This is a genomic window from Pseudomonas sp. NBRC 111143 (assembly GCF_001320965.1).
In the GTDB taxonomy this organism is placed as follows: domain Bacteria; phylum Pseudomonadota; class Gammaproteobacteria; order Pseudomonadales; family Pseudomonadaceae; genus Aquipseudomonas; species Aquipseudomonas machongensis.
This window is the reverse complement of sequence record NZ_BCBT01000038.1, coordinates 1-56,270: the sequence shown is the minus strand read 5'-3', so window position 1 is coordinate 56,270 and position 56,270 is coordinate 1. Positions and strand designations below refer to the sequence as shown.

General features: G+C 64.2%; 54 protein-coding genes, 1 other RNA gene and 1 pseudogene (1 of these 56 running past the window's edge). 35 read left to right on the top strand and 21 right to left on the bottom strand.

Annotated elements, in window-relative coordinates:
- Positions 1-216: the start of a bifunctional phosphopantothenoylcysteine decarboxylase/phosphopantothenate--cysteine ligase CoaBC gene (coaBC, locus tag APH44_RS19550; RefSeq protein ID WP_054894122.1), read on the bottom strand. Its footprint begins 996 nt before the window's first position; the window shows 216 of its 1,212 coding nt (coding positions 1-216); it begins with the start codon at positions 214-216; its stop codon lies beyond the left edge, outside the window.
- 129 nt (positions 217-345) lie between these two features.
- Between coaBC and radC the strand changes: the two genes are divergently transcribed.
- The gene (radC, locus tag APH44_RS19545) at positions 346-1,026 is read left to right on the top strand and encodes a DNA repair protein RadC (protein WP_054894121.1); all 681 of its coding nucleotides are present in this window, start codon (positions 346-348) and stop codon (positions 1,024-1,026) included.
- Between the two features lie 49 nt (positions 1,027-1,075).
- Here the strand turns inward: radC and APH44_RS19540 are convergent, their stop codons facing one another.
- Entirely contained in the window at positions 1,076-2,665 is a 1,590-nt protein-coding gene (locus APH44_RS19540; RefSeq protein ID WP_054894120.1) for an ABC transporter substrate-binding protein, read from the bottom strand.
- Between the two features lie 368 nt (positions 2,666-3,033).
- On the opposite strand from APH44_RS19540, the gene rpmB reads away from it, so the two are divergent.
- Both rpmB and rpmG read left to right on the top strand, forming a co-directional pair.
- Positions 3,034-3,270: a 50S ribosomal protein L28 gene (gene rpmB, locus APH44_RS19535; RefSeq protein WP_054894119.1), complete on the top strand. Its 237-nt coding sequence runs from the start codon at positions 3,034-3,036 to the stop codon at positions 3,268-3,270.
- 11 nt (positions 3,271-3,281) lie between these two features.
- The gene (gene rpmG, locus APH44_RS19530; RefSeq protein WP_003253507.1) at positions 3,282-3,437 is read left to right on the top strand and encodes a 50S ribosomal protein L33; all 156 of its coding nucleotides are present in this window, start codon (positions 3,282-3,284) and stop codon (positions 3,435-3,437) included.
- Between the two features lie 73 nt (positions 3,438-3,510).
- On the opposite strand, the gene APH44_RS19525 is transcribed toward rpmG, so the two are convergent.
- Together APH44_RS19525 and APH44_RS19520 are read right to left on the bottom strand one after the other, a co-directional pair.
- A complete protein-coding gene (locus APH44_RS19525) occupies positions 3,511-3,711 on the bottom strand; it encodes a hypothetical protein (protein ID WP_054894118.1) in 201 nt (66 codons plus the stop codon).
- Positions 3,712-3,798: 87 nt separating this feature from the next.
- Entirely contained in the window at positions 3,799-4,158 is a 360-nt protein-coding gene (locus APH44_RS19520) for a cupin domain-containing protein (protein ID WP_054894117.1), read from the bottom strand.
- Positions 4,159-4,355: 197 nt separating this feature from the next.
- Here APH44_RS19520 and APH44_RS19515 point away from each other — a divergent pair, with 197 nt between their 5' ends.
- Positions 4,356-5,849, top strand: coding sequence for an aldehyde dehydrogenase (locus APH44_RS19515; RefSeq protein ID WP_054894116.1), 1,494 nt, complete (start codon positions 4,356-4,358; stop codon positions 5,847-5,849).
- Between the two features lie 125 nt (positions 5,850-5,974).
- A complete protein-coding gene (locus APH44_RS19510; protein WP_054894115.1) occupies positions 5,975-7,114 on the top strand; it encodes an MFS transporter in 1,140 nt (379 codons plus the stop codon).
- A gap of 32 nt (positions 7,115-7,146) precedes the next feature.
- Here the strand turns inward: APH44_RS19510 and APH44_RS19505 are convergent, their stop codons facing one another.
- Entirely contained in the window at positions 7,147-8,706 is a 1,560-nt protein-coding gene (locus tag APH44_RS19505; protein ID WP_054894114.1) for a phospholipase D family protein, read from the bottom strand.
- A 60-nt stretch (positions 8,707-8,766) separates the two neighbouring features.
- Entirely contained in the window at positions 8,767-10,197 is a 1,431-nt protein-coding gene (locus APH44_RS19500; protein ID WP_172964799.1) for a PLP-dependent aminotransferase family protein, read from the bottom strand.
- Between the two features lie 177 nt (positions 10,198-10,374).
- Between APH44_RS19500 and APH44_RS19495 the strand changes: the two genes are divergently transcribed.
- Positions 10,375-10,605 (top strand): DUF1127 domain-containing protein, encoded by a 231-nt coding sequence (locus APH44_RS19495; RefSeq protein WP_054894112.1) that lies wholly within the window; start codon positions 10,375-10,377, stop codon positions 10,603-10,605.
- On the opposite strand, the gene APH44_RS19490 is transcribed toward APH44_RS19495, so the two are convergent.
- Positions 10,606-11,898, bottom strand: a complete 1,293-nt coding sequence (locus tag APH44_RS19490; RefSeq protein ID WP_054894111.1) for an FAD-binding oxidoreductase — start codon at positions 11,896-11,898, stop codon at positions 10,606-10,608.
- A gap of 128 nt (positions 11,899-12,026) precedes the next feature.
- Between APH44_RS19490 and APH44_RS19485 the strand changes: the two genes are divergently transcribed.
- A complete protein-coding gene (locus tag APH44_RS19485) occupies positions 12,027-12,377 on the top strand; it encodes a YkgJ family cysteine cluster protein (RefSeq protein WP_054894110.1) in 351 nt (116 codons plus the stop codon).
- 4 nt (positions 12,378-12,381) lie between these two features.
- On the opposite strand, the gene dadR is transcribed toward APH44_RS19485, so the two are convergent.
- Positions 12,382-12,870, bottom strand: a complete 489-nt coding sequence (gene dadR, locus APH44_RS19480) for a transcriptional regulator DadR (RefSeq protein WP_003258963.1) — start codon at positions 12,868-12,870, stop codon at positions 12,382-12,384.
- Between the two features lie 155 nt (positions 12,871-13,025).
- Between dadR and dadA the strand changes: the two genes are divergently transcribed.
- The 5 genes from dadA to APH44_RS19455 all read left to right on the top strand — a co-directional run bounded on the left by dadA (position 13,026) and on the right by APH44_RS19455 (position 19,039).
- A complete protein-coding gene (gene dadA / locus APH44_RS19475; protein ID WP_054894109.1) occupies positions 13,026-14,327 on the top strand; it encodes a D-amino acid dehydrogenase in 1,302 nt (433 codons plus the stop codon).
- Positions 14,328-14,458: 131 nt separating this feature from the next.
- On the top strand, positions 14,459-15,532 hold the full coding sequence (gene alr, locus APH44_RS19470; RefSeq protein WP_054894108.1) for an alanine racemase: 1,074 nt from the start codon (positions 14,459-14,461) through the stop codon (positions 15,530-15,532).
- Positions 15,533-15,641: 109 nt separating this feature from the next.
- Positions 15,642-16,190, top strand: a complete 549-nt coding sequence (locus APH44_RS19465; protein WP_054894107.1) for a cupin domain-containing protein — start codon at positions 15,642-15,644, stop codon at positions 16,188-16,190.
- Between the two features lie 153 nt (positions 16,191-16,343).
- Positions 16,344-16,748, top strand: coding sequence for a cytochrome c5 family protein (locus APH44_RS19460; protein ID WP_054894126.1), 405 nt, complete (start codon positions 16,344-16,346; stop codon positions 16,746-16,748).
- A 428-nt stretch (positions 16,749-17,176) separates the two neighbouring features.
- Entirely contained in the window at positions 17,177-19,039 is a 1,863-nt protein-coding gene (locus APH44_RS19455; protein WP_054894106.1) for an acetyl-CoA hydrolase/transferase C-terminal domain-containing protein, read from the top strand.
- 110 nt (positions 19,040-19,149) lie between these two features.
- Here APH44_RS19455 and APH44_RS19450 read toward each other — a convergent pair whose 3' ends face one another.
- Positions 19,150-19,722, bottom strand: a complete 573-nt coding sequence (locus tag APH44_RS19450) for a xanthine phosphoribosyltransferase (RefSeq protein WP_011536381.1) — start codon at positions 19,720-19,722, stop codon at positions 19,150-19,152.
- A 73-nt stretch (positions 19,723-19,795) separates the two neighbouring features.
- Positions 19,796-21,805 carry a DNA helicase Rep gene (gene rep, locus APH44_RS19445; protein ID WP_054894105.1) on the bottom strand — a complete coding sequence of 670 codons (2,010 nt, stop codon included), beginning with the start codon at positions 21,803-21,805 and terminating at the stop codon, positions 19,796-19,798.
- A 255-nt stretch (positions 21,806-22,060) separates the two neighbouring features.
- On the opposite strand from rep, the gene APH44_RS19440 reads away from it, so the two are divergent.
- Positions 22,061-23,725 (top strand): bifunctional diguanylate cyclase/phosphodiesterase, encoded by a 1,665-nt coding sequence (locus tag APH44_RS19440; RefSeq protein ID WP_054894104.1) that lies wholly within the window; start codon positions 22,061-22,063, stop codon positions 23,723-23,725.
- Between the two features lie 34 nt (positions 23,726-23,759).
- Here APH44_RS19440 and APH44_RS19435 read toward each other — a convergent pair whose 3' ends face one another.
- Positions 23,760-25,142, bottom strand: a complete 1,383-nt coding sequence (locus tag APH44_RS19435) for a NorM family multidrug efflux MATE transporter (protein ID WP_054894103.1) — start codon at positions 25,140-25,142, stop codon at positions 23,760-23,762.
- A gap of 160 nt (positions 25,143-25,302) precedes the next feature.
- Between APH44_RS19435 and APH44_RS19430 the strand changes: the two genes are divergently transcribed.
- The 3 genes from APH44_RS19430 (at position 25,303) to APH44_RS19420 (ending at position 28,755) form a co-directional block, all read left to right on the top strand.
- On the top strand, positions 25,303-26,229 hold the full coding sequence (locus APH44_RS19430) for a LysR substrate-binding domain-containing protein (RefSeq protein WP_054894102.1): 927 nt from the start codon (positions 25,303-25,305) through the stop codon (positions 26,227-26,229).
- 118 nt (positions 26,230-26,347) lie between these two features.
- Positions 26,348-28,258, top strand: a complete 1,911-nt coding sequence (locus APH44_RS19425) for a cytochrome c/FTR1 family iron permease (protein ID WP_054894101.1) — start codon at positions 26,348-26,350, stop codon at positions 28,256-28,258.
- Positions 28,259-28,305: 47 nt separating this feature from the next.
- Positions 28,306-28,755 (top strand): YaiI/YqxD family protein, encoded by a 450-nt coding sequence (locus APH44_RS19420; RefSeq protein ID WP_054894100.1) that lies wholly within the window; start codon positions 28,306-28,308, stop codon positions 28,753-28,755.
- 59 nt (positions 28,756-28,814) lie between these two features.
- On the opposite strand, the gene elbB is transcribed toward APH44_RS19420, so the two are convergent.
- Positions 28,815-29,480, bottom strand: coding sequence for an isoprenoid biosynthesis glyoxalase ElbB (gene elbB, locus APH44_RS19415; RefSeq protein ID WP_054894099.1), 666 nt, complete (start codon positions 29,478-29,480; stop codon positions 28,815-28,817).
- A gap of 112 nt (positions 29,481-29,592) precedes the next feature.
- Here elbB and APH44_RS30460 point away from each other — a divergent pair.
- Positions 29,593-30,171 (top strand): annotated as a pseudogene (locus tag APH44_RS30460) (sterol desaturase family protein); the annotation flags it as partial.
- A gap of 549 nt (positions 30,172-30,720) precedes the next feature.
- On the opposite strand, the gene APH44_RS29305 reads toward APH44_RS30460, so the two are convergent.
- Complete coding sequence (locus APH44_RS29305; RefSeq protein WP_177339368.1) at positions 30,721-31,365, bottom strand: DedA family protein; 645 nt, start codon at positions 31,363-31,365, stop codon at positions 30,721-30,723.
- A gap of 208 nt (positions 31,366-31,573) precedes the next feature.
- On the opposite strand from APH44_RS29305, the gene hemB reads away from it, so the two are divergent.
- Together hemB and ppk1 are read left to right on the top strand one after the other, a co-directional pair.
- The gene (gene hemB / locus APH44_RS19400) at positions 31,574-32,584 is read left to right on the top strand and encodes a porphobilinogen synthase (protein ID WP_054894096.1); all 1,011 of its coding nucleotides are present in this window, start codon (positions 31,574-31,576) and stop codon (positions 32,582-32,584) included.
- Between the two features lie 20 nt (positions 32,585-32,604).
- Entirely contained in the window at positions 32,605-34,842 is a 2,238-nt protein-coding gene (gene ppk1 / locus APH44_RS19395; protein WP_054894095.1) for a polyphosphate kinase 1, read from the top strand.
- Positions 34,843-34,895: 53 nt separating this feature from the next.
- Here the strand turns inward: ppk1 and ppx are convergent, their stop codons facing one another.
- Entirely contained in the window at positions 34,896-36,398 is a 1,503-nt protein-coding gene (gene ppx, locus APH44_RS19390; protein WP_054894094.1) for an exopolyphosphatase, read from the bottom strand.
- Positions 36,399-36,675: 277 nt separating this feature from the next.
- Here ppx and trxA point away from each other — a divergent pair, with 277 nt between their 5' ends.
- The 5 genes from trxA to APH44_RS19365 all read left to right on the top strand — a co-directional run bounded on the left by trxA (position 36,676) and on the right by APH44_RS19365 (position 42,173).
- Positions 36,676-37,005, top strand: coding sequence for a thioredoxin TrxA (trxA, locus tag APH44_RS19385; protein WP_054894093.1), 330 nt, complete (start codon positions 36,676-36,678; stop codon positions 37,003-37,005).
- Positions 37,006-37,259: 254 nt separating this feature from the next.
- Positions 37,260-38,519 (top strand): transcription termination factor Rho, encoded by a 1,260-nt coding sequence (gene rho, locus APH44_RS19380; protein ID WP_039581904.1) that lies wholly within the window; start codon positions 37,260-37,262, stop codon positions 38,517-38,519.
- Positions 38,520-38,754: 235 nt separating this feature from the next.
- Entirely contained in the window at positions 38,755-40,221 is a 1,467-nt protein-coding gene (gene ubiD, locus APH44_RS19375; RefSeq protein WP_054894092.1) for a 4-hydroxy-3-polyprenylbenzoate decarboxylase, read from the top strand.
- The gene (locus APH44_RS19370; protein ID WP_054894091.1) at positions 40,221-41,189 is read left to right on the top strand and encodes a CDP-6-deoxy-delta-3,4-glucoseen reductase; all 969 of its coding nucleotides are present in this window, start codon (positions 40,221-40,223) and stop codon (positions 41,187-41,189) included. The genes ubiD and APH44_RS19370 overlap by 1 nt, the downstream gene beginning before the upstream one ends.
- A 333-nt stretch (positions 41,190-41,522) precedes the next feature.
- Positions 41,523-42,173 carry a gamma-glutamylcyclotransferase gene (locus APH44_RS19365; protein WP_054894090.1) on the top strand — a complete coding sequence of 217 codons (651 nt, stop codon included), beginning with the start codon at positions 41,523-41,525 and terminating at the stop codon, positions 42,171-42,173.
- 90 nt (positions 42,174-42,263) lie between these two features.
- On the opposite strand, the gene APH44_RS19360 is transcribed toward APH44_RS19365, so the two are convergent.
- Positions 42,264-43,241, bottom strand: a complete 978-nt coding sequence (locus APH44_RS19360) for an NADPH:quinone oxidoreductase family protein (protein WP_054894089.1) — start codon at positions 43,239-43,241, stop codon at positions 42,264-42,266.
- Positions 43,242-43,397: 156 nt separating this feature from the next.
- Between APH44_RS19360 and APH44_RS19355 the strand changes: the two genes are divergently transcribed.
- Positions 43,398-43,802 carry a flagellar basal body-associated protein FliL gene (locus tag APH44_RS19355; protein WP_054894088.1) on the top strand — a complete coding sequence of 135 codons (405 nt, stop codon included), beginning with the start codon at positions 43,398-43,400 and terminating at the stop codon, positions 43,800-43,802.
- A 36-nt stretch (positions 43,803-43,838) separates the two neighbouring features.
- Here the strand turns inward: APH44_RS19355 and APH44_RS19350 are convergent, their stop codons facing one another.
- Positions 43,839-44,291: an EVE domain-containing protein gene (locus tag APH44_RS19350; protein WP_054894087.1), complete on the bottom strand. Its 453-nt coding sequence runs from the start codon at positions 44,289-44,291 to the stop codon at positions 43,839-43,841.
- Positions 44,292-44,466: 175 nt separating this feature from the next.
- On the opposite strand from APH44_RS19350, the gene APH44_RS30115 reads away from it, so the two are divergent.
- Positions 44,467-44,616, top strand: a complete 150-nt coding sequence (locus APH44_RS30115) for a hypothetical protein (RefSeq protein WP_172964797.1) — start codon at positions 44,467-44,469, stop codon at positions 44,614-44,616.
- A gap of 25 nt (positions 44,617-44,641) precedes the next feature.
- Here the strand turns inward: APH44_RS30115 and APH44_RS19345 are convergent, their stop codons facing one another.
- From APH44_RS19345 to APH44_RS19335, 4 genes are all read right to left on the bottom strand, one after another.
- Positions 44,642-45,250, bottom strand: a complete 609-nt coding sequence (locus APH44_RS19345; protein ID WP_054894086.1) for a 5-formyltetrahydrofolate cyclo-ligase — start codon at positions 45,248-45,250, stop codon at positions 44,642-44,644.
- Between the two features lie 83 nt (positions 45,251-45,333).
- A non-coding RNA gene (ssrS, locus tag APH44_RS29300) (6S RNA) lies at positions 45,334-45,512 on the bottom strand.
- A 17-nt stretch (positions 45,513-45,529) separates the two neighbouring features.
- Positions 45,530-45,847: a cell division protein ZapA gene (locus tag APH44_RS19340; RefSeq protein ID WP_054894085.1), complete on the bottom strand. Its 318-nt coding sequence runs from the start codon at positions 45,845-45,847 to the stop codon at positions 45,530-45,532.
- Positions 45,844-46,053 carry a TIGR02449 family protein gene (locus APH44_RS19335; RefSeq protein ID WP_054894084.1) on the bottom strand — a complete coding sequence of 70 codons (210 nt, stop codon included), beginning with the start codon at positions 46,051-46,053 and terminating at the stop codon, positions 45,844-45,846. Before APH44_RS19335 ends, APH44_RS19340 begins: the two co-directional genes overlap by 4 nt.
- Positions 46,054-46,207: 154 nt before the next feature.
- On the opposite strand from APH44_RS19335, the gene APH44_RS19330 reads away from it, so the two are divergent.
- The 9 genes from APH44_RS19330 to gcvH all read left to right on the top strand — a co-directional run bounded on the left by APH44_RS19330 (position 46,208) and on the right by gcvH (position 55,598).
- On the top strand, positions 46,208-46,762 hold the full coding sequence (locus APH44_RS19330) for a YecA family protein (RefSeq protein WP_054894083.1): 555 nt from the start codon (positions 46,208-46,210) through the stop codon (positions 46,760-46,762).
- 22 nt (positions 46,763-46,784) lie between these two features.
- On the top strand, positions 46,785-48,119 hold the full coding sequence (pepP, locus tag APH44_RS19325) for a Xaa-Pro aminopeptidase (protein WP_054894082.1): 1,335 nt from the start codon (positions 46,785-46,787) through the stop codon (positions 48,117-48,119).
- Positions 48,116-49,315: a 2-octaprenyl-6-methoxyphenyl hydroxylase gene (gene ubiH / locus APH44_RS19320; RefSeq protein ID WP_054894081.1), complete on the top strand. Its 1,200-nt coding sequence runs from the start codon at positions 48,116-48,118 to the stop codon at positions 49,313-49,315. The genes pepP and ubiH overlap by 4 nt, the downstream gene beginning before the upstream one ends.
- Complete coding sequence (locus APH44_RS19315) at positions 49,312-49,794, top strand: DUF4442 domain-containing protein (RefSeq protein ID WP_054894080.1); 483 nt, start codon at positions 49,312-49,314, stop codon at positions 49,792-49,794. The genes ubiH and APH44_RS19315 overlap by 4 nt, the downstream gene beginning before the upstream one ends.
- A gap of 9 nt (positions 49,795-49,803) precedes the next feature.
- Positions 49,804-51,021 carry a 2-octaprenyl-3-methyl-6-methoxy-1,4-benzoquinol hydroxylase gene (locus APH44_RS19310; RefSeq protein ID WP_177339384.1) on the top strand — a complete coding sequence of 406 codons (1,218 nt, stop codon included), beginning with the start codon at positions 49,804-49,806 and terminating at the stop codon, positions 51,019-51,021.
- Positions 51,022-51,203: 182 nt separating this feature from the next.
- A complete protein-coding gene (locus tag APH44_RS19305; RefSeq protein ID WP_054894078.1) occupies positions 51,204-52,208 on the top strand; it encodes an extracellular solute-binding protein in 1,005 nt (334 codons plus the stop codon).
- Between the two features lie 126 nt (positions 52,209-52,334).
- On the top strand, positions 52,335-53,957 hold the full coding sequence (locus APH44_RS19300; protein ID WP_054894077.1) for an iron ABC transporter permease: 1,623 nt from the start codon (positions 52,335-52,337) through the stop codon (positions 53,955-53,957).
- Positions 53,958-54,081: 124 nt separating this feature from the next.
- A complete protein-coding gene (gene gcvT, locus APH44_RS19295; protein WP_054894076.1) occupies positions 54,082-55,164 on the top strand; it encodes a glycine cleavage system aminomethyltransferase GcvT in 1,083 nt (360 codons plus the stop codon).
- Between the two features lie 50 nt (positions 55,165-55,214).
- Positions 55,215-55,598 (top strand): glycine cleavage system protein GcvH, encoded by a 384-nt coding sequence (gene gcvH, locus APH44_RS19290; RefSeq protein ID WP_054894075.1) that lies wholly within the window; start codon positions 55,215-55,217, stop codon positions 55,596-55,598.
- Positions 55,599-55,640: 42 nt separating this feature from the next.
- Here gcvH and APH44_RS19285 read toward each other — a convergent pair.
- A partial coding sequence (locus tag APH44_RS19285; RefSeq protein WP_156343771.1) for a VOC family protein occupies positions 55,641-56,270 on the bottom strand: 630 nt, incomplete at its 5' end.

The following is a 56,270-nucleotide window of genomic DNA, read 5'->3' as shown; positions in this document are numbered from 1 at the left end:
AGCCTCGGCGGCAGGGTCGAGCAGGTCCATGTGCACCGGGTGGCCGGAGAGCGCCTGCAGGGTCAGCGGAGTGATGAACTCGGCGCCCCCGCGGGTCATGACGACACGCACCTGCGCGCCGTGTTCCAGGAGTCGGCGAATCAGCTCGGCGCTCTTGTAGGCGGCAATGCCGCCACCCACGCCGAGAACGATGCGCTTGCGATACAGCCGCTGCATAGGCTTGCCTTTTTCCAGTGAAAGCGGGCGGCGACGTTTGAAATTGCCTGCGGCAGAACGTCGCATTTAACGAGGCGAAATAGATTAACACAGGGCTTGAAGGCGCCGCAGTACAACGCAAGGAGGGGTATGAACATCAGGGAATGGCCGCTGGACGAGCGGCCGAGGGAGAAGTTGCTGGCGCGTGGTGCGCAGGTGCTGTCGGATGGGGAGTTGTTGGCAGTGCTGTTGGGCTCGGGCGTTGCCGGGCGCAACGTGGTCGACCTGGCGCGCAGCCTGCTCAAGCGCTTTGGCGGGTTGCGGGCGTTTCTCGAGGCCGACCGCGCCGCGCTGCTGCGCGAGCCGGGCATCGGGCCGGTGAAGTACGCGCAATTGCAGGCACTGCTGGAGATTGGACGACGCTACCTGGACGAAACCATCGAACGCGCGCCGGCGCTGGAAAGCCCTGCTGCGGTGCGGCGCTACCTGAAGTCGATGCTGCGCCATGAGCGCTGCGAGGTGTTCGGCTGCCTGTTCCTGGACACCCGGCACCGGCCCGTGGCGTTCGAGATCCTGTTTCGCGGCACGATAGACCGGGCCAGCATCTATCCGCGTGAGGTGGTACGCCGGTCACTGCTGCATAACGCGGCGGCGTTGATCATCTGTCACAACCACCCGTCGGGCAACAGCGCGCCGAGCCAGGACGATGTCCACCTGACTCGCACGTTGAAGCAGGCGCTGGCGCTGATCGACGTGCGTGTGCTCGATCACGTGATCGTCGGCGATGGCGAGCCGTTGTCGATGGTGGAACAGGGTTGGATCGGGGCGTAGTGGAGGCAGTGCCGGCCTTTTCGCGGGTAAGGCCGGCACCGAATGCCAGTCAGCGCTCCACCGACACCTTGCTGAAGTCCACCCGCCCGAACGGGCTCACCTGATAGCCCTCGACGCCCTTGCTCAGCAGGGTCGAGGCGGTCGGGTGCGCCAACGGCAGCCACAGCGCCTGTTGTTGGATCAGCGTCTGCGCCTGCTGGTACAGACGGCTGCGCACGCTCTGGTCGTTGGTGGTGCGTCCTGCGTTGATCAACTGGTCGAGACGGCTGTCGCAGAAACGCGCGAAGTTGGTCCCGGACTTGACCGCCGCGCACGAGAATTGCGGGCTGAGGAAGTTGTCCGGGTCGCCGTTGTCGCCCGCCCAGCCCATGAACAGCAGGTCATGTTCACCGGCCTTGGCGCGGCGGATCAGCTCGCCCCACTCGATCACACGGATCTCGGCCTTGATGCCGATTTTCGCCAGGTCGGCCTGGAGCATTTGTGCGCCGAGGCTAGGGTTGGGGTTGAGCAGGCTGCCTGACGGGCGGGTCCAGATCGTGGTGCTGAAGCCGTCGGCCAGGCCGGCCTTGGTCAGCAACGCCTTGGCCTTCTTCAGGTCCAGCGCGTAGCCGGGCAGGTCCTTGGCGTAACTCCAGGTGTTGGGCGGGTAGGGGCCGTTGGCGGCGATGGCGGTGTCATCGAACACGGCCTTGAGGTAGGCCGGTTTGTCGAAGGCGAGGTTGATCGCCTGGCGCACTTCGGGCTTGTCCAGCGGCGGGTGCTCGCTGTTGATGGCCACGAAGGCGGTCATGAAGGCCGGGGTGGAGGCTACCTTCAGCTTGTCGTTCTTCGCGGCTTCGGCGATGTCCAGCGGCTTGGGCGACAGGGCTACCTGGCATTCGTTGCGCTTGAGCTTCTGCAGGCGCACGTTCGGGTCGGTGGTGATGGCGAACACCAGCGGGTCGACCGCAGGCTTGCCGCCGAAGTAGTCGGGGTTGGCGCGATAACGCACCAGGGCGTCCTTCTGGAAGCGCTGGAAGACGAACGGGCCGGTGCCGATGGGCTGGCTATTGAGCTTCTCGGGCGTGCCGGCCTTGAGCAGCTTGTCGGCATACTCGGCCGAGTAGATCGAGGCGAAGCCCATGCTCAGGGTGGCCAGGAAGGTCGCGTCCGGATGGGTGAGGGTAAAGCGTACGCTCTGTGGATCGGGCGCCTCGATCGACTTGATCAGGTTGCCCAACTGCAGCGACTGGGCGTGCGGATAACCGCCGGGTGCGGTCTTGTGCCAGGCATGGGCGGGGTAGAGCATGCGCTGGAAGCTGAACAACACGTCGTCGGCGTCCAGTTCGCGGGTCGGCTTGAAGTAGTCGGTGCTGTGGAATTTCACGCCGCCGCGCAACGTGAAGTCATAAACCAGGCCGTCTTTGGAGACCGTCCAGCTTTGTGCAAGGCTCGGCACCACCTTGCCCTGGGCCGCGTCGAACTCGACCAGGCGGTTCATCAGCACGTCGGCCGAGGCGTTGGTAGTGGTCAGCGAGTTGTACTGAACCACGTCGAAACCTTCCGGGCTGGCCTCGGTGCACACCGACAGCGGAGCTGCCTGGGCGATGCCTGCGGCGAGCAGGGAAGTGAATAGAACGGAAAGGGCGGCGACGCGCATGGTGGATCCTCGGCTGGTCAGGGGCCCATCTGCCAGTGCAGTCTGGAGGCGGAAACGTCCTACCCTAGTGCGCCAGTCGGGAAATGACCACCTGATTTTTATGCTGCGCGGCGACGAGCGGTCGACAGTGCGCGGGCCTTGTCGCTATGCTGGCCGGGCGCGATCGGCCCGATCGGAATATGCATCTTCTGTTGTTGTGGCCGACCCTTTCTGGTATAAAGCAGCGCTCTTTTCTAGGGGCTCGGCCTGTCGCTCATCTGAGCCGGTTCGATAAGACCCCCGGAAACACGGCGCCTTGGCGCCATAGACTGAGAGATTAAGCGGCCAACCCATGCCGGGTTGGGCATGTGGTTTTAGAGGGCTGAGGCATGTCGAGAGTCTGTCAAGTTACCGGTAAGGGTCCGGTAACCGGGAACAACATTTCCCACGCAAACAACAAAACCCGTCGTCGTTTCCTGCCGAACCTGCAGCACCACCGTTTCTGGGTTGAATCCGAGAATCGTTTCGTGCGTCTGCGCGTTTCCGCCAAAGGCATGCGTATCATCGACAAGCGCGGCATCGATGCCGTTCTGGTCGACATCCGTAAAGCTGGCGCCAAGGTTTAAGGGAGAACATCATGCGTGAATTGATCCGTCTGGTTTCGAGTGCCGGTACCGGCCACTTCTACACCACCGACAAGAACAAGCGCACCACTCCGGACAAGATCGAGATCAAGAAATACGATCCGGTCGTCCGCAAGCACGTGGTGTACAAGGAAGCCAAGATCAAGTAATTGATCCGGCAACCAAAAAAACCCGCCTTCGCAAGAAGGCGGGTTTTTTTATGCCTGACTCAAATGGCTGGGATCAGGAAATGATCAAGCCATTGATGAAACCCTGCACGTCGACGCCGATCATCACGCGGTCGGTCCTGATCTCGCGAGTGGTGATGTCCTGCGGGCCTGCGGCCGCGGCCAGGCCGGTCAGTTCCAGGATGTAGGGCTTCACGCTTTCAACGTAGCGAGTACCGATGACGTGGCGTGCTGGGCAGAGGATGTCGATGGTCATGCGGGATGCTCCTCGGGTAATGTCCGAAGTGGACATCACCTAGTTTGGGTACGTGCATCCAGGCCAGGCATTACATATCTGTCGCCATCACTTCTGCTCGAACATCACATAGATCTTGCGGCACGCTTCCAGCACCTCCCAGGTGCCCTTGAAACCGGCCGGGATGACGAAGCGGTCACCTGCCCGCAGGGTCTTGGCGCCGCCGTCCTGGTCGCGCAGGACCGATACGCCCTGGACGATCTCGCAATACTCGTGCTCGGTGTAGTTCACCGTCCACTGGCCGACCTCACCCTCCCAGACGCCCGCGGCGAACTGCCCGCAGGGGCTCGAATAGTGGTTGTAAACCGCCTGGTCCGGCTCGCCCTTGAGGATTTTCTCGGCCGCCGGGCGATAGCGCTCGGCTTCGGTAAGGACCTGGGCGAAGTCGATGATGCTGTCGATACTCATGCTGGATACCCTGTTGTTGTTTAATAAAATGCACATCAGTAGGCTTTTAAGCCATTCGTGTCAAATATATTGATAGTTTAACCGGCCTGGTTTAGGGTGTCGGATGCCCGTGTGCGCTTGTCGCCCGGCCAGAATTTCTGACAGTGCCCGTGAGTCCTCAATACGGGGCTGCACCTTAACAAGAGGAGGAGTTTCGTATGACCACCCTGACTCGTGCGGATTGGGAACAGCGTGCCCAGCAACTGAAGATCGAAGGCCGCGCCTTCATCAACGGCGAATACACCGACGCCGCCTCCGGCGAAACCTTCGAGTGCCTGAGCCCAGTCGACGGACGTTTCCTGGCCAAGGTTGCCAGTTGTGACCTGGCCGACGCCAACCGCGCCGTGGAAAACGCTCGCGCCACCTTCGACTCTGGCGTCTGGTCGCAACTGGCTCCTGCCAAGCGCAAGGCCAAGCTGATCCGCTTCGCCGACCTGCTGCGCAAGCATGTCGAGGAACTGGCGCTGCTGGAAACCCTGGACATGGGCAAGCCGATCGGCGACTCCTCCACCATCGATATTCCGGGCGCTGCCCAGGCCATCCACTGGACTGCCGAAGCCATCGACAAGGTCTACGACGAGGTCGCACCGACCCCGCACGACCAACTGGGCCTGGTGACCCGTGAGCCGGTAGGCGTTGTGGGTGCCATCGTCCCATGGAACTTCCCGCTGTTGATGGCCTGCTGGAAACTCGGCCCGGCGCTGGCCACCGGCAACTCGGTGGTGCTCAAGCCGTCCGAGAAGTCCCCGCTGACCGCCATCCGCATCGCCCAACTGGCCATCGAGGCCGGCATCCCGGCAGGCGTGCTGAACGTGCTGCCTGGCTATGGCCACACCGTCGGCAAGGCCCTGGCCCTGCACATGGATGTCGATACCCTGGTGTTCACCGGTTCTACCAAGATCGCCAAGCAACTGATGGTGTACGCGGGCGAATCGAACATGAAGCGCATCTGGCTGGAAGCCGGTGGCAAGAGCCCGAACATCGTCTTCGCCGACGCCCCTGACCTGCAGGCCGCCGCCGAAGCCGCTGCCAGCGCCATCGCCTTCAACCAGGGCGAGGTCTGCACCGCTGGCTCGCGTCTGCTGGTCGAGCGCTCGATCAAGGACAAGTTCCTGCCGCTGGTGGTCGAGGCCCTCAAGGCCTGGAAGCCAGGCAACCCATTGGATCCGGCCACCACGGTCGGTGCGCTGGTCGATACTCAGCAGATGAACACCGTGCTGTCGTACATCGACGCCGGTCATCAGGACGGCGCCAAACTGCTGGCCGGTGGCAAACGCATTCTCGAAGAGACCGGCGGCACCTACGTCGAGCCGACCATCTTCGACGGCGTGACCAACGCCATGAAGATCGCCCAGGAAGAAATCTTCGGCCCGGTGCTGTCGGTGATCGCCTTCGACACCGCCGAAGAGGCCATCGCCATCGCCAACGATACCCCGTATGGCCTGGCAGCTGGCATCTGGACCGCCGATATCTCCAAGGCGCACAAGACTGCCCGCGCCGTGCGTGCTGGCAGCGTGTGGGTCAACCAGTACGATGGCGGCGACATGACCGCACCGTTCGGCGGCTTCAAGCAGTCGGGCAACGGCCGTGACAAGTCGCTGCATGCACTGGAGAAGTACACCGAGCTGAAGGCGACCTGGATCAAGCTGTAAACCGGTAGTCTTCTTCGCGGGCAAGCCCGCTCCCACAGCCCCGCGCCGTCCTCGAGAGCGGCGGTGTACCTGTGGGAGCGGGCTTGCCCGCGAATGGGCCTGAACAAATTACCTGGGAGTCTGCAATGCGTTGGGGAACCTACTTTGCCGTACTGGCGTCGGTGCTCAGTGTCGGGCTTGCGCTCGGCGTGAGCATGCCGCTGGTATCCCTGCGCCTGGAAGGCTGGGGCTACGGCGGGTTCGCCATTGGCGTGATGGCGGCGATGCCGGCAATCGGCGTACTGCTCGGCGCGAGCCTCGCCAGCCGACTGGCGGGTTGGGTCGGCGTGCCATCGGCGATGCGCCTGTGTCTGTGGGGCGGTGCGTTGTCGATCGTGTTGGTGGCAGTGTTGCCCAGCTATCCGCTGTGGCTGGCGCTACGCCTGCTGATCGGCATGTCACTGACGGTGGTGTTCATCCTCGGCGAAAGCTGGATCAACCAGTTGGTGGTCGAGCAGTGGCGCGGGCGGCTGGTGGCGCTGTATGGCAGCAGCTATGCCCTGAGCCAGCTGGCCGGGCCGCTGGTGCTGGGCTTTCTCGGCTCGGAAGATGATTTCGGTTTCTGGGCCGCCAGCGGCCTGCTGTTGCTCGCACCCTTGCTCCTGCTTGGCCGCGGTGGTGCGCCGTCGACCGAGGCGTGCAGCGTCACCTTCCGCGACCTGTTCGCCTTCTGTCGGCGTTTGCCGGTAATTGCCTGGGCCATTGCGTTGTTCGCGGCATTCGAGGCGATGATTCTGACGCTCCTGCCGGTGTATGTGTTGCAGCAGGGCTTCACCGCCGAAGTGGCGTTGTTCATGGTCAGCACCGTGGTGGTCGGCGATGCCGTGCTGCAGTTGCCAATTGGCGCCCTGGCCGATCGCATGTCCCGGCAAGCCTTGTTCAGTGGCTGTGCGGTGAGTCTGCTGGGTTCGAGCCTGGCGATTCCGCTGCTGCTGCACACCCCGGCGGTGTGGCCGCTGTGGGTACTGTTCGGTGCGAGCGCGGGGGGCTTGTTCACCCTGTCGCTGATCCTGATCGGCGAGCGTTATCGCGATGACGCATTGGTGCGTGCCAACGCCCATGTGGCGCAACTGTGGGGTATCGGTTGTTTGCTCGGGCCGTTGCTGGCCGGGGCAGGGAGCCAGTGGGTCAGTGGACATGCCTTGCTGTTCCTGATGGCTGCAGGGGCTGCAGGGCTGGTGCTGCTGACCCGGCGTCCCGGTGCGTTCGAGCCCGCCTCCGCCTGAAATAGCCGGGCCGCACTTGCGCGGCCCGCCTGCTAGAGCATCTTCTCCAAACCCACCGCCTTGGCCACCCAGGCATTGAACCGGCGCCATATTCCGCCCGGCTCAGCGGTCAGGGTATGCACCTGGCCATTGTCCTCGGTCACCCAGACCATCTTCCCGTCCACCAGCTTCGGTTGATAGCTCAAGGCCGGCGCCATGCCCTGTTCGGCCAGCGCGCGGGTGTACTCGGCCAACTCGGGGCTGTCGACCATCACCCCGACCTCGGTGTTCCACAGCACCGAGCGGGGATCGAAGTTGAAGGAGCCAATGAAGGTCTTGCGCCGGTCGAAGACCATTGCCTTGCTGTGCAGGCTCGAGTCGGACTGGCCCTTGAAGCTGAGGACGCCGCGCGCGGCGCTCGGGTCTCCGGGCTGGCGACGCAGCTCGAACAGCTCCACGCCATGTTCGAGCAGGGCACGGCGATAGGGCGCATAGCCGCCGTGCACGGCCGGCACATCGGTGGCTTCGAGCGAGTTGGTCAGCAGCTTGACCGAGGTGCCGGCGTCGGCGCGGCTGGTGAGGTACAGCAGGCCTGGCTCGCCCGGCACGAAGTAGGCCGAGACCAGGATCAGCTCGCGGTGTACGTTCTTCAGGTCCGGCGCCAGTTGCTGGGTCATCAGCAATTGGGGGTCGGGCTCGCCGCGGGCCAGCACCTTGCTCGGCGCATCCCACAGCGCCTGGCTGTGTGCCCAGATCAGCTCGTTGCGCCAGATGTCCAGGCGTGGCGCGGTCTGATAGGCCATCAGTCGGTCGTACAGCGCCTTGCGCTGCACCCTGGCCTGCGCCAGCCAGGTTTCCAGGCGCTGGCGACTGGCGCGCAGGTCGCTGGCGTCCGGCGTGCTCCACAGGAAGTCGCCAATCGGCCGACTCAGGGCGCTGTTCCAGTACTGGTCGAAGCTGTGCCCGAGTTGCTCGGCCACAGGCCCTACACCCAGCAGGTCGATGTCGGTGAAGTTCAGGTTGGGCTCGGCGTCGAAGTACTCGTCACCCAGGTTGCGGCCGCCGACGATGGCCATACTGTTGTCGACCAGGAACAGCTTGTTGTGCATGCGCCGGTGCTGCAGCGACAGGTTGAACAGCCGCCCCATGGCACGCGTCAGGCCGGTGCTGCGGCCCAGGTGCAGCGGGTTGAACACGCGGATCTGGATATGAGGGTGGGCGGCGAGGGTGCCGATCAGGCTGTCCAGGCCATCGCTGGTGGTGTCGTCGAGCAGGATGCGCACCCGCACGCCGCGGTCGGCGGCGCGCAGCAGCTCGTGCACCAGGGCGCGGGTGCTCAGGCCATCGTGGACGATGTAGTACTGCAGGTCGATGCTGGTCTGGGCGTTGCGGATGAGCTCGGCGCGGGCGCGGAAGGCTTCGTTGCTGTTCGGTAGCAGGCGAAAGCCGGAGCGCCCCTCATAGGGCGCGGCCTGACGCTGGACCGAGCGGCCGAACGCCGAGTCGTTGGCCGGCAGCGCCTGGCTCACGTCGCGAGGTGCATCGACGCTGGCGCAGCCGCTCAGGCCGAGCAGCAGCGCCAGCAGGAGGGGCAGAGCCCGCTGGAGTCTCAAAGGCGAATCGTCCTGTACGACAGGTCACTGGAAGGTTGGACCGTGCAAAGCGCTGCAAAGTTACCCGGCGTCACTGTCCTGCGCCAGTAGGCGATAGGCAGTTTCACCTACCTTGCGTACCGCCGCCTCGATTTCCGGGGTGGCGCGGGTGGCGAAATTCATGCGCAGACAGTGCCGGTACTTGCCCGACGCCGAAAAAATGCTGCCGACGGCGATCTGTACGCCCTGTTCCAGTAGCGCACGGTTCAGCCGCAGCGTGTCGAAGCTCTCGGGCAGTTCCACCCACAGCATGAAGCCACCCTGGGGCCGGCTGGCGCGGGTGCCGGGCGGGAAGTAGCGGGTCACCCAGTCGCTCATCTGGTCGCGGGCGCGCTGGTACTGCGCCCGGACTCGGCGCAGGTGCGGCTGATAGTGGCCTTCAGCGATGAAGTCGGCGATCGCCAACTGGGGCTGGCAGGCCGTGCTGCCGGTGCTGATGTACTTCATGTGCAGCACCCGCTCCAGATAACGCCCGGGCGCCACCCAGCCGACCCGCAGGCCTGGGGCCAGGGTCTTGGAGAACGAGCTGCAGAGCAGTACGCGGCCATCCTCGTCGAACGATTTGATGGTGCGTGGGCGTGGGTAGGTGTAGGCCAGGTCGCCGTACACATCGTCTTCGAGAATCGCCACGTCGTAGCGCTGGGCCAGGGTCAGCAGGGCCTTCTTGCGCGCCTCGGGCATGATGTAGCCCAGCGGGTTGTTGCAACTGGGGGTGATCTGGATGAGCTTGATCGGCCATTGCTCCAGCGCCAGCTCCAGCGCCTCCAGGCTGATACCAGTGGTTGGGTCCGTGGGGATCTCCAGCGCCTTCATGCCCAGGCCCTTGAGCGTCTGCATGGCGCCGTGGAAGCTGGGCGAATCCACCGCGACGATGTCGCCCGGCTCGCACACTGCGCGGATGCTGGTCGACAGCGCTTCGTGACAACCGGTGGTCACCACCAGGTCGCCTGGCCCGAGGTTGCAACCTGAGTCGAGCGTCAGGCGGGCGATCTGTTCACGCAGGGCTTCGTTGCCGTGGATGTTGTCGTAGTACAGCCCTGGCATGTCCAGGCGCCGGCTGAGCTGGGCAAGGCTGCGCAGCAGGGGCTTGAGCGTCGGGCTCTCGATGTCGGGCATGCCGCGGCCGAGCTGGATCACGTCGGGGTGTGGGCTGGCACGTACCAACTCGAGCACCTGTTCCCACTGGGAAATATCCACAGGGCGTTGGGCGGGGCGGCTGATGGCGGGCAGGGCCGGCAGGCTGCGATTTTCCGTGACGAAGTAGCCGGACTTGGGGCGCGGAGCCACCAGGCCGTTGTCCTCCAGCTGGCGATAGGCCTGCTGTACGGTGCTCAGGCTGACGCCGTGTTCCAGGCTCAATGAGCGCACCGACGGCAGCCGTTCGCCGGGACGATACAGGCCTTGTTCGATCCGGGCACCGAGCAATTCGGCGAGGTTCATGTAGAGGGTCACGGCATACTCCTGCACACGCGGGTCAAGGTGAGCGATACAGATTGGCCAAAAATACTGCATTCAGCGGCCGCTGTGCCAATTCTGTATGGAAATAATAACCCTGTGTTGAATCTGTATCGTGCATGTCTGCCGAGCGCATGCTTTCTCCAGCTTTCGAGGCAATCAGGAGACATGGCAATGAACGGCTTGAGCGATGTACGGCTGCAACTGTTGGCGGAAGAACTGCGCGCAGGGCAGTGGCCCAAGGTTTCCAGTGCCCCTGTGGGCTTGGGTCGCCTGGGGCTGATGATGCATCGCTGGCGCTCGCGCAGGGTGCTGCGCGAGTTGAGCGATCACCAGTTGCTGGATATCGGCATCAGCCGCCAGCAGGCTCGGGAGGAAGGGTGCAAGCCATTCTGGCGAGCGTGATCAGAGCAGCTCCTTGAGTCGGTACCAGAGCATCCCCAGCGCCAGCAGCGGCGAGCGCAGGTGCTTGCCGCCAGGGAAGGTCGCGTGCGGTACCTTGGCGAACAGGTCGAAGCGCCCCGCCTGCTGGCCGCTGATGGCCTCGCCCAGCAGGCGTCCGGCCAGGTGCGTGGCGTTCAGGCCGTGGCCGGAGTAGGCCTGGGCGTAATAGACGTTGGCATGGCTGGCCAGGCGCCCGACCTGCGGCAGGCGATTGGCACCGATGCCGATCATGCCGCCCCACTGGTAGTCGATGCGCACGCCGGCCAGCTGCGGGAACACCTTGAGCATCTTCGGGCCCATGTAGGCGCCGATGTCCTTCGGGTCGCGTCCGGAGTAGTGGCAGGCGCCGCCGAACAGCAGGCGGTGGTCGGCGGACAGGCGGAAGTAATCCAGCGCCACGCGCTGGTCGCACACGGCCATGTTCTGTGGCAGCAACTGGCGGGCACGTGCTTCGCCCAGGGGTTCGGTGGCGATGATGTAGCTGCCGGCGGGCAGCACCTTGCCGCCCAGTTCGCGGTTGAGGTCGTTGTGGTAGGCGTTGGTGCATAGCACCAGCGTACTGGCGCGCACCCGGCCCCGCGCCGTGTGCACCTGGACTTGCGGGCCGTAGTCGATGCGGGTTACTGCCGAACCCTCGTGCAGCTTCACGCCCAGGCGCTCGGCGGCGGCCGCTTCGCCCAGGGCCAAGTTGAGTGGATGCAGGTGGCCCGAGCCCATGTCGACCAGGCCGCCGACGAAGCTGTCGGATCCGACCACGCTGCGGATCTCGGACGCGGGCACCACGCGGACCTCGTGGCGGTAGCCCAGGCTGCGCAGCTCTTCGGCATTTTCAGCGAAGCCGTCCAGCTCGGCGGGCTTGTATGCCAGGTCGCAGTAACCCCAGGTCAGGTCGCAGGCGATGGCGTGGCGCTCGATACGCTGACGTGCGATCTCCACGGCCTCCAGGCCCATCAGCTTGAGGCTGCGCACGCCATCCTCGCCGAGCACTGGCAGGAACTGCTCGACATCGTGGCCAACGCCGCGGATCAACTGCCCGCCATTGCGACCGCTGGCGCCCCAGCCGATCTTGCGGGCTTCGAGCAGGATCACCGAGAAGCCGCGCTCGGCCAGCTCGATGGCGGTATTCAGGCCCGAGTAACCGCCGCCGACGATGCACACATCGGCGCTGTGCTCGCCTTCGAGGCTGGGGTAGTCCGGTTGCGGCGCGCTGCTGGCGGCATAGTAGGAGGCGGCGTGCTGCGCGCTGTGGATCATCTGGGGAGGCCCTGGAGTCGGTGCGAAGGGGGCGAGGATAAGCTGGGGTTTCGCGGTTGGGCAACCGGGCGAGGGCTTGCTCGGCGAATGGCCCTATAATCCTCACAAACCTCGACGACACACCGCCCATGCCTTGCAACCACAAGATCCAGTTCCTGCGCGAACTCATCCCGTCCTTCGAATGCGAGCCCGGCTGCCACGACTGCTGTGGCCCGGTTACCACATCCAGTGAAGAGATGGCTCGCCTGCCACGCAAGACCCAGGCCGAACAGGATGCTGCGCTGGAGCGCCTGGACTGTGTGCACCTCGGCCCGCAAGGCTGCACCGTCTATGAAGAGCGCCCGCTGATCTGCCGCCTGTTCGGCACCACGCCGCGCATGGCCTGCCCCCGTGGTCGTGGTCCGCAGCAGCCGATCGAACCCGAGGCCGAGCGGCTGATCCATGGTTATATCGCCAGCACCCGCCAGGTGCTGGTCTGACGGTTCAGTCCGGAATTGGCAGGCAGAGGCTCTCCTTGACCTCTTCCATCACGATGTAGCTTTTCGATTCGCGCACATGCGGCAGCTTGAGCAGGATGTCGCCCAACAGCTTGCGGTACGAGGCCATCTCGGAAATGCGCGCCTTCACCAGATAGTCGAAGTCTCCCGACACCAGGTGGCACTCCAGCACATGCGGCAGCTTGAGGACGGCGCGGCGGAACTCTTCGAAGGTGTCGCCGGACTTGTAGTCCAGGCTGATCTCGACGAACACCAGCAGGCTGCCCTTGAGGTGTTGCGGATTGAGGCGGGCGTTGTAGCCCATGATGATGCCCTCACGTTCCAGGCGGCGGACACGTTCGGTGCAGGGGGTGGTGGACAACCCGACTTTCTCGCCCAGCTCGGTGAAGGAGATACGCCCGTCATTCTGCAGGATGCGCAGGATGTTGCGGTCGATCTTGTCCAGTTCACGTTTGCTCTGGTGTTGGGTTCTCATAGGGGATGCCCCTCCGTGAAAGGCGTTTTTGCCGAGAATTCTCGCCAAATATAGGTTTTTATATAGTGAAAAGCACTGGGCCGAGATTCTTATACTGCGCGCATCCATGCCATTTCAACAAAAGACTGCGGTGTACCGCGTGCGAGGGATAAACGATGCGAGTTCTGGTACTTGGTAGCGGTGTGATCGGAACCGCCAGTGCCTATTACCTGGCCCGGCAAGGTTTCGAAGTGACGGTGGTCGATCGCCAGCCGGCGGCGGCCATGGAAACCAGCTTCGCCAACGCTGGCCAGATCTCGCCCGGCTATGCCTCGCCCTGGGCCGCGCCAGGCGTGCCGCTCAAGGCCATCAAGTGGCTGCTCGAGCGCCACGCACCGCTTGCCATCAAGCTGACCGGTGACGTCGACCAGTACCTGTGGATGGCGCAGATGCTGCGTAACTGCACCGCCAATCGTTATGCGGTGAACAAGGAGCGCATGGTGCGCCTGTCCGAGTACAGCCGCGACTGCCTCGACGAGCTGCGCGCCGAAACCGGCATCGCCTACGAGAGCCGCACCCTGGGCACCACTCAACTGTTCCGTACCCAGGCCCAGGTCGATGCCGCAGCCAAGGATATTGCCGTGCTCGAGCAGTCTGGCGTGCCTTACGAATTGCTCGACCGCGACGGCATCGCCCGCGTGGAGCCTGCGCTGGCGGGCGTGAAGGACATCCTTGCTGGCGCCCTGCGCCTGCCCAACGACCAGACCGGCGACTGCCAGCTGTTCACCACCAAGCTGGCCGACATGGCCATCAAGCTGGGCGTCGAGTTCCGCTTCGGCCAGAACATCCAGCGCCTGGACCATGCCGGTGACCGTATCAATGGCGTGTGGATCGACGGCAAGCTGGAGACAGCCGATCGCTACGTGCTGGCGCTGGGCAGCTATTCGCCGCAACTGCTCAAGCCGCTGGGCATCAAGGCACCGGTGTATCCGCTCAAGGGCTACTCGCTGACCGTGCCGATCACCGATGCCGACATGGCGCCGACCTCGACCATTCTCGACGAAACCTACAAAGTCGCCATCACCCGTTTCGACAACCGTATCCGTGTCGGTGGCATGGCTGAAATCGCCGGTTTTGACCTGTCGCTGAACCCGCGTCGACGCGAAACGCTGGAGATGATCGTCAACGACCTTTATCCTCGCGGCGGCGACCTGAGCCAGGCCAGTTTCTGGACCGGCCTGCGTCCGGCCACTCCGGATGGCACCCCGATCGTCGGTGGCACCGCGTTCCGCAACCTGTTCCTCAATACAGGTCACGGCACCCTGGGCTGGACCATGGCTTGCGGTTCCGGTCGCCTGCTGGCCGACCTGATCGCGCGCAAGAAGCCGCAGATCAGTGCCGAAGGGCTGGATATCTCGCGCTATGGCAACAGCCGCGAGAGTGCTGGCCACGGTAGCCCGGTATCGGCTCACCAGTAATTGCAACGCTGGCCTCTTCGCGGGCAAGCCCGCTCCCACGGCAGGATGAGGACTTGTGGGAGCGGGCTTGCCCGTGAAAAGGCCAGCACCGTTCCTCCGTCATAAACAGATCCACCAGAAGGCTGCCCTCCATGCGCCCCGCCCGTGCCCTGATCGACCTCCAAGCCCTCCGTCACAACTACCGCCTGGCCCGTGAATTGTCCGGCGCCAAGGCCCTTGCCGTGGTCAAGGCCGATGCCTACGGCCACGGTGCGGTACGTTGCGCCCTGGCGCTGGAGACCGAGGCTGACGGTTTCGCCGTTGCCTGCATCGAAGAGGCCCTGGAGCTGCGTGCCGCAGGGATCAAGGCTCCGGTGCTGCTGCTCGAAGGCTTCTTCGAGGCCAGCGAGCTGGCGCTGATCGCCGAGCACGACCTGTGGTGCGTGGTGCACTCGCTGTGGCAGCTCGAAGCGATCGAGCAGACCGCCGTGCGCAAGCCGCTGAACATCTGGCTCAAGCTCGACAGCGGCATGCACCGCGTCGGCCTGCACCCCAAGGACTACCACGAGGCCTACCAGCGCCTGCTGGCCAGCGGCAAGGTCGCGCGCATCGTGCTGATGACCCACTTCGCCCGTGCCGACGAGCTCGATGCCTCGACCACCGAGCAGCAGGTCGCCGTGTTCCAGGCCGCCCGCCAGGGGCTGGCCGCCGAGTGCAGCCTGCGCAACTCCCCCGGTGTGTTGGGCTGGCCGCAGGTGCCGAGTGATTGGGTGCGTCCGGGCATCATGCTGTACGGGGCCACGCCGTTCGAAGTCGAGCAGGCCGCAGCTGCGCGCCTGCAACCGGTAATGACCCTGCAATCGCGCATCATCAGCGTGCGCGAACTGCCGACCGGTGAGCCGGTCGGCTACGGTGCCAAGTTCACCAGCCCGCGCCCGACCCGGGTTGGCGTGGTCGCGATGGGTTACGCCGATGGCTACCCACGCCACGCGCCCACCGGCACCCCGGTGGTGGTCGCCGGCAAGCGTACTCAACTGATTGGTCGGGTCTCGATGGACATGCTCTGCGTCGACCTCACCGAAGTGCCCGAAGCGGGTATCGGCAGCCCGGTCGAGCTGTGGGGCAAGCAGGTCCTGGCCAGTGACGTGGCACAGCAGGCGGGCACCATTCCCTACCAGATCTTCTGCAACCTGCGGCGCGTGCCATTGGATTATTACGGCGAATGAGGCGCTGAAGCGGACAGGCTGGGGTCTTGCGTGTTGTAAATACTGAACGGCATTGCCATGATATCGTTCACATTTGACCCCATCTCGACCGTTTCTGGAGGCGCAAGCTTTGGACGTCGGCGAACGACTGCAAGCCATCCGCAAGCTCAAGGGCCTGTCCCAGCGCGAACTCGCCAAACGGGCGGGCGTAACCAACAGCACCATCTCGATGATCGAGAAGAACAGCGTGAGCCCGTCGATCAGCTCCCTGCGCAAGGTGCTGAGCGGCATTCCCATGTCGATGGTCGAGTTCTTTTCCGTCGAGCTTGCGCCGGAAAGCCCCACCCAGATCGTCTACAAGGCCCACGAGCTGATCGACATTTCCGACGGCGCGGTGACCATGAAGCTGGTCGGCAAATCGCACCCCAACCGTGCCATCGCCTTCCTCAACGAGGTTTATCCGCCGGGGGCCGACACGGGTGAAGAGATGCTCACGCACGATGGCGAAGAGACCGGAATCCTCCTCGAAGGCCGTCTTGAACTGGTGGTCGGCGCCGAAACCTTCATCCTCGAAGCGGGCGACAGCTACTACTTCGAGAGCACCCGTCCGCACCGTTTCCGCAACCCTTTCGACGAACCTGCCCGCCTGATCAGTGCTGCCACGCCTTCGAACTTTTGATCCAGCGCAGCGTATTGTTTCGCCAATACCCCTTTCCTGTGTGGGGTCGTTTCACGCCTTCCGGGTAGCCGCTATACTTTTCAACGCTCGCCAACCGTGGCGGCGGGCGTGATTAGCCACCATGAGGGTGTACGCGTGAACCAAATCAAGAAAATGCTGGCCGTACCAGCAGCCGTATTCGCCCTCTGGGCACTCAATGCAAGCGCTGCGACCAACGACGACATCGCCAAGCGCCTGGAGCCGGTGGGGCAGGTGTGCGTCCAGGGCCAGGAGTGCAAGGGCATGGAAGTGGCCGTATCGGCCGGTGGCGGTGGCGCCAAGACACCCGACGAAATCATCGCCAAGCACTGCAATGCCTGCCATGGCACGGGCCTGCTGAACGCGCCGAAGATCGGCGACACGGCGGCCTGGAAAGAGCGCGCCGATCACCAGGGCGGCCTCGACGGGATTCTGGCCAAGGCCATCACCGGCATCAACGCCATGCCGCCCAAGGGCACCTGCGCCGACTGCTCGGATGAAGAGCTCAAGGGTGCGATCAAGAAGATGTCCGGGCTGTAGACCGGACTGGATTTGCGTAAAGCCCGCCATTGATGGCGGGCTTTTGCATTTAGGGGTAGGTGCCGGCCCCGGGAAAAGGTCGGCCCGGTCAGCAAATCAGCTAGGGTAATGGTCACAACCTGTAGGAGCGGGCTTGCCCGCGAAAGGGCCGGCCTGTTCAGCAAATCAGTCAGGGCAATGGTCACAACCTGTAGGAGCGGGCTTGCCCGCGAAAGGGCCGGCCTGTTCAGCAAGTCAACCAGGGTAATGGTCACAGCCTGTAGGAGCGGGCTTGCCCGCGAAAGGGCCGGCCTGTTCAGCAAATCAACCAGGGTAATGATCACAACCTGTAGGAGCGGGCTTGCCCGCGAAAGGGCCGGGCTAGTCAGCAAATCAGCCAGGGTAATGGTCACAGCCTGCAAGCCCCCACAAAGCCACAGGAGCCCCCGATGCCCCACCGCTGCTCGATCGACCAGGCCGTCGACCAGGTCCTGGCCCGCCTCCCGGCTCATATCCACATGGGCCTGCCCCTGGGCCTGGGCAAACCCAATGCCTTCGTCAACGCCCTCTATGCCCGCATCCGCAGCCTGCCCGAGCGGCGCCTGACGATCTACACCGCCCTCAGCCTGGGCAGACCGCCGCTGGGTGACGGCCTGCAGCGGCGCTTCCTCGAACCCTTCGTCGAGCGCGTCTTCGCCGACTACGAAGAGCTCGACTACCTCGCCGACCTGCGCAACGACACCCTCCCGGCCAACATCCGTGTCGAGCAGTTCTTCATGCAGCCCGGTTCGCTGCTGCACAGCGAGACCGCCCAGCAGGACTACGTCAGTAGCAACTACAGCCACGCTGCGCGCGATATCAACGCCAAGGGCCTGAACCTCGTCGCCCAGATCGTCGCCGCCACGCCCGAGCATCCGGATCACCTGAGCCTGGCCTGCAACCCCGACATTACCCTCGACCTGCTGCCAATGATCGCCAAGCGCCGTGCCGCAGGCGAAACCATCCTCATGCTCGGCCAGGTGCATGCCGAGCTGCCCTACATGCCCGGTGACGCCGAATTGCAGACCGAGGATTTCGACCTGCTGATCGATACCCCCGAGCAGCGTCGACTGTTCTGCACCCCGAACATGCCGGTCACCCTCCAGGACCACTGCATCGGCCTGTACGCCAGCACCCTGGTGCGTGATGGCGGCACCCTGCAGATCGGCATCGGCGCCATGGGCGATGCCGTGGCCGCAGCGCTGCTCGCGCGCCAGGACGACAACGACGCCTACCGCGCGTTGCTCGAAGACCTGGACCTGAACCCCTGGAAAACGCTGATCGAGCGTGAGGGTGGTATGGATGCCTTCGCCCAAGGGCTCTACGGCTGCAGCGAGATGTTCGTCAACGGCCTGCTGGCGCTGGCCGAAGCAGGCGTGGTGCGGCGCCCGGCCGACGAGCAGGGCGTGCTGGTGCATGGCGGGTTCTTTCTCGGCACCGCAGATTTCTACCAGCGCTTGCGGCAGATGCCTCTTGAGCAGCGCAAACGCTTCGCCATGACCGCCATCAGCTTCATTAACGAGCTGTATGGCGACGAAGCACTCAAGCGTCGCCAGCGCCGCGATGCACGCTTCGTCAACACGGTGTTCGGCATGACCCTGCTCGGTGCCGGGGTGGCCGATCAGCTGGAAGATGGCCGGGTGCTCAGTGGTGTGGGCGGGCAATACAACTTCGTCGCCCAGGGCCATGCACTGGAGGGCGGGCGCTCGATCCTGCTGCTGCGTAGCTGGCGCGAGGCGGGTGGCGAGGTGACGTCGAATGTGTTCTGGCAGTACGGCCATTGCACCATCCCGCGGCACCTGCGCGACATCGTGATCACCGAGTACGGCATCGCCGACCTGCGTGGGCAGACCGACAGCGAGGTGATCGCACGGTTGCTGGCAATCAGTGACTCACGTTTTCAGAAACCTTTGATGGAGCAGGCCAAGAAGGCCGGCAAGCTGGCGCGGGACTTCGAGCTATCGGCACGCTTCACCGACAACACGCCCGAGCGCCTGGAAGCGATCAAGGCGCGGCATGCGGGGTTGTTCCCCGAGTACCCGCTGGGCAGCGACTTCACGCCTGAGGAGCAGGACCTGCTGCGGGCGCTGAACTGGCTCAAGAGCAAGTTCAAGCTGAGCGAGGTGCTGGAGCTGGGCAAGGCGGCGCTGGATGCGCCAGAACCTCAGGCCTATCCGGCGCATCTGGTGCGGATGGGGCTGAGTGAACCGCAGGGGCTGAAGGAGGAGCTGTACCAGCGGTTGCTGCTGGCGGGGTTGCAGGCTGCAAAATAAACGCTCGGACATACTGTCCCCTGTGGGAGCGGGTTTACCCGCGAATGCGATGGCGCATCCCAAATCGCATTCACGGGTAAACCCGCTCCCACAGAGCTCGCGTAGCGGCCTTATTCGATGAAGGTCACGACCCCGCCTTCCAGCGACTTCACCCGAGCCAGCGATTCGACGCGATAGCCCTGGCTGTCCAGCTCGGCGCGGCCGCCCTGGAACGACTTCTCGATGACGATCCCCAGGCCCGCCACGGTGGCGCCGGCCTGCTTGATGATCGAAATCAGCGCCTGTGAAGCCTTGCCGTTGGCCAGGAAGTCATCGATCACCAGCACGCGATCACTGCTGTTGAGGTGACGCGGCGAGATGGCCACGGTGTTCTCGGTCTGCTTGGTGAAGGAGTACACCGAAGCGGTCAGCAGGTTCTCGGTCAGGGTCAGCGACTGATGCTTGCGGGCGAAGATCACCGGCACGCCCAGCTTCAGGCCGGTCATCACCGCCGGGGCGATGCCCGACGCTTCGATGGTGACGATCTTGGTCACGCCCGAGTCTGCGAACAGGCGGGCGAACTCGTCACCGATCAGTTGCATCAGCGCAGGGTCGATCTGGTGGTTGAGAAACGCGTCGACTTTGAGAACCTGATCGGAAAGCACGATGCCTTCTTCGCGAATCTTCTGCTGCAGTGCTTCCACTGTGTATTCCTCGATGTAGCAAAGGTGGCCGCATCCAGAAGGTCGCGGCAAAGGTTTAAAGAGTAATGGTTGGTCAGCGTTTGAGCATGGCCCGGATGTCGGCCAGCGCGTTATTGCCCCGCGCCGCCTTCACCTCCACAGGCGCATCCTCCAGGCCTTCCCAGGCCAGGTCGTCCGGCGGCAGTTCATCCAGGAACCGGCTGGGCGTGCAGTCGATGATCTCGCCGTACTGCTTGCGCTTGGCGGCGAAGGTGAAGGCCAGGGTCTGACGGGCGCGGGTGATGCCCACGTAGGCCAGGCGGCGTTCTTCCTCGATGGTGTCGGCTTCGATGCTCGAGCGGTGGGGGAGGATTTCCTCCTCCATGCCCATGATGAATACGTAGGGGAATTCCAGGCCCTTGGAGGCGTGCAGGGTCATCATCTGCACGCCTTCGGCGTTTTCTTCCTCTTCCTGCTGGCGCTCGAGCATGTCGCGCAGCACCAGCTTGCCGATGGCGTCCTCGATGGTCATGTCACCCTCTTCGTCCTTCTCGAGGGTGTTCTTCAGCGCATCGATCAGGAACCAGACGTTGCCGATGCGGAAATCCGCCGCCTTGTCGCTGGCGGTGTTCTGGCGGATCCAGTTTTCGTAGTCGATGTCCTTGACCATCTCGTGCAGCGCAGCGATCGGGTCTTCCAGGGCAACCTTGTGACGCACCCCGTCGAGCCAGTGCTTGAAGCGCTGCAGGCGCTCGGTGTAGCGCGCATCGAGGTGCTCGCCCAGGCCCAGCTCCTCGCTTGCCGCGTACATCGACACGCCGCGCTCGGTGGCGTAGTTGCCGAGCTTTTCGAGCGTGGTCGAGCCGATCTCGCGGCGCGGCACGTTGATCACCCGCAGGTAGGCGTTGTCGTCGTCCGGGTTGACCAGCAGGCGCAGGTAGGCCATGAGGTCCTTGACCTCCTGGCGACCGAAGAAGCTGTTGCCGCCCGACAGGCGATAGGGCACCTGGTGGTGCTGCAGCTTCAGCTCGATCAGCTTGGCCTGGTAGTTGCCGCGGTAGAGGATGGCGAAGTCGCTGTACGGGCGATTGGTGCGCAGGTGCAAGGTGAGGATTTCCATGGCCACGCGCTCGGCCTCGGCTTCCTCGTTCTTGCAGCGGATCACGCGGATTTCGTCGCCCACGCCCATTTCGCTCCACAGCTGCTTCTCGAAGTCGTGGGGGTTGTTGGCGATCAGCACGTTGGCGCAGCGCAGGATGCGGCTGGTGGAGCGGTAGTTCTGCTCGAGCATCACCACTTTCAGGGAGGGATAGTCCTCCTTGAGCAGCATCAGGTTTTCCGGGCGTGCGCCACGCCAGGCGTAGATCGACTGGTCGTCGTCGCCCACCACGGTGAACTGGTTGCGCATGCCGATGAGCATCTTCACCAGCAGGTACTGGCTGGCGTTGGTGTCCTGGTATTCGTCGACCAGCAGGTAGCGCACGCGGTTCTGCCAGCGTTCCAGCACGTCGGTGTGCTCCTGGAACAGCTTGACCGGCAGCAGGATCAGGTCGTCGAAGTCCACCGCGTTGTACGCCTTGAGCGTGCGCTGGTAGTGGGTGTAGACGATGGCGGCGGTCTGCTCGCGCGGGTTGCGCGCTTTCTCCAGGGCTTCGGCGGGCAGGATCAGGTCGTTCTTCCACGAGCCGATCATGTTCTTGATTTCGTCCAGCCCGTCGTCGCCGGAGTATTCCTTCTGCATGATGTCCGACAGCAGCGCCTTGATGTCGGACTCGTCGAAGATCGAGAAGCCCGGCTTGTAGCCCAGGCGCTGGTGTTCCCGGCGGATGATGTTCAGGCCCAGGTTGTGGAAGGTGCACACCGTCAGGCCCCGGCCTTCGCCTGGACGCAGCAGGGTGCCGACCCGCTCCTTCATCTCGCGCGCGGCCTTGTTGGTGAAGGTCATCGCGACGATGTACTGGGCACGGATGCCGCAGTTCTGGATGAGGTGGGCAATCTTGCGCGTGATCACGCTGGTCTTGCCGGAGCCTGCACCGGCGAGCACCAATAGAGGGCCGCCGACGTAGTCTCGGGCTTCCTGTTGCCGGGGATTGAGTCGGGACATGCTAGAAACCGGGAGTAACCAGAAAATAGCCGCGCATTCTAGCAGGCATGGGTCGGTTATGGCGCGACCGTCTGACAGTGTGATGCAGCGCACCATTCAGATTTGCGGGCGTTGCGACTTTCGCGCAGGATGCACGGCAAAATCCGTCGAGATGCGGGGCAGGGAACGCCACATATAAAAGTGAGAATCATTTCCACTTGTCGGTTAGGATACGGCACATCCTCGGTCACACTGTTCGAGCCCTAAGGAGCCCGCTTGTCCACGCCCGTCGAACCGTTGCGCTTGCTGCTGTTGGCCGATGAGCCGGAATGGGCTGCGTTGCTGCGCGAATGTGTCCAGCCGCTGGCTGGCAGCGCGGTACTGTTGACTGCGCCGAACTGGGAGGCGGTGGACAGCCTGTTCGTTCACGATCGCCAGGCCGTGGTACTGGCCACGCCCGACCTGCAGCCGACACCCGGACGCTGCGACCTGCCGACCATCCTGCTGCTGGAGCACGAGCCCGAGACGCCTCCGGTGGGCGTGAGTGACTGGCTGGTGCGTGGGCAACTGAGCAGTGACGCGCTGCGCCGCTCGTTGCGTCATGTGCGTGAACGCGGTGTGCTGGTCGCCACCTTGCAACGCCTGGCCGAGCAGGACCCGCTCACCGGCATCGCCAATCGCCAGGGCTTCCAGGCACTGCTCAGCGCACGCCTGGCGGAGAACGCAGGCCGCGGCCTGGCCCTCGGTCACCTGGACCTGGACAACTTCCGTCACGTCAACGACGCCCTGGGGCACCAGGGCGGTGATCGCCTGATCCTGCAGGTGGTCAACCGACTCAAGCAGCAGCTGGAGGCCGGTGATCAGTTGGCGCGCCTGGGCAGCGATGAGTTCGCGCTGCTGATCGACACCCGCCGCGACCCCAGCCGCGCAGAGCGCACCGCCGAGCGTATCGTCGAAGCCCTGGCCGAGCCGTACTGGATCGATGGCGAAAGCCTGCTGCTTGGCTGCAGCCTGGGCCTGGCCCATGCCCGTGCGCAAGCGGGCGCCGATCCGTTGATGTGGCATGCGCACATCGCCATGCGCCAGGCCAAGGGCAGCCAAGGCTGCACGTATCACGTGTTCAACGAGCGAATAAACAGCAACGCCCGCAGCCTCGCCGACCTGGAAAGCGAGCTGCGTCGGGCCCTGCGTCGTGACGAGCTTGAACTGCACTACCAGCCACGCTTGAACCTCAAGGACGGCACCATCGTCGGCCTCGAGGCACTGGTGCGCTGGCGGCATGCCGAGCGTGGTCTGCTGCCGCCCAGCGAATTCGTGCCCCTGGCCGAGCAGAGCGGGCTGATCGTACCGCTGGGCTACTGGGTGATCTCCCGCGCCCTGCGTGACATGCAGGCCTTGGGCGAGCACGGCCTGGCGCCGCTGCACATGGCGGTGAACCTGAGCTTCCGCCAGTTCCAGGACAGCCAGCTGTTGGCGACCCTGAGCCGGCTGATCGTCGAACACGGCGTCGATGCGCGTTGGCTGGAGTTCGAGCTGACCGAGACCGCGGTGATGCGCCGCAACGAAGTGGTGCGCCAGACCATGGATGCACTGGGGCGCCTGGGTGTGCGTTTCTCGCTGGATGACTTTGGCACTGGTTTTTCGTCGTTCGTGCACCTGAACAGCCTGCCCATCACCTTGCTCAAGGTCGATCGCAGCTTCGTCGCCGGCATGGAACAGCGCGAAGAAAACCGCAAGCTGGTGCACGCGATGATCAACCTGGCGCACAACCTCAACCTGGAAGTGGTGGCCGAAGGGGTCGAAAGCGATGAGCAACTGGGTCTGCTGCGTGATTTCGGTTGCGACCAGGTGCAAGGGTTCCTGGTGAGCCGGCCGCTGCCGATCGATGAGCTGATCGTCTACCTGTTCCAGGCGGCCAAGCCGCAGTTGGTGAGTGTTTAGCCGGTAGCGGCCCGCGATAGGGCCGCCACTGATTTCAGGCCGAAACCGCCGCCCCCACGGCCGCCTTGCCCAGCAACCGCTTCATCCGCCATTCGAATGCCAGCGTCAGCGCCACTGCCGCACACGCCAGCCCCAGCGCCAAGCCCCACCAGATACCCACCGCACCCCCGCCGAGCGTGAAGGCGAACACCCAGGCGCATGGCGCGCCCACCAGCCAGTAGCACAGCAGACCGATCACGAATGTGGTCTTGGCGTCCTTCAGGCCGCGAATCGAGCCCATGGCGATGGTCTGCGTGCCGTCGAACAGCTCGAACCAGGCGGCCACCATCACCAGCTGCACGGCGAGCGCGAAGATGGCGGCGAACGCTGGGTCATTGCGGTCGACCAACAGCCCCACGAAGGTCTCCGGGAACAGCCAGAACAGCACCGCGAAGGTGAACATCACCACCGCGCCCAGGCCGATCCCGATGCGCCCGGCGCTGCGCGCGGCCAGCAGGTTGCCTGCGCCGTAGTACAGCCCGACTCGCATGGTCACCGCATAGGACAGCCCTGTCGGCACCATGAACGCTGCCGAAATGATCGGCAGGGCGATCTGGTGGGCGGCCAGCTCGGTATCGCCCAGTACACCCATGCACAGGGCGGCGAAGGCGAACAGGCCGACTTCCACGATGTAGGTACCGCCGATCGGCAGGCCCAGCCGCCACAACTCGCGCAGTGCATCGAGCGATGGGTGTGACAGGCCCTTGCGCAGCGGATAGGCGTCGTATGCACGGTGCCAGTGGATGTAAAGCGCCAGGGCGATGGCCATGCCCAGCGACACCACGGCCGTGACCAGGCCGATGCCCATGAGGCCCAGCTTGGGCAGGCCGAACATGCCTTCGATCAGTGCGTGGTTGAACAGGTAGTTGAGTACCGTGCCCACCAGGCTGATGACCATCACTGGGGTCGAATGGCCCAGGGCACTGGTGAAGCCGCGCAGGGCCATGAAGGTCAGGTAGCCGGGCAGCGCCAGGGGTAGCAGGGTGAGGAACTGCATGGCCATGTCGACGTTGTCAGGACGCTGGCCGAACAGCAGCAGCAAAGGTTTGAGGTTCCACAACACCAGGGCCGCGCCCAGCGCCAGGCCCCAGGCCAACCACAGGCCGTTCTGCGCCAGGCGCGTGGCACCGGCGATGTCACCTGCGCCCTTGCGGAAGGCCACCAGTGTGCCGACCGCGGCGATCACGCCCAGGCAGAAGATCGACACGAACGAGTAGCTCGCCGCGCCCAGGCCGCCCCCTGCCAGCGCCTGTGGGCTGATGCGCGCCATCATCAGGGTGTCGGTGAGCACCATCAGCATGTGCGCCAATTGCGAGGCGACCAGGGGGCCGGCCAGGCGCAGCAGAGCCTTGAGTTCGGTGGTGGGCGCGACATGCATGGGGGGAAGTCCTTGGGTGTGGGTCCTACAGAAAGAGCTCACGATTCTGAGGCTTCGGTCAACATTGCACAAAAAGATAAAAGCGATCATTGGCATGAGTTGGACTCATGGAGGTATGCTTCTGCCGAATTGCCTCATGCGCCCGTATGACAGGTGTCTCATGTCTCGTCAGCTACCACCGCTGTATGCCCTGCGCGCATTTGAAGCCGCCGCGCGGCTGAGCTCCTTCACCCGCGCCGGTGAGGAGCTGTCCATCACCCAGAGCGCGGTCAGCCGCCACATCCGCACGCTTGAAGATCACTTCGGCTGCCGCCTGTTCGTGCGCAACGGTCGTAATCTGCAGCCCACCGAGGCGGCGCGGATGCTGTTGCCCGGTGTGCGCGACGGGTTCTCGTCACTGGAGCGGGCCTGCAATACCTTGCGCGGCGAAGACGACATCCTGCGCATGAAAGCCCCCTCGACCTTGACCATGCGCTGGCTGCTGGCGCGCCTGAGCCGCTTTCGCCACCTTCAGCCGGGCAACGAGGTGCAACTGACCAGCGCCTGGATGGACGTCGACCATGTGGATTTCAATCAAGAGCCTTTCGATTGCGCCGTGCTGCTCAGCGACGGCAACTTTCCGGTGGACTGGGAGGTGCGCCGGCTGTTCGCCGAGCTGCTGATCCCGGTTGGCGCTCCGGACCTGCAGGCCGAAGCGCCGTGGGATGCGCGCAGGCTGGCCAGCGTCGAACTGTTGCACCCGACGCCCGATCGTCGCGACTGGCGCAGTTGGCTGGCGCGCATGGGCCTGAGCGAAACGGTGTCGCTCAAGGGTGGGCAGGTGTTCGATACCCTGGAGCTGGGCATGATCGCCGCAGCTCGGGGTTATGGGGTGTCGATGGGTGACCTGCTGATGGTCGCCGAAGACGTCGCCCAGGGGCGACTGAGTCTGCCATGGCCGACGGCGGTGGCCAGCGGCCTGGACTATTACCTCGTATGGCCGCGCACCCGCCCGGGCGGCGAGCGGTTGCGGCGTTTGAGTGCCTTCTTGCAGGAGGAGGCGGCGGCGATGGACTTGCCTGAGGTGGAGATCCTGGGCGCGTCTTGAGCGGGCCGATCAGGACGTATTCGTTGCAAGATTTTTCATGAAATCCGCCCGCGAACCTTGAGCAAGTCGAAGTGGAAGTGAACAATGTTCGCTTTCGTATTCTCGCCGAGATCGCCCCATGATTCCCCGTTCCCGTCCGCTCGCGTGGTTGCCGGCCTTGTTGCTCGGTCCGGTGCTGGCGCTGTGCAGCACCCTGGCGCAGGCCGAAGCCCCCGCCGAGGCCATCAAGGCGTTGCACCTGCTGGACTATATCGGTGCCGACTACCCGCCGACCGTAGAGGGCGGCAAGGTGGTGGATGAAGGTGAATACCGCGAACAGCAGGAGTTCAGCGGGGTGCTGGCCGAGCTGGTCAATGGCTTGCCGGCCAACCCTGAGCGCGACGCTCTCGAGCAGGGTGTGCAGGCGCTGCGCCAGGCCATCGAGCAACGCCAGGACGGCAGCGCCGTGGCGCACCAGGCTCGGCAGCTGGGCGCGCGGCTGGCGGTGGCCTATGAGGTCAGCCAGGCGCCGGTGATCACGCCGGATCCGGCACGCGGTGCTGCGTTGTACGCGCAGAACTGCTCGATCTGCCACGGTGACACCGGTGCCGGTGACGGCCCTGCGGGTGTCGGCCTGGAGCCTGCGCCGGCCAACCTGCGCGACGCCCAGCGCCTTGACCAGTTGAGCCTGTTCGACCTGTACAACACCCTCGGCCTGGGTATCGAGGGCACCGAGATGCCGTCGTTCGCCGACCAGCTCGACGAACGCCAGCGCTGGGATGTGGCGGCCTACATTGCCAGCTTCACCGCCGACCCGCAGGCGGCCAAGGGTGACAAAACCTGGAACATCGCCGACCTGGCCCGCCAGACCCCGGCCGAAGTCGCCGCCAACGAAGGCGCCGACGCCGTTGCCGCATTCCGTGCCCAGCGCGCCCAGCCACCGCAGGTCAAGCGTGGCCCGGCACAGTTGCTCGAATACACCTCCAGCACCCTGGACAAGAGCCTGGCGGCCTACCGCGAGGGCGATCACGACCAGGCCTACGACCTGTCGGTGGCCGCATATCTCGAAGGCTTCGAGCTGGTGGAGAGCTCGCTCGACAACATCGACGCGCAGGTGCGCAAGGATACCGAGAAGTCGTTGATGGCCTACCGGCAGTCGCTGCAGGATGGCCTGCCCGCCGAGCAGGCTGCGCAGCGCCTGGCCGAGGCCAAGGTCAAGCTGGAGCAGGCGGCGAAACTGCTGGGCAGCGATGGTCTGAGTTGGTCGTTGAGCTACATCTCCGGGCTGCTGATCCTGCTGCGCGAGGGCCTGGAGGCGATCCTGGTGCTGGCCGCGATCCTCGCCTTCCTGCGCAATACCGGGCAGCAGTCGGCGGTACGCAGTGTCAACATCGGCTGGGGCCTGGCACTGGTGGCAGGTTTCGCCACCTGGGCCCTGGCGGCCTATGTAATCGATGTCGGCGGCGCCCAGCGCGAGTTGCTCGAGGGCTGCACGGCGCTGTTCGCCGCGGTCATGGTGCTGTGGCTGGGGGTCTGGATGCATGACCGGCGCCACGCCGCAGCCTGGCAGGACTACATCAAGAGCAGCCTGCTCAGTGGCGGCGGGCGCTTCGGCTTTGCCATGCTGGCGTTTTTCTCGGTGTACCGCGAGCTGTTCGAGGTGATCCTGTTCTACGAAACCCTGTGGCTGCAGGCCGGGCCTGCCGGGCACCAGGCGGTGCTGGCCGGTGGTGCTACCGCGCTGGTGTTGCTGGTGGGGTTGGCCTGGGTGATCCTGCGTGGATCGGCGAAGCTGCCCCTGTCGCTGTTCTTCAGCATCAACGCTGCGTTGTTGTGCGCGCTGTCGGTGGTGTTCGCCGGGCACGGCGTCAAGGCACTGCAGGAAGCTGGGGTACTGGGCACGCGACCGGTGCCGTTCTTCGAGTTCGATTGGCTGGGGATTCATGCCGACGCTTATTCGTTGAGTGCGCAGGCGGTGGCATTGCTGGCTATCGTGGTGCTTTACGGACGCTCGCGCATTGCCGAAAAACGCAGGGCTGCAGCGAACTGAGGCCGGGGCTGGCACACTATTTCTTTTCGAATCACGGAAACATCGTCATGCGCATATGGATCGACGCCGACGCCTGCCCCAAGGCGGCCAAGGACCTGATCGTCAAGTTCGCCCTCAAGCGCAAGCTGGAAGTGGTGATGGTGGCCGGCCAGGCCGTGGCCAAACCGGCCTTCGCGATCGTGCGGCTGATCGTGGTGCCCAGCGGCATGGATGCCGCCGACGATTACCTGGTGGAGCATGCAGAGCCCGGCGAGCTGGTGATCTGCAGCGACGTACCGCTGGCAGATCGTCTGATCAAGAAGGGTGTGGCGGCGCTGGACCCACGTGGTCGCGAGTTCGACGAGCGCAACATGGGGGATCGGCTGGCGGTGCGCAACCTGTTCACCGAGTTGCGTGAACAGGGGCAGGTCGGCGGCGGGCAGGCGCCCTATGGCGAGCGGGAGAAGCAGGCGTTTGCCAATTCGCTGGATCGGATCCTCACGCGGTTGACGCGTTGACCTTTTCGCGGCGGTTCGGCGCACCGACTTGCCCGCGAAAAGGCCCGCCCTGATGCGCTTCAGTCCTTCTCGTGAGTCAGCTCAAGCACCCGGTCCACCAGTTTGTAGATCCCGCCCGCCGCTTCGCTGATCGACTTGGCCAGCATGTAGGCCGGGGTGGTCACCAGCTTGCGCTGGGTGTCTTCGACGATGTCATGCACATCGCATTCTTCATGGGTGCCGCCCATCTTCACCACGGCTGCGCTGGTGTCGGCATCGTTGCCGATGGTGCAGACCACGCCTGGGCCGTAGATCTTCGCGGCCAACGCCGGCGAGATGCAGATCAGGCCGACCGGCTTGCACGCCGCGGCGAAGGCCTCGGCCAGTGCCAGTACCTCGGGGTTCACGCTGCAACTGGTGCCTTCGACGGCGAAATTGGACAGGTTCTTCGCAGCGCCAAAGCCGCCAGGGACGATCAGCGCGTCGAAGTCCTCGGCCTTGGCTTCGCGAATATCCTTCACTTCACCGCGGGCGATGCGCGCCGACTCCACCAGCACATTGCGCGACTCGGGCATTTCTTCGCCGGTCAGGTGGTTGATCACGTGCATCTGCGCGATGTTCGGCGCGAAACACTGCACCTGGGCGCCGCGCTGGTCGAGGCGCAGCAGGGTGATCACGCTTTCGTGGATTTCGGCGCCGTCATACACGCCACAGCCGGAAAGAATCACCGCTACCTTTTTCGTCATGCTCATTACTCCAGTGTCGAGGCGCTAAATGTCCTCTAGTTTGGCAGATGTGGCCATAAGGGTTGTGCCCGACGCAGCCTAATCTCTGTGGATAACGCTTGGGATCGTCACCATGGACCTGATTCTGCTGGCCGTGCCGTTCTTCTTCGTGCTGATTGCTGTGGAGCTGGTTGCCGACCGGCTGCGCGGGCAGCGCAACTATCGCCTGGCCGATTCGATCAACAGCCTGAGCACCGGGGCGCTGTCGACCAGCACGGGGCTGCTGACCAAGGGTGTCGGGCTTGTGAGCTACGCGCTGGCCTGGGAGCACCTGGCCCTGCTGCGCCTGCCGCACGGTGCGGTCTGGGTCTGGTTGCTGGCGTTCGTGCTCTACGACTTCTGCTACTACTGGCTGCACCGCCTCGGCCATGAACGCAACGTGTTGTGGGCGGCGCATTCGGTGCATCACCAGAGCGAGGAGTACAACCTCACCACCGCCCTGCGCCAGACCAGCAGCGGCTTTCTCTTCTCGTGGATCTTCTATCTGCCGCTGGCCCTGATCGGCGTGCCGCCGCTGGTATTCGTCACCGTGGCATCGTTGAACCTGCTGTACCAGTTCTGGGTGCATACCCGGCACGTGCCCAAGCTGGGCTGGCTCGAATGGGTACTGATCACGCCGTCCAACCATCGCGTCCACCATGCGCAGAATCCTTTGTACTTGGATCGCAACTACGGCGGCGTGTTCATTCTCTGGGACCGCCTGTTCGGCACTTTCCAGGAGGAGGACCCGCGCGAGCCCGTGGTGTTCGGCGTGACCACGCCGCTGGCGAGCTGGAACCCGTTGTGGGCCAACCTGCAGTTCTATGCCCAGCTCTGGCGCGACGCGCGGCGCACGCGCAGTCTGTGGGACAAGTTGCGGATCTGGTTCATGCCCACCGGATGGCGACCGGCGGATGTGGAGGCGGGTGATCCACAGGCCAAGATGGATCTGGCGCAGTTTCGCAAGTTCGAGATACCGCTGGGCCGAGCCCAGCAGTTGTACGTGGCGCTGCAGTTCGCCGTGTACGCGGGGTTGGGGAGTTACCTGATGGAGGTGGCCGAGCGCGTGCCGCCAGCGGCGCTGGTGCTGGGCTGGACACTGATGGCGTTTGGCTTGTTCGTGCTTGGGGTGGCGCTGGAGAACCGGCCTTGGGCCGCGCGCCTTGAGCTGCTGCGGCTGGCGTCCAACGGGCCAGCGCTTTACCTGGGTGGGGTGCTGGGCCTAGGGGCGGTCACGGCCTTGGCCTGGCTCCTGCTCGGGCTCTACAGCCTGCTCAGCCTGTGCGGCCTGGCCTTCTGCCGCCGCCTTGCGCTCCGCACGCAGGTTGCGGAACCGTCGGCGCAGCCAGAGCAGCCCGCCTAGCACCAGCAGGCCGCCGAGCACCCATAGCTCGTATTTCTTCACGTTGCCCAGCAGGCCTTCGAGGATGGCGCCGAAGTGATAGGCCGCCGCGCCCAGGGCCAGGGCCCAGATCGCCGCGCCAATACCGTTGAGCAGCAGGTAGCGCCGCGGGGGATAGCCGGACAGGCCGATGGCCACCGGCATCACGGTGCGCAGGCCATAGACGAAACGGAAGCTCAGCACCCAGATGTCGGGGTGGCGGCGGATATGTTCCAGCGCGCGGTCGCCCATCGCCTGCCAGCGCGGTTTGCGCGCGAGGATCTTGCGCCCGTGGCGACGGCCCATGAAATACCAGAGTTGGTCACCGGCATAGCTGCCGAAGAACGCCACCACCACGACCAGGCTGATGTCCATGTATCCACGGAACGCGAGAAATCCTGCAAGTACCAGGATGGTCTCGCCTTCGAAGAAGGTGCCTAGAAAGAGGGCGAAATAGCCGAAATCCTGCAGGAATTGTTGAAGCATTTTCTGAGGTGCTGGCGAAATGAACGCGCAGCCTACCCCTTCGCGCGCCTGGGGGAAAGTGTCCAAATGTGTCTCGACGTGAACAATTCCTACAAGGACAATGCCTGCGGCCACAAGTCGCAGGGTTGCCCTTCCCTGTAACCTAGGCGTCATAATGGGCGCTTATAACTGTCGCGCTAGCCCGCCTGCGCGGGCTCAGGAGTCTGCCGTGAGCTTTACCCCCGCCAACCGCCTGTTTCCTGCTACCCGCCTGCGTCGCAACCGCCGGGACGAATTCTCCCGTCGTCTGGTTCGCGAGAACACCCTGACCGTTGATGACCTGATCCTGCCGGTATTCGTGCTGGACGGCGAAAATCGTCGCGAGGAAGTGCCGTCGATGCCGGGCGTCGAGCGTCTGTCGATCGACCTGCTGCTCGAAGCCGCACAGGGTTGGGTCGCGCTGGGGATTCCGGCGCTGGCGCTGTTCCCGGTGACCCCGGTGGAGAAGAAATCCCTCGACGGTGCCGAAGCCTGGAACCCGGATGGCATCGCCCAGCGTGCCACCCGCGCCCTGCGTGCGCGCTTCCCGGAACTGGGGGTGATCACCGACGTCGCACTCGATCCCTTCACCACTCACGGCCAGGACGGCATCCTCGACGAAGAGGGCTACGTGCAGAACGACATCACCGTCGACGCCCTGGTGCGTCAGGCGCTGTCGCATGCCGAAGCCGGTGCCCAGGTGGTGGCGCCGTCCGACATGATGGACGGTCGTCTGCAGGCCATCCGCGAGGCCCTGGAGCTGGCCGGCCACGTGAACGTGCGCATCATGGCTTACTCCGCCAAGTACGCCAGCGCCTACTACGGCCCGTTCCGCGATGCGGTCGGCTCGGCGCTGAACCTGGGCAAGGCCAACAAGGCCTCCTACCAGATGGACCCGGCCAACAGTGACGAGGCCCTGCATGAAGTGGCCACCGACCTCGCCGAGGGCGCCGACATGGTCATGGTCAAGCCGGGCATGCCGTACCTGGACATCGTTCACCGCGTCAAAACCGAATTCCGCGTGCCGACCTTCGTGTATCAGGTCAGCGGCGAATACGCCATGCACATGGCGGCCATCCAGAACGGCTGGCTGAGCGAGGCCGTGATTCTCGAATCCCTCACCGCTTTCAAACGGGCCGGCGCCGATGGCATCCTCACCTATTTCGCCGTGCGTGCCGCTCAATTGTTGAGAGGGCAGTAACGCCCTCACAGGAACGTCAGATGAATAACGAAGTGCTCACTGCTGTCGAGATCAAGGAAGCCAAGGTCCTCCCGGAGGAACTGGTGCAGACCCCACCGGACCTTCCGGCGGCACCTGAGCCGGAGCCTGCGCCTGTCGTCGAGGCCGCCGCCCCGGCGCCGGCCCCGGCGATTCCGGTGCCGGGCCTGGATGACAGCAGCCTGTACATTCATCGTGAGCTCTCGCAGCTGCAATTCAACATCCGCGTGCTGGAGCAGGCGCTGGATGAGTCCTACCCGCTGCTTGAGCGTCTGAAGTTCCTGCTGATCTTCTCCAGCAACCTCGATGAGTTCTTCGAGATCCGCGTCGCGGGGCTGAAGAAGCAGATCAATTTCGCCCGGGAACAGGCCGGCGCCGATGGCCTGCAGCCGCATCAGGCGCTGGCGCGGATCAGCGAGCTGGTGCACCTGGAGGTGGACCGCCAGTACGCGATCCTCAACGACGTGTTGCTGCCGGAGCTGGAGAAGCATGCGATTCGCTTCATCCGCCGCCGCTACTGGACGCCAAAGCTCAAGACCTGGGTGCGTCGCTACTTCCGCGACGAGATCGCCCCGATCATCACCCCGATCGGCCTCGACCCGACCCACCCGTTCCCGCTGCTGGTGAACAAGAGCCTGAACTTCATCGTCGAGCTCGAGGGCGTCGATGCCTTCGGTCGCGACTCGGGCCTGGCGATCATCCCGGCGCCGCGCCTGCTGCCACGGGTGATCCGTGTGCCGGAAGAGGTTGGCGGCCCCGGCGACAACTATGTATTCCTGTCGTCGATGATCCACGCCCACGCCGACGACCTGTTCCAAGGCATGAAGGTCAAGGGCTGCTATCAGTTCCGCCTGACCCGAAACGCCGACCTGGCGCTGGACTCCGAAGAGGTCGACGACCTTGCCCGTGCCCTGCGTGGCGAGCTGTTCTCGCGCCGCTACGGCGACGCCGTGCGCCTGGAGGTTGCCGACACCTGTCCGAAGCACCTCTCCGACTACCTGCTCAAGCAGTTCAGCCTGAGCGAAAGCGAGCTTTACCAGGTCAATGGCCCGGTCAACCTGACTCGTCTGTTCAGCATCACTAGCCTGGACAGCCACCCGGAGCTGCAGTACACGCCGTTCACCCCAGCGATCCCGAAGATCCTGCAGAACGCAGACAACATTTTCAGCGTCATCAGCAAGCAGGATGTGTTGCTGATGCACCCGTTCGAATCCTTCACTCCGGTGGTCGACCTGCTGCGCCAGGCCGCCAAGGACCCGCACGTGCTCGCCGTGCGCCAGACCCTGTACCGCTCCGGGGCCAACTCGGAGATCGTCGACGCGTTGGTCGATGCCGCGCGTAACGGCAAGGAAGTCACTGCGGTGATCGAGCTGCGCGCGCGTTTCGACGAAGAGTCCAACCTGCAGATGGCCAGCCGCCTGCAGGCGGCCGGTGCGGTGGTGATCTATGGCGTGGTCGGCTTCAAGACCCACGCCAAGATGATGCTGATCCTGCGCCGCGAGCAGGGCGAGATCGTCCGCTACGCGCACCTGGGTACCGGCAACTACCACGCCGGCAACGCTCGCTTGTACACCGACTACAGCCTGCTGACCTCCGATGATGCGCTCACCGAGGACGTCGGCAAACTGTTCAGCCAGTTGATCGGCATGGGCAAGACCCTGCGCATGAAGAAGCTGCTGCATGCGCCCTTCACCCTCAAGAAGGGCATGCTCGACATGATCGCCCGCGAGACGCAGTTCGCGCTCGATGGCAAGCCGGCGCACATCATCGCCAAGTTCAACTCGCTGACCGATGCCAAGGTCATCAAGGCCCTGTACAAGGCGAGCCAGTCGGGCGTGCGCATCGACCTGGTGGTGCGTGGCATGTGCTGCCTGCGTCCGGGCATCCCGGGGGTTTCGCACAATATCAATGTGCGCTCGATCATCGGCCGCTTCCTCGAGCACACGCGGGTGTTCTACTTCCTCAACGGCGGCGAGGAGCAGATCTACCTGTCCAGCGCCGACTGGATGGAGCGCAACCTCGACAAACGCGTCGAGACCTGCTTCCCGGTGGAGGGCAAGAAGTTGCTGCTGCGGGTGAAGAAGGAGCTTGAGGGCTACCTGACCGACAACACCCAGGCCTGGACCCTGCAGCCAGATGGTCGTTATGTGCGCAGTACCCCGACCGGCAACCAGAACCCGCGCAGCGCCCAGGCGACCCTGCTGGAGCGCCTGAGCAACCCGGTGCTGAACGTACGCTAGAAACGCTGTAGGCGCGGCACAAGGCCGCGCCTACATAGGGTCAGCGTCGGGGCTCAGCGCACGCTCAGCACGAACCCGACCCGCGCCAGCCACTCCGCCTCGTTGGCGAAGTCGGCCTGGGTAAGCGGATGCTGCTCCAGCCAGCCCTCAGGGAACACCACTTCCAGACTGTCGTCGGCAGCCTTGAGCTCGACCTTGGGCATTTGCTGGGTGCCGCGGATGTGGTGGAAGAGGATGGCGAAGCGCAGCAGCACGCACAGGCGGATCAGCTTGACGCCTTCGTCGCCGAACTCGGCGAACTTGTCCTTGGGTATGTTGCGGCGATGGCCGCGTACCAGCAGGGCCAGCATCTGCTGGTCCTCGCGGGAGAAGCCCGACAAGTCGGAGTGTTCGATCAAGTAGGCGCCGTGCTTGTGGTAGTGATAGTGGGCGATGTCCAGCCCGACTTCATGCACCTTCGCCGCCCAGCCCAGCAGATCTCGCCAGTTGCCGTTTTCCAGATCCCACGCCTTGGCCACCTGGTCGAAGGCGTGCAGCGCCTTGCGCTCCACGCGCGCGGCCTGGCCCTGGTCGACGTGATAGCGCTCCATCAGCGAATTCAGTGTGCGCTCACGCACGTCCTCGTGATGATGGCGGCCGAGCAGGTCGAACAGTACGCCCTCACGCAGGGCGCCGTCACAGTGGTCCATGCGCTGCAGTTCGAGGGCGTCGAAGATCGCCTCGAGAATCGCCAATCCCGCAGGGAAAATGGTGCGCCGGTCCGGTTTGACGCCGTCGAAGTCGATCTTGTCGACTTCGCCCAGTTTGAACAGCTTGCGCTTGATCACGGCCAGGCCTTCGGCATTGACCTCGCCGCTGCCATGGCCGTTGGCCTTGATCGCGGCGCCGATGGCGCGGATGGTGCCCGACGAGCCGATGGCCTCGTCCCAGGTCAGGCGGTGCAGGGCGTTCTCGATGCTCATCAGCTCAAGGCGCGCGGCGGTGTAGGCCTGGGCGTAGCGTGCCGGCGTGATCTTGCCGTCGCGGAAGTAGCGCTGGGTGAAGCTTACGCAGCCCATCTGCAGGCTTTCGCGCAGCAGTGGCTCGAAACGTTGACCGATGATGAACTCGGTACTGCCGCCGCCGATGTCGGCGACCAGGCGTTTGCCGGGGGTGTCGGCGAGGGTGTGCGACACGCCCAGGTAGATGAGGCGCGCCTCTTCACGACCTGAAATGACCTCGACCGGATGGCCGAGAATGGCTTCGGCACGCAGGATGAAGTCGTTGCGGTTGCGTGCTTCACGCAGGGCGTTGGTGCCGACGATGCGCACAGCGCCGGCCGGCATGCCATTGATCAGCTGGGCGAAACGCTTGAGGCATTCGAGGCCCCGCTGCATGGCTTCTTCGCTGAGCTGGCGATCTTCGCTGATGCCCGCAGCCAGCTGAACCTTCTCCCCCTGCCGTTCGAGAATGCGGATCTCGGTATGGTGGGCCTTGGCCACGACCATGTGGAAACTGTTGGAGCCAAGGTCGATGGCGGCGATCAGAGACAGGTTCTTCGCGGTGGTTTGCGGCATGATCTGGATGTTCTCGGTCGATAACCCGGCAATCCTGCCATGATCGCGGGCATACGCCAACGCGCGACATGGCGAGGATTGATGCAGGGCAATGTGCGGGTGGCCTGAATGACTGATCAACAAAGGCCTCGGACAAATCCTATGACGCTTGTATGACAGTTTCGATTCGTGGCGTCTTGCACAACTATAGTTACACTCAATCGGCCGTGGCTTCCTGTAGGGCGTGGGTGCGGCTATGATGGGCAACGTTTTTTATGCTTACGACCTGGAGAACTCCATGAGCAGCGATCTGATCAAACACGTCACCGACGCCACCTTCGATGCCGAAGTGCTGCAGGCTCAAGGCCCGGTGCTGGTCGACTACTGGGCTGAATGGTGCGGTCCATGCAAGATGATCGCTCCGGTCCTGGACGACATCGCCTCCACCTATGAAGGCAAGCTGACCGTCGCCAAGCTGAACATCGACGACAACCAGGAAACCCCGGCCAAGCACGGCGTGCGCGGTATCCCGACGCTGATGCTGTTCAAGAACGGCAACGTCGAGGCGACCAAGGTCGGCGCGCTGTCCAAGTCCCAGCTGGCTGCGTTCCTCGACGCCCACCTGTGATGTGAAAGAGCCCCGCAAATGCGGGGCTTTTTTTGCCCCCGAGGCTCGATTTCCCCTGTCAAAACCACTAGACGCCGAAAAAAGCAAGTGTTACATTCGGCCTCGCACTGCTTCTCCAGTGCCCTTCGCACGCCGTCGCCGACGCACTCCCAATTCGAATCAGTACGCGATCCTGTCGCCAATCTAGCGGCGCGGCCTCATTAAGCCAGAAGCTTAATTCTCCCCCCTTCTTACATGATTACGTCACTCCCCTTATGAACCTGACAGAACTCAAGCAAAAGCCGATTACCGATCTGCTGGAAATGGCCGAACAGATGGGCATCGAAAACATGGCCCGTTCGCGCAAGCAGGACGTGATTTTCGCCCTGTTGAAAAAACACGCGAAGAGCGGCGAAGAGATCTCGGGTGACGGCGTGCTGGAGATTCTCCAGGATGGATTCGGTTTCCTGCGTTCGGCAGATGCCTCGTATCTGGCCGGCCCTGACGATATCTACGTCTCGCCCAGCCAGATCCGCCGCTTCAACCTGCGCACCGGCGACACCATCGTCGGCAAGATCCGCCCGCCGAAGGAAGGGGAGCGTTACTTCGCCCTGCTGAAGGTCGACACCATCAACTTCGACCGTCCGGAAAACGCGAAGAACAAGATCCTGTTCGAGAACCTGACGCCGCTGTTCCCGAACCATCGCCTGAAGATGGAAGCCGGTAACGGTTCCACCGAAGACCTCACCGGTCGTGTCATCGACCTGTGCGCACCTATCGGCAAGGGCCAGCGCGGCCTGATCGTCGCTCCGCCGAAAGCGGGCAAGACCATCATGCTGCAGAACATCGCGGCCAACATCACTCGCAACAACCCCGAGTGCCACCTGATCGTCCTGCTGATCGACGAGCGCCCGGAAGAAGTGACCGAGATGCAGCGCACCGTGCGCGGCGAAGTGGTCGCCTCGACCTTCGACGAGCCACCGACCCGCCACGTGCAGGTTGCCGAAATGGTGATCGAAAAGGCCAAGCGCCTGGTCGAGCACAAGAAGGACGTGGTCATCCTGCTCGACTCCATCACCCGTCTGGCGCGTGCCTACAACACCGTGATCCCGAGCTCCGGCAAGGTCCTGACCGGTGGTGTCGACGCCCACGCCCTGGAAAAGCCCAAGCGTTTCTTCGGCGCTGCCCGTAACATCGAGGAAGGCGGCTCGCTGACCATCATCGCCACCGCGCTGGTCGAGACCGGCTCGAAGATGGACGAGGTCATCTACGAAGAGTTCAAGGGTACCGGCAACATGGAGCTGCCGCTGGACCGCCGCATCGCTGAAAAGCGCGTGTTCCCGGCCATCAACATCAACAAGTCCGGTACCCGCCGCGAAGAGCTGCTGACTGCCGACGACGAGCTGCAGCGCATGTGGATCCTGCGCAAGCTGCTGCACCCGATGGATGAAGTGGCGGCCATCGAGTTCCTCATCGACAAGCTCAAGCAGACCAAGACCAACGATGAGTTCTTCCTGTCGATGAAGCGCAAGTAAGCGTTTCAAGCTGGAAATGATTGGGGCCGCTTCGCGTCCCTTCGCGGGCAAGCCCGCTCCCACAGATATCGCACAGATCCTGTAGGAGCGGGCTTGCCCGCGAAGGGCGCGAACGGCCCCAAGTCATTGATGCGCCCTACGAACGAGCGCATTGCACTCTGCCATTTGGCTATCAAAGCCCGATCGGCGCTACACTCTGCACCCCCGACCGATACAGCCAACACGAGGCTCACGCATGCAGTATCGCGATTTGCGCGACTTTATCCGTGGCCTGGAGCAGCGCGGCGAACTCAAGCGCATCCAGGTTCCGATCTCGCCCGTCCTGGAAATGACCGAAGTCTGCGACCGCACCCTGCGGGCCAAGGGCCCGGCGCTGCTGTTCGAGAAGCCCACCGGCTTCGACATCCCGGTGTTGGGCAACCTGTTCGGTACCCCCGAGCGTGTGGCCATGGGCATGGGCGCCGAGTCGGTCGGCGAGCTGCGTGAAATCGGCAAGCTGCTGGCCTTCCTCAAGGAGCCCGAGCCGCCGAAGGGCCTGAAGGATGCCTGGTCGAAGCTACCGATCTTCAAGAAAGTCGTGTCCATGGCGCCCAAGGTGGTCAAGGACGCGGTGTGCCAGGAGGTGGTGGTCGAGGGTGAGGATGTCGACCTGTCCCAGTTGCCGATCCAGCACTGCTGGCCGGGTGACGTGGCGCCACTGATCACCTGGGGCCTGACGGTGACTCGCGGGCCGAACAAGGACCGCCAGAACCTCGGCATCTACCGCCAGCAGGTCATCGGTCGCAACAAGGTCATCATGCGCTGGCTGAGCCATCGTGGCGGCGCGCTGGATTACCGCGAATGGTGCGAGAAGCACCCAGGCCAGCCGTTCCCGGTGGCCGTCGCACTGGGCGCGGATCCGGCCACCATCCTGGGCGCCGTGACGCCGGTGCCCGACACCCTCTCCGAGTACGCTTTCGCAGGGCTGCTGCGCGGCAACCGCACCGAGCTGGTCAAGTGCCGCGGCAGCGACCTGCAGGTGCCGGCCACCGCCGAAATTATCCTCGAAGGTGTGATCCATCCGGGTGAAATGGCCCCGGAAGGCCCTTACGGCGACCACACCGGCTACTACAACGAAGTGGACAGCTTCCCGGTGTTCACCATCGAACGCATTACCCATCGGCAGAAGCCGATCTACCACAGCACCTACACCGGCCGGCCGCCCGATGAGCCGGCGATCCTGGGCGTTGCGCTGAACGAAGTGTTCGTGCCGATCCTGCAGAAGCAGTTCCCCGAGATCGTCGACTTCTACCTGCCGCCGGAAGGCTGTTCCTACCGCATGGCGGTAGTGACCATGAAAAAGCAATATCCGGGGCACGCCAAGCGCGTGATGCTAGGTGTGTGGTCGTTCCTGCGACAGTTCATGTACACCAAGTTCGTTATCGTCACCGACGACGACGTCAACGCCCGCGACTGGAACGACGTGATCTGGGCCATCACCACGCGCATGGATCCCAAGCGTGATACGGTGATGATCGACAACACGCCGATCGACTACCTCGACTTCGCGTCGCCGGTATCGGGCCTGGGGTCGAAGATGGGCCTGGACGCCACGCACAAGTGGCCGGGCGAGACTACACGCGAATGGGGCCGGGTCATCGTCAAGGACGAGGCCGTCACCCGCCGTATCGATGAGCTGTGGGACCAGTTGGGAATAGATTGATGCAGGTGACCTTGCAGCCGTCCGGCGCGGTGCTGTCCATCGAGCCGGGCGAGAGGATTCTGGATGCAGCGCGGCGCCTGGGCTACGAGTGCCCGAGCAGCTGTCGCAACGGCAATTGCCATGTGTGTGCGGCGTTGCTGGTGGAAGGGCGGGTGCGGCAGGACGGTGAGGTCCGCGATCACGGTGAACTCTTCACCTGCATCGCCGAACCGCTGGAAGATTGCGTGCTGCTGTGGGATGGCGTGCTGGCCTTGGGCGAGTTGCCCGTGCGCAAGCTGGCCTGCACCGTCAGCGAGTGCGTCGAGGTAGGTGGGGATGTCTGGCGCGTGCGTCTGCGCGCGCCCGCCGGCAAGCCGCCGCGCTACCACGCTGGGCAATACCTGATGATCGAGCGGGAGGGGGCCGACAAGGCTGCCTTCTCGCTGGCGTCTGCCCCGCATGCAGGTCGCGATCTCGAGCTGCATGTGCTGGCCCGTGAAAGCAGTGCGGTAAAGCTGATCGAGCAGTTGCAACGCAACGGCATGGCCCGCATCGAACTGCCATTCGGTGACGCACACCTGGCCGAGCTGCCGGACGGACCGCTGGTGCTGATCGCTGCCGGGACCGGCATGGGCCAGATGCACAGCCTGGTCGAGCATTGCCGCGCCAACGGCTTCAAGCATCCGGTGCACCTGTATTGGGGTGTACGTCGGCCCGAGGAGTTCTACACCCTCGAGCACTGGGCCGAATGGGAGCGTCTGCCCAACCTGTTCCTGCACAAGGTGGTCAGCGACTTGTGTGGCTGGGAGGGGCGTTGCGGCCTTTTGCACGAGGCCGTGTGCGAGGATATCGCCGACCTGAACAGTGTGCATGTCTATGCCAGCGGTTCACCGAACATGGTCTATGGCACGCTCGATGCGCTGGTCGAGGCGGGCATGGATGCGCACCGCATGCGCGCCGACGTGTTTGCCTACGCTCCACGCGGCTGAGTAACCAGGTCTTCATGAGAGCCTACGGCGCGCTGCAATGGCGCGCCGTGATTAATAACCAAAGTTATCGTCGTCGATTATAAGCAGTGAATTATTACCCGCCGCGTTAATAACTTTTACTATGCTTATAACAACACTTTCCAGTCGTCGGTATCGCGCGTGAAACTTTGCCAAAAGGGGTTGAGGTTTCGCCGTCATATGTCTTACGGTAGGCACATCGTCATCAACCTCTTGCGGTACAGGCCCCGCAGCATTGGGTGCGGGCTCGCAGGTGAATGCGTCGATCGCAATACAGCACTCCGGTAGTTACACAGGAAATAATGGCGGCAGCCTATGTCGGCACTTGAAAGTTCTTCGTGGCAGGTTTCTTATCCTCCGTCGCTCGACTTCGGTCAACAACTGACCCCTGAGCAATTGCAGCACTCCATGACAACGACCATGTCCCGTCATGACGGTGGGCCTGTGTGGTTGTTCGCCTACGGTTCGTTGATCTGGCGTCCGGAGTGCAACTCGGTAGAGCGCCAGCGTGCGCGGGTGCACGGTTATCATCGTGGGCTTTACCTGTGGTCCCATGAGCACCGCGGTACACCAGAATGCCCAGGGCTGGTGTTCGGCCTGGATCGCGGTGGTTCGTGCAGCGGCTTTGCCTATCGCCTGGACGAGAGCTGCCTGGACGACTCGCTGATGGCCCTGTGGCAGCGGGAGATGCCTTATCCGGCCTATCGTCCGCATTGGCTGACCTGCCGACTCGATGACGGCAGCAAGGTGCAGGCCTTGGGCTTCGTGCTGGAGCGTCACTTGCCGTGCTATGCCGGCAACCTGCCGGACACCCTGTTCAGCCAGATTCTGGCAAGCGCCAAGGGGCGTTACGGCACCACGCGGGAGTATGTGGAGCAGACGCTGAATGCCCTGCGCAGCCACCAGATGCCTGATCGGGAGCTGGAAGCGCGGTTTCAGCGCTGCCACAACCTGCGCGAGGTTTGACTGCGCCGGCCTCTTCGCGGGCAAGCCCGCTCCTGCAGAGACGGTAAAGTTTGTAGGAGCGGGCTTGCCCGCGAAGAAGTCATCACCGAATCACCTGGCCAACACCACCAGCTTGCCCACTGCCTGCCGTTGCCCCAGCCGTTCGATAGCCGCACCCGCCTCGCCCAGCGCGTAGGTCTGCGACACCAGCGGTTTCAACTTGCCCCCGGAGTGCCACGCAAACAGCTGGCGGAAGTTGGCAGCGTTGTCTTCGGGTTGGCGCTGGGCGAACGCGCCCCAGAACACCCCCAGCACCGCCGCGCCCTTGAGCAGCACCAGGTTGGCCGCCATCTGCGGGATGGTGCCGCTGGCGAATCCCACCACCAGCAGCCGGCCGTTCCAGGCCAGGCCTCGTACGGCCTGGTCGAACAACTCGCCGCCGACCGGGTCGTAGATCACATCCACACCCTGGCCGTTGGTCAGGCGCTTGATCTCTTCCTTGAGGCTGGCCTGGCTGTAGTCGATCAGCTCATCCGCCCCGGCTGCCTTGGCCACGGCGAGCTTCTCGGCGCTGCTGGCCGCCGCGATGACCCGTGCACCCAGTGCCTTGCCGATCTCCACCGCTGCCAGACCCACGCCCCCTGACGCGCCGAGCACCAGCAGGGTTTCCCCTGCCTTGAGCTGGCCACGCTGGGTAAGTGCGTGCATCGAGGTGCCGTAGGTCATGCCGAAGGCGGCCGCCGTGGTGAAATCCATGCCTGCCGGGATGGGTAGCACATTGTAATAAGGCACCGCGACCTGCTCGGCGAAGGCGCCCCAGCCGGTGAGGGCCATGACCCGGTCGCCGACCTTGAAAGCCCCGGCCTTCTCGCCGACCGCCGCCACCACGCCGGCCGCTTCACCGCCGGGCGAAAAGGGTAGAGGAGGTTGAAACTGGTATTTGCCTTCGATGATCAGGGTGTCGGGGAAGTTGACCCCGGCGGCATGCACCTCGAGGAGGATCTCGTTCTTTTTCGGCACGGGGCCTGCGACCTCTTCCAGCACCAGGTCCCGTGCCGGGCCCAGGGTTTTGCACAACACAGCTTTCATCGGGCTATTCCTTTGCGGGTGATGGCCGATAAGTGTAGGAGGACGAAGGGGTGGGTCAACGAGCATGGCCTGCTCTGATAAGCCGGCATAAGCCCGGGCTTGGGTTTGAGCGACGCGCTGGGTAAGCTGGCGTCAATTGTATTGAGGAGCGATTTCGTGAAAGCGTGGATCTTGATGGTGCTGGCCGTGATGCTGCCCGTGGCGGCCATGGCCGAAGAGAGCAAGGAAGGCCAACCGAAGGTTGCCTACATCAACCTGAGCCCGCCTCTGGTCGGCAACTACGCCCTGGATGGCGGCCCCAAGCTGCGCGTCTACAAGGCCGACGTGGCCCTGCGCGTGACTGGCGATGCCGCTGCCGCGGCGGTCAAGCACCATGAGCCGCTGATCCGCAACCAACTGGTGGCGCTGTTCACCCAGCAAGGTGTGGATAACATGAGCAATGTCGAGGCCAAGGAGGCGTTGCGTCAGGAAGCCTTGAAGCAGGTCCAGCAGGTGATGGAAACCGAAGAAGGCAAGCCAATCGTCGAGGACCTGCTGTTCAACAACCTGATCGTGCAGTGAGTTCCCTGGTGGGCGCCCACACATCGGCTGCCCGGATCACCTCGCCAGCGCGCAGATCGCCTGCCATTGCTCCGGGGTCACCGGCATTACCGACAAGCGGCTGCCCTTCTGTACCAGTGCAAGCGCTTCCAGCGCCGTCTGCTGCTTGAGCAAGCCGAGGCCAAGCACCTGGCCGAAAGTACGCACATGCTCGACATCCACTGCGCTCCAGGGGTTCTTCTCGGCACTGGCCTTGGCGTCGAAGTAGTGGCTTTGCGGGTCCAGCGCCGTCGGGTCGGGGTAGGCGCCGGCCTTGATCCGGGCGATCCCGGCGATGCCCGGTTGCGGGCAACTGGAGTGGTAGAAGAAAAATTCGTCGCCTACGCTCATGTTCCGCAGGAAATTGCGTGCCTGGTAGTTGCGCACCCCGTCCCAGCGCGCCTCGCCGAGACGGGCCAAGCCTTCGATGGAAAGTTCGTCGGGCTCGGATTTCATCAGCCAGTAGGCCATGGGTGCTGCTCCTGACAAGGTTTGAAATAAGATGTTGCATCAAACCGACAGCCGGTTGGCGTCAACGTTTGCGTGCCGCGTCACGTTGTCGGAAAATGCGCCGATTTTAAAGCTATACGCTCCGGTAGCACCAAGAAGGCTGCCGAGCCTGAACAGTTTGCCTAGGGGGGCAACGATGAACAAACGCAAACCGGACCTGCTGTGGATCCTGGCCTTCATCTTCGGTCTGGGTGTCGTCACCACGGGTTATGCGCAGGGTCTGTGGGAGCGAAAGCTGGACGCCGCCTATCAGGCGCCGGCCGTATCCGCCCAACAGCAACGTTGAAGTGTTGCGGCGCGCGGCCTGACGTTCAGGCCGGCGCCAGGTACCAGCCGCGGTCCGAGACCGTTCCACGCAAGGGTACGTCCCAACTGGCCTGCGCCAGTCGTTCCACTTTCTGGCATTCATGTGCCAGCCCCAGCAGCAGCGGTTTCTTCCACGCCTTGCGCCGCCCCTGATAGGCCAGGCTGCGATCATAGAAGCCGCCGCCCATCCCCAGCCGTCCGCCCACTTCATCGAAACCCACCAGTGGCAGCAGGATCAGGTCGAGCGACCAGACCGGCCGCTGACGCTTGCGCTCGATGACCGGTTCAGGAATACGGAAGCGATTGCGTCGCAGTTTTTCGCCCTGTTCGAAGCGTTGGAACACCATGCGCGTGCGCGGCCAGGCATGCAGCACTGGCAGGTAGGTGCGCTTGCCGCGCCGCTGGGCTTCGCGCAGTAGCAGGCGTGGGTCGATCTCGCCGTCGTTGGGCAGATACAGGGCGATATGTCGCGCGCGGCGAAACAGCGGGTGCTGGGCCAGTTGCCGGTACAGCCCGACGGCGGCCTGGCGTTGCTGGGCGGGCGTCAGCGCGCGTCGTGCGTTGCGCAGCACGCGGCGAAGTTGTGGACGGGTGAGCGGCACGGTGTCGGTCATGGCACAGGCGATCCCGGATGCTGGCCGCCGACGGCGGCGGCACAAACGAAATGCCCGCCGGTAAAGGCGGGCATTGAGAATTCAGGCTCCCCGACAAGACCGCTATCGGTGTAGCCCTTGAACCCGAAAGTTCAAGGTGGAGATTGCAGGAGGCGTTAAGGCTTTCCGTCGAGCGGACATGCACACCTGCCCCACGTGCAACCCCCGTGGTTGTGCGTATCGGCTCAGGGACATAACCGACTGGCGCATCCCCCAGGGAGTGGCGCCAGTATACCAATCTCAATCGTTTTTGCTAACCGCGTCGTCGGACAGTGCCTGGTCGACACGCTCGAGCAGGTCGCGCACCTGCTCGCGGGTGGTGCCGCCGCTGGCGACGTCAGGGCGCTCCTGGCGGTGCAGCAGTTCATGGGTGATGTTCAGCGCTGCCATTACCGCGATGCGGTCGGCACCGATCACCTTGCCGCTGCTGCGGATCTCGCGCATCTTGCCGTCCAGGTAGCGCGCGGCACCCACCAGATTGTTGCGTTCTTCCGGCGGGCAGATGATCGAGTATTCCTTGTCGAGAATCTGGACGGTGACGCTATTGCTTGAACTCATGAGTCTTGCTCCAGGGCCTTCAGACGCAAGATCATCGACTCGATCTTGTGCCGGGCGATCTCGTTCTTTTCGATGAGGTGGGCGCGCTCTTCGCGCCAGGATTTTTCCTGAGCTACTAGGAGTGCATTTTGCCGTTTTAGTTGCTCGACGCGCTCGATCAGCAACTCGAATCGGCTCATCAGCGCTTGCAGGTCATTGTCTTGCATGGGTTGCACTCGATCCGCTCCTTCGTCGATCGCCTCGCGATCATGCCTCTGCCCGAGCCGCGACGGCCAGCGCAGATGGTCTTGGCGCGCCTGCCGGTGCTAGGATACAAGGTCTTCATTCTAGTCATATGCGCCGTCTGGCGCCTAGCCGCCCATGCCCAATACCCAATCGCCTTACACCGCCTTCGCCATGCTGCTCTCCAGCAATGGCCATCCCGCCACCCCTGCCGAGCTGCACGGCCTGCTGATCGGCCGCAGCTGCGCCGGTGCCGGCTTCGATGCCGACGGCTGGCTGGCCGACGCCGCCCAACTGCTTGAAACCGAGCCCGGTGACAACGTCCGCAATGCCCTGATCGGCCTGCAGGAGATGGTCAAGGCCGAGCTGACCGGCGAAGACGTCGCCATCGTGCTGCTGCTGCCGACCGACGATGCCGCCCTGAGCGATCGCGCCACCGCCCTGGGCCAATGGTGCCAGGGCTTCATTACCGGTTTTGGCCTGAACGCGGGCGGCAAGGACCTGTCCACCGATGCCAAGGAAGTGCTCCAGGACCTGGTCGCCATCTCGCAAGTGCAAGAAGCGCTGGAAGAGTCCGAGGACGGCGAGAGCGACTACATGGAAGTCATGGAGTACCTGCGCGTCGCACCGCTGCTGCTGTACACGGAGCTGGCCGCGCCTGTTGCGCCGGCACCAAAACCATCGCTGCATTGATCGACCCGGGGGTCGTTTGCCCATGAGCCACATACCCAAGGCAGAGTACGCCCGTCGGCGCAAGGCGCTGATGGCGCAGATGGTCCCCGACAGCATCGCCATCCTGCCGGCGGCGGCCGTCGCGATCCGTAACCGCGACGTCGAGCACGTCTATCGCCAGGACAGCGATTTCCAGTACCTGAGCGGTTTCCCGGAACCCGAGGCGGTGATCGCCCTGATCCCCGGTCGCGAGCACGGCGAGTACGTGCTGTTCTGCCGCGAGCGCAATCCCGAGCGTGAGCTCTGGGACGGCCTGCGTGCCGGCCAGGAGGGCGCGATACGCGACTTCGGCGCCGACGATGCCTTCCCGATCACCGATATCGACGAGATCCTCCCCGGTCTGATCGAAGGTCGCGAGCGGGTCTACAGCGCCATGGGCAGCAACCCCGAGTTCGACCGCCGGCTGATGGACTGGATCAATGTGATCCGTTCCAAGGCACGCCTTGGCGCGCAGCCGCCGAACGAGTTCGTTGCCCTGGATCATCTGCTGCACGACATGCGCCTGTATAAATCGGCAGCGGAAGTGAAGGTGATGCGTGAGGCCGCGGCGATTTCCGCGCGCGCCCATGTACGAGCCATGCAGGCCTGCCGCGCCGGTCTGCACGAATACAGCCTGGAGGCCGAGCTGGACTACGAGTTCCGCAAGGGTGGCGCGAAGATGCCGGCCTACGGCTCGATCGTCGCCGCCGGGCGCAATGCCTGCATCCTGCACTATCAGCAGAACGATGCGCCGCTCAAGGACGGTGACCTCGTGCTGATCGACGCCGGTTGTGAGATCGACTGCTACGCCAGCGACATCACCCGTACCTTCCCGGTCAGCGGACGGTTCTCGCCCGAGCAGAAGGCGATCTATGAACTGGTGCTCAAGGCCCAGGAAGCCGCCTTTGCCGAGATTGCGCCGGGCAAACACTGGAATCACGCCCATGAAGCGACGGTGCGGGTGATCACCCAGGGCCTGGTCGAGCTGGGGCTGCTCAAGGGTGAGGTGCAGGCGCTGATCGACAGCGAAGCCTACCGCGCGTTCTACATGCACCGCGCCGGACACTGGCTGGGCATGGATGTGCATGATGTGGGTGAATACAAGGTCGGCGGTCAGTGGCGGGTGCTCGAACCGGGCATGGCGCTGACTGTCGAACCAGGTATCTACATCGCAGCCGACAACCAGAGCGTGGCTAAGAAGTGGCGCGGCATCGGGGTGCGGATCGAGGACGACGTGGTGGTCACCAGAAAGGGCTGTGAAATTCTTACTTCGGGTGTGCCGAAGACAGTCGACGAAATCGAGGCACTGATGCTCGACGCGCGCAAGGACGTGGCATGAGCCGGGTGAACCTGGCGATCATCGGCGGCGGCCTGGTCGGTGCCAGCCTGGCGCTGGCGCTGCAGGCCGGGGCCAAGGCGCGCGGCTGGAAGATCCTGCTGATCGAGCCGTTCGCCCCCGGCGACAGCTTCCAGCCCAGCTACGATGCACGCTCCTCGGCGCTGTCCTTCGGCACTCGGCAGATCTACGACCAGCTTGGCCTGTGGCAGGGCATTGAGCACCGCGCCGAACCGATCCGGCAGATCCAGGTGTCCGACCGCGGCCGCTTTGGCGCCACCCGGCTGGATGCCCAGGAAGAAGGTGTGCCTGCGCTGGGTTATGTGGTGGAAAACGCCTGGCTCGGCCAGTGCCTGTGGCAGGGGCTGGACAGCGAGGTGGTGAGCTGGCGGTGCCCGGCCGAAGTCAGGGCCATGCAGCCTGTCGAGGGCGGTTATCGCCTGCAACTCGACGATGACACCAGCCTTGAATGCGACCTGGCGATTCTCGCCGACGGCGGCCGCTCCGGCCTGCGCGAGCAGTTGGGCATTCATGTGCGCCGCACGCCCTATGACCAGAGTGCGCTGATCGCCAACATCTCTCCAGGCGAGGCCCATCGTGGCCAGGCGTTCGAACGATTCACCGAACAAGGCCCGATGGCCTTGCTGCCACTGCCGGAAAACCGCTGCGCGCTGGTCTGGACGCGGCAGGGCATGGACGCACGGCGTCTGGCCGATATCGACGAGCGCGCCTTCCTGCGCGAACTGCAGGGCGCGTTCGGCTACCGCCTCGGCGCTCTGCGCCAGGTCGGCGCACGGCATCTCTACCCGCTGGCACTGGTCGAAGCCGAGGAGCAGGTACGCCCGCACCTGGTGGTACTGGGCAACGCGGCGCACAGCCTCCACCCGATCGCAGGTCAGGGGTTCAACCTGTCGCTGCGCGACGTGCACGCACTGGCCGAGGCCCTGCTCGCAGGCCCGCAGCAGCCGGGCGACCTGGCAACACTGCAGGGTTATCGCCAGCGCCAACGTCTGGACCAGAGCCTGACCATCGGCTTCTCCGACCAGGTCACCCGCCTGTTTGGCAGCGCCCAACCGCTGGTGGCCGCCGGGCGCAACCTCGGCCTGCTGGGCCTGGACCTGCTGCCACCGGCCAAGAGCTGGTTCGCCCGCCAGGCCATGGGCCTGGGAACCCGCCCCGACCCGCGGGGCCGCGCATGAAGGACGCCCGCAAGCTCGCCCGTCGGGCCCGCATGTTGCGCTGGTTGCTGAATTTCTACCCGCCCTACCTGGGGGCGGGTATCCGCGTGCAGCACATCAGCCCCGACATGCGCAGCGTCAAGGTGCGCATGAACCTGACCCGCTGGAACCGCAACTACGTCGGCACCCAGTTCGGTGGCAGCCTCTACTCGATGGTCGATCCGTTCTACATGCTGTTGCTGATCGAGCAGCTGGGCCGCGAGTACATCGTCTGGGACAAGGCTGCCAGCATCGACTTCATCGCACCGGGCAAGGGCCCGGTGTTCGCCGAATTCCACATCGATGACGCACTGCTGGACGACATCCGCCAGCAGACGGCCGGTGGAAAGAAGTGCCTGCCGCGTCTGCAGGTCGATATCCGCGATGGCGCCGGCGAGCTGGTGGCGCGGGTCGACAAAACCCTATACGTGCGGCTCAAGCCGCAAGCGAGGCAGGCGTAAGGCATGGACATGCGCGCGGATCTGTTGATTGTCGGTGCCGGTATGGTCGGCAGCGCCCTGGCCCTGGCGTTGCGCCACAGTGGCCTGGAGGTGCTGCTGCTCGATGGCGGGCCGCTGTCGGTCAAGCCTTTCGATGACGCCGCGCCCTTCGAGCCGCGGGTCAGTGCCCTGTCGGCGGCCAGCCAGCGCATTCTCGAGCGTCTTGGCGCTTGGGAGGGCATTGTCGGGCGCCGTGTGACGCCCTATTCGGACATGCAGGTCTGGGACGGCAGCGGCACCGGCCAGATTCATTTCTCGGCCGCCAGTGTGCATGCTCAGGTGCTTGGCCACATCGTCGAGAACCGTGTGGTGCAGGACGGCCTGCTGGACCGTCTGCACGACAGTGACGTCGGGCTGCTGCCCAATGCGCGCCTGGAACAGCTGCGCCGCTCCGGCGATGAGTGGCTGGTGACCCTGTCCGATGGCCGTCGCCTGCGTGCGCCGCTGGTGGTCGCCGCCGACGGCGCCAATTCGGCCGTGCGGCGCCTGGCGGGCTGCGAGACGCGCGAGTGGGATTACCTGCATCACGCCATCGTCACCAGCGTGCGCTGCAGCGATCCGCACCGCGCCACGGCCTGGCAACGCTTCACCGACGAAGGGCCGCTGGCTTTCCTGCCGTTGTCGCGCGATGACGGCCAGCACTGGTGCTCGATCGTCTGGTCCACTACCCCTGAGCAGGCCGAGCAGGCCATGGCGTTGGATGACGCGGCGTTCTGCCAGGCGCTGGAGCGCGCCTTCGAAGGCCGCCTGGGCCAGGTGCTGCATGCCGACCGCCGTGTCTGCGTACCGCTGCGCCAGCGCCATGCCAAGCGCTATGTGGACGAAGGCCTGGTGCTGATCGGCGATGCTGCCCACACCATCCACCCCCTGGCGGGGCAGGGCGTCAACCTGGGCTTTCTCGATGCGGCAGTGCTGGCCGAGGAGCTGATGCACGCGTGCGAGCGTGGCGAGCGCCTGGCGGATGTGAAGGTGCTGAGTCGCTACGAGCGTCGACGTATGCCGCACAACCTTGCCCTGATGGCGGCGATGGAGGGCTTCGAACGCCTGTTCCAGGCCAATCCTCTGCCGCTGCGCTGGCTGCGCAACACGGGCTTGAAACTGGTGGAAGGGATGCCCGAGGCCAAGGCAGTGTTCGTGCGCCAGGCCTTGGGGTTGAGCGGCGACCTTCCAGACCTGGCCAAGGCGTGAGGGCCCTATCGCGGGGCAAGCCCGCTCCTACAGGTACGCCACCTGCCTGAAGAACGGGGTGGTTCTGTAGGCGCGGGCGTGCCCCGCGATTGGTTTGCAACATCCGGTAACTGCTTCCAGGGTGAGTGGGAAAATGGGATTCACTACCATTTGCATCTCTTTAACCCCGAGGAGCATCCACCATGTCGCCCCGCAAGCCCCTACTGGCCGCCCTGGCCCTGACCCTGTTCGCCGGTTCCGTCCAGGCGGCGGATGATGAAGTGGTGGTGTACTCCTCGCGCATCGACGAACTGATCAAACCGGTATTCGATGCCTACACCGCCAAGACCGGGGTGAAGATCAAGTTCATCACCGACAAGGAAGCGCCGCTGATGCAGCGCATCAAGGCCGAGGGCCAGAACGGCGTCGCCGACCTGCTGCTAACCGTGGATGCCGGCAACCTCTGGCAGGCCGAGCAGATGGGCATCCTGCAGCCGATCAAGTCGGACGTCATCGACAAGAACATTCCGCCGCAGTACCGCGCCTCTTCCCACGACTGGACCGGTCTGAGTCTGCGTGCGCGGACCATCATCTACTCCACCGAGCGGGTCAAACCCTCGGAACTGAGCACCTACGAAGCCCTGGCCGACAAACAGTGGGAAGGCCGCCTGTGCCTGCGCACCGCGAAGAAGGTCTACAACCAGTCGCTGACCGCCACCCTGATCGAGACCCATGGCGAGGCCGAGACCGAGAAGCTGGTCAAGGGCTGGGTCAACAACCTGTCCACCGACGTGTTCTCCGACGACAACGCAGTGATCCAGGCCGTTGCCGCGGGCCAGTGTGACGTGGGCGTGGTCAACACCTACTACTACGGGCGCCTGCACAAGGCCGACCCGAAGCTGCCGGTGAAGATCTTCTGGCCCAACCAGGGCGACCGTGGCGTGCACGTCAACCTCTCGGGTATCGGCCTGACCAAGCACGCCCCGCACCCGGAAGCGGCGAAGAAGCTGGTCGAGTGGATGACGGGCGAGGAAGCGCAGAAGCTGTTCGCCGACATCAACCAGGAATTCCCGGCCAACCCCAAGGTCAAGCCATCGGATGAAGTCGCGGCCTGGGGCAGCTTCAAGGCCGACAGCCTGCCGGTAGAAGTGGCCGGCAAGCGGCAGGCCGAAGCCATTCGCCTGATGGATCGGGCTGGCTGGAACTGAGTTTCACAGCTTATCCTCTCGGGGCCTTCCTGGGCCCCTTCGCCTGAAGCCGCTCCCACAGGTTGGAAGCGGCTTTAGCTGCGAACGACCGCACAGCGGTCGCAACCTGCAACCGAGATACCTGCCTTGCCCCACTCCCTCCAACGCCGCTGGTACCTTCCGGTCAGCCTTGTCGCCGCCCTGGTGCTCCTGCCCCTGAGCGTACTGGTGCTGTCATGGCAGTCGATCGACACGCAGATCTGGTCGCACCTGCTCGACACCCAGATGAGCCGCCTGCTGGGCAACACCTTGACCCTGGTGCTGGGCGTGGGTGTCGGCGTCACCGTGCTGGGCGTCAGCCTGGCCTGGCTCACCAGCCTCTGTGAGTTTCCCGGCCGGCGCTGGCTCGACTGGGCGCTGATGCTGCCCTTTGCCATCCCCGCCTACGTGCTGGCCTTCGTCTTCGTCGGCCTGCTGGATTTCTCCGGCCCGGTGCAGAGTGCCTTGCGCGAGCTGTTCGGGCCGATGCGCCTGCCCCGGGTACGTTCGACCGGCGGGGTCATCATCGTGCTGGTGCTGGTGTTCTACCCCTATGTCTACCTGTTAGCGCGCACCGCCTTCCTGGCCCAGGGCAAGGGTCTTATGGAGGCCGCAAGGGTGCTGGGGTTGTCGCCGTTGCAGGCGTTCTGGCGGGTGGCGCTACCGATGGCGCGGCCGGCCATCGGCGCGGGCATCGCCCTGGCGTTGATGGAGACGCTGGCGGACTTCGGTGCGGTCTCGGTGTTCAACTTCGACACCTTCACCACCGCCATCTACAAGACCTGGTACGGATTCTTCAGCCTGTCCGGTGCGGCGCAACTGGCCAGCCTGTTGCTGCTGGCCGTGATGCTGGTGCTCTATGGAGAACGCCGCGCCCGTGGCGCCAGCCGTAGCGGCAACGAGCGCCCGCGCGGGCAGGCGCTCTATCATCTGCGCGGGCTCAAGGCGCTGGCGGCCAGCGGTTGGTGCCTGCTGGTGTTCGCCTGCGCCTTCGTCATCCCGCTGCTGCAGTTGCTGGCCTGGTTCTGGCAGCGTGGCCGACATGATCTGGACGAGCGCTATGGCGCGTTGATCCTGCACACCCTGTACCTGGGCGCGATGGCGGCGTTGATCACCGTCAGCGTGGCGCTGCTGCTGGCCTTTGCACGGCGTCAGGCGCCCACGCCATCGATTCGTGCCGGCGTCGGCTTGGCCAACCTGGGCTACGCCTTGCCTGGCTCGGTGCTCGCGGTGTCGATCATGCTGGCGTTCAGCTATCTGGACAATCAACTGGTGATTCCGCTTTCCACCTGGCTGGGCGGCGCCGGCAAGCCGCTATTGCTGGGCAGCGTGTCTGCGCTGTTGCTGGCCTATCTGGTGCGCTTCATCGCGGTGGCCTACGGGCCGCTGGAAAGCAGCCTGGAGCGGATCCGCCCGTCGCTGCCGGAGGCTTCGCGCAGCCTCGGCGTGGCGGGGCCGAGATTGTTTTTCAAGGTGTATCTACCGCTGCTGGTGCCGGGTGCGCTCAGTGCCGCGCTATTGGTGTTCGTCGATGTGCTGAAGGAGATGCCGGCCACGCTTCTGATGCGGCCGTTCGGCTGGGACACCCTGGCCGTGCGGGTGTTCGAGATGACCAGCGAGGGCGAATGGGCGCGCGCTTCGCTGCCGGCCCTGACCCTGGTGCTGGTGGGGCTTTTGCCGGTCATCGGCCTGATCCGCCGCTCTGCCTCTCGTCCTGGGCATCCTCGCTGAGGGTGCCAGTCCCCGCCCTTGCGGCTACAATGCGCGGCATTCGTAGAGGTGGGTCCTACAAGATCAGGTGTTGATTCAACAGCACCGACCGCCTCTGCTTCGCCACGCCCGGAAGGAGAAACCCATGGGACAGCGCACGCCCCTGTACGACCTGCATCTGGCGCTTGGCGCCAAGACGGTCGATTTCGGCGGTTGGGACATGCCCCTGCATTACGGCTCTCAGGTCGAAGAACATCATCAGGTCCGCAGTGATTGCGGCGTCTTCGACGTTTCCCACATGACAGTCATCGACATCGACGGTGCCGACGCCACCCCCTGGCTACGGCGCCTGCTGGCCAACGACGTGGCCCGCCTCGAAAGCCCCGGCAAAGCCCTCTACAGCCCGTTGCTCAATGAGCAGGGCGGGGTCATCGACGACCTGATCGCCTACCGCACCGAAGACGGCTATCGACTGGTGGCCAATGCTGCCACCCGCGACAAGGTACTGCCCTGGCTGAAGGCCCAGAGCGAAGGCTTTGCCGTCTGCATCGAGGTACGCCCCGAGCTTGCGATCCTCGCCATCCAGGGGCCCCACGCCCGTGAGAAGGTCGCCGCATTGCTCAGTGTTGCGCGTGCGGCGCTGATTCGCGAGCTGCGCCCGTTCGAGGGTGTCGCCGAAGGCGACTGGTTCGTCGCCCGCACCGGCTACACCGGCGAAGATGGGCTGGAAATCATCCTGCCGGGCGATCAGGCCGCAAGCTTCTTCTACGACCTGGTCGGCGCCGGCATCGCCCCCAGCGGCCTTGGCGCTCGTGACACGCTGCGCCTGGAGGCCGGCATGAACCTGTACGGCCAGGATATCGACGAAGCCCACACACCGCTGACCTCCAACCTGGGTTGGAGCGTTGCCTGGGAGCCTGCTGACCGCGATTTCATCGGCCGCAGCGGCCTGCTGGCGGAAATCGAGCGTGGTGTGCAGGACAAACTGGTCGGCCTGGTACTGGAGGAGCGCGGCGTTCTGCGTGCCCACCAGACAGTTCGTGTTGCCGGTATTGGCGAAGGAGAGATCACCAGTGGTAGTTTCTCCCCTACGCTAAGCAAGTCCATTGCCTTGGCGCGCGTGCCCATCGCCACTGGCGACCGCGCCGAAGTAGAGATTCGTGGCAAGTGGTATCCGGTGCGGGTGGTCAAACCGACCTTCGTGCGCCACGGCAAGACCCTGATCTGAACACTCAATTACCGGCGGTAGACCGCTGAGCCAACCGAGGAATACGACACATGAGCAATATCCCCGCCGACCTGCGTTTTGCTGAAAGTCATGAATGGGCGCGCCTGGAAGCCGACGGCACCGTGACCGTGGGTATCAGCGATCACGCCCAGGAAGCTCTGGGTGATGTAGTGTTCGTCGAACTGGCCGAAGTCGGCAAGGTCTTCGCCGCGGGCGACGCTGCGGGGGTGGTCGAGTCGGTCAAGGCCGCATCCGACATCTACGCCCCGGTCGGCGGCGAAGTCATCGCCGTCAACGAGGAGCTGGCCGACAGCCCTGAGCTGCTCAATGAAGAGCCCTACGAGTCGTGGATCTTCAAGCTCAAGCCGAGCGACAAGGCCGAGCTGGACAAACTGCTGGACGCGGCAGGCTACAAGGCTGCCATCGGCGAGTGATGGCGTGCGGCCGAGGCCGCACACAGGGGCTGCCTCGCAGCCCTATTCCAGCGTAACGCCCAAGGCCTGTGCACAGGCTTGCAGCGAACGTCGTTCGCTCTGGGCGTACAGCGCAAGTTCGTCCTGCACCTTGAGTCCCAGCGCTGCCTCGAAGGCATCGCGATTGGCATTGCTGCCATAGTCGGCCTGGGCATCGTCGCCCAGATTCGACTGGAAAATCCCTGCGGCACTGACCGGCAGGAAATCCTCGTACACCAGCGCTTCGAAATGCACATGCCCAGCGTCGATCAGGCCTTGCAGCGTGGAAGGTCGATCCTGGCGACCTCGTTCGGCCAGGCCTTTTTCGGTGGCGAAGTAACGGAAGTACGCCAGCCCCTGCTCGCGCATCTGCGTCAGATCATCCGGGAATTCGGCAAAGTGTTGCGCCAGCAGCGTCTTGTAGTGCTCGGCATTGGTTTCGGCCGGTACGCCGTTGAGGGCGGCCCGGGTCGCGTCGAGCAGGCGGTCGTAGAGCGCCCGGCCTTTCGGCGTCAGCGCCGCCCCGCGTTGCTCGATCTCGCCGAAGCGCGCGGTGTGGCTGCCCTGTGCATCGCTGAACGCGACCTTTTCCTGCAACGCCTTGAAGCTGGTCTGACGCAGCAGTATCGGGTGACGCCGAGTGGGCGGGCCTTC

Coding starts and splice junctions, on each gene's coding strand:
- radC (WP_054894121.1), top strand. CDS start 346: ATGAACATCAGGGAATGGCCGCTGGACGAGCGGCCGAGGGAGAAGTTG.
- APH44_RS19540 (WP_054894120.1), bottom strand. CDS start 2,665: ATGCGCGTCGCCGCCCTTTCCGTTCTATTCACTTCCCTGCTCGCCGCA.
- rpmB (WP_054894119.1), top strand. CDS start 3,034: ATGTCGAGAGTCTGTCAAGTTACCGGTAAGGGTCCGGTAACCGGGAAC.
- rpmG (WP_003253507.1), top strand. CDS start 3,282: ATGCGTGAATTGATCCGTCTGGTTTCGAGTGCCGGTACCGGCCACTTC.
- APH44_RS19525 (WP_054894118.1), bottom strand. CDS start 3,711: ATGACCATCGACATCCTCTGCCCAGCACGCCACGTCATCGGTACTCGC.
- APH44_RS19520 (WP_054894117.1), bottom strand. CDS start 4,158: ATGAGTATCGACAGCATCATCGACTTCGCCCAGGTCCTTACCGAAGCC.
- APH44_RS19515 (WP_054894116.1), top strand. CDS start 4,356: ATGACCACCCTGACTCGTGCGGATTGGGAACAGCGTGCCCAGCAACTG.
- APH44_RS19510 (WP_054894115.1), top strand. CDS start 5,975: ATGCGTTGGGGAACCTACTTTGCCGTACTGGCGTCGGTGCTCAGTGTC.
- APH44_RS19495 (WP_054894112.1), top strand. CDS start 10,375: ATGAACGGCTTGAGCGATGTACGGCTGCAACTGTTGGCGGAAGAACTG.
- APH44_RS19490 (WP_054894111.1), bottom strand. CDS start 11,898: ATGATCCACAGCGCGCAGCACGCCGCCTCCTACTATGCCGCCAGCAGC.
- APH44_RS19485 (WP_054894110.1), top strand. CDS start 12,027: ATGCCTTGCAACCACAAGATCCAGTTCCTGCGCGAACTCATCCCGTCC.
- dadR (WP_003258963.1), bottom strand. CDS start 12,870: ATGAGAACCCAACACCAGAGCAAACGTGAACTGGACAAGATCGACCGC.
- dadA (WP_054894109.1), top strand. CDS start 13,026: ATGCGAGTTCTGGTACTTGGTAGCGGTGTGATCGGAACCGCCAGTGCC.
- alr (WP_054894108.1), top strand. CDS start 14,459: ATGCGCCCCGCCCGTGCCCTGATCGACCTCCAAGCCCTCCGTCACAAC.
- APH44_RS19460 (WP_054894126.1), top strand. CDS start 16,344: ATGCTGGCCGTACCAGCAGCCGTATTCGCCCTCTGGGCACTCAATGCA.
- APH44_RS19455 (WP_054894106.1), top strand. CDS start 17,177: ATGCCCCACCGCTGCTCGATCGACCAGGCCGTCGACCAGGTCCTGGCC.
- rep (WP_054894105.1), bottom strand. CDS start 21,805: ATGTCCCGACTCAATCCCCGGCAACAGGAAGCCCGAGACTACGTCGGC.
- APH44_RS19435 (WP_054894103.1), bottom strand. CDS start 25,142: ATGCATGTCGCGCCCACCACCGAACTCAAGGCTCTGCTGCGCCTGGCC.
- APH44_RS19430 (WP_054894102.1), top strand. CDS start 25,303: ATGTCTCGTCAGCTACCACCGCTGTATGCCCTGCGCGCATTTGAAGCC.
- APH44_RS19425 (WP_054894101.1), top strand. CDS start 26,348: ATGATTCCCCGTTCCCGTCCGCTCGCGTGGTTGCCGGCCTTGTTGCTC.
- APH44_RS19420 (WP_054894100.1), top strand. CDS start 28,306: ATGCGCATATGGATCGACGCCGACGCCTGCCCCAAGGCGGCCAAGGAC.
- elbB (WP_054894099.1), bottom strand. CDS start 29,480: ATGACGAAAAAGGTAGCGGTGATTCTTTCCGGCTGTGGCGTGTATGAC.
- APH44_RS29305 (WP_177339368.1), bottom strand. CDS start 31,365: ATGCTTCAACAATTCCTGCAGGATTTCGGCTATTTCGCCCTCTTTCTA.
- ppk1 (WP_054894095.1), top strand. CDS start 32,605: ATGAATAACGAAGTGCTCACTGCTGTCGAGATCAAGGAAGCCAAGGTC.
- ppx (WP_054894094.1), bottom strand. CDS start 36,398: ATGCCGCAAACCACCGCGAAGAACCTGTCTCTGATCGCCGCCATCGAC.
- trxA (WP_054894093.1), top strand. CDS start 36,676: ATGAGCAGCGATCTGATCAAACACGTCACCGACGCCACCTTCGATGCC.
- rho (WP_039581904.1), top strand. CDS start 37,260: ATGAACCTGACAGAACTCAAGCAAAAGCCGATTACCGATCTGCTGGAA.
- ubiD (WP_054894092.1), top strand. CDS start 38,755: ATGCAGTATCGCGATTTGCGCGACTTTATCCGTGGCCTGGAGCAGCGC.
- APH44_RS19370 (WP_054894091.1), top strand. CDS start 40,221: ATGCAGGTGACCTTGCAGCCGTCCGGCGCGGTGCTGTCCATCGAGCCG.
- APH44_RS19365 (WP_054894090.1), top strand. CDS start 41,523: ATGTCGGCACTTGAAAGTTCTTCGTGGCAGGTTTCTTATCCTCCGTCG.
- APH44_RS19360 (WP_054894089.1), bottom strand. CDS start 43,241: ATGAAAGCTGTGTTGTGCAAAACCCTGGGCCCGGCACGGGACCTGGTG.
- APH44_RS19350 (WP_054894087.1), bottom strand. CDS start 44,291: ATGGCCTACTGGCTGATGAAATCCGAGCCCGACGAACTTTCCATCGAA.
- APH44_RS30115 (WP_172964797.1), top strand. CDS start 44,467: ATGAACAAACGCAAACCGGACCTGCTGTGGATCCTGGCCTTCATCTTC.
- APH44_RS19345 (WP_054894086.1), bottom strand. CDS start 45,250: ATGACCGACACCGTGCCGCTCACCCGTCCACAACTTCGCCGCGTGCTG.
- APH44_RS19340 (WP_054894085.1), bottom strand. CDS start 45,847: ATGAGTTCAAGCAATAGCGTCACCGTCCAGATTCTCGACAAGGAATAC.
- APH44_RS19335 (WP_054894084.1), bottom strand. CDS start 46,053: ATGCAAGACAATGACCTGCAAGCGCTGATGAGCCGATTCGAGTTGCTG.
- APH44_RS19330 (WP_054894083.1), top strand. CDS start 46,208: ATGCCCAATACCCAATCGCCTTACACCGCCTTCGCCATGCTGCTCTCC.
- pepP (WP_054894082.1), top strand. CDS start 46,785: ATGAGCCACATACCCAAGGCAGAGTACGCCCGTCGGCGCAAGGCGCTG.
- ubiH (WP_054894081.1), top strand. CDS start 48,116: ATGAGCCGGGTGAACCTGGCGATCATCGGCGGCGGCCTGGTCGGTGCC.
- APH44_RS19315 (WP_054894080.1), top strand. CDS start 49,312: ATGAAGGACGCCCGCAAGCTCGCCCGTCGGGCCCGCATGTTGCGCTGG.
- APH44_RS19310 (WP_177339384.1), top strand. CDS start 49,804: ATGCGCGCGGATCTGTTGATTGTCGGTGCCGGTATGGTCGGCAGCGCC.
- APH44_RS19305 (WP_054894078.1), top strand. CDS start 51,204: ATGTCGCCCCGCAAGCCCCTACTGGCCGCCCTGGCCCTGACCCTGTTC.
- gcvT (WP_054894076.1), top strand. CDS start 54,082: ATGGGACAGCGCACGCCCCTGTACGACCTGCATCTGGCGCTTGGCGCC.
- gcvH (WP_054894075.1), top strand. CDS start 55,215: ATGAGCAATATCCCCGCCGACCTGCGTTTTGCTGAAAGTCATGAATGG.